The organism is Paenibacillus sp. FSL A5-0031, from assembly GCF_001956295.1.
GTDB lineage: Bacteria > Bacillota > Bacilli > Paenibacillales > Paenibacillaceae > Pristimantibacillus.
This window is the reverse complement of the sequence record NZ_MRTD01000010.1, coordinates 1-57671: the sequence shown is the minus strand read 5'-3', so window position 1 is coordinate 57671 and position 57671 is coordinate 1. Positions and strand designations below refer to the sequence as shown.

43 protein-coding genes (1 of these 43 running past the window's edge) are annotated in these 57671 nt (G+C 41.3%); 32 read left to right on the top strand and 11 right to left on the bottom strand.

The features are described 5' to 3' along the window. Together BK120_RS18250 and BK120_RS18245 are read left to right on the top strand one after the other, a co-directional pair. Positions 1–883: the 3' portion of an alpha/beta hydrolase gene (locus BK120_RS18250; RefSeq protein WP_076268941.1), read on the top strand. Its footprint begins 95 nt before the window's first position; 883 of the gene's 978 nt are visible here — the last part of the coding sequence; its start codon lies off the left edge, out of view; its stop codon occupies positions 881–883. Between the two features lie 180 nt (positions 884–1063). Then, positions 1064–2248 carry a transglutaminase domain-containing protein gene (locus BK120_RS18245; protein WP_076268940.1) on the top strand — a complete coding sequence of 395 codons (1185 nt, stop codon included), beginning with the start codon at positions 1064–1066 and terminating at the stop codon, positions 2246–2248. A 90-nt stretch (positions 2249–2338) separates the two neighbouring features. Here BK120_RS18245 and BK120_RS18240 read toward each other — a convergent pair whose 3' ends face one another. Beyond that, positions 2339–3493 carry a virulence factor gene (locus BK120_RS18240; RefSeq protein ID WP_076268939.1) on the bottom strand — a complete coding sequence of 385 codons (1155 nt, stop codon included), beginning with the start codon at positions 3491–3493 and terminating at the stop codon, positions 2339–2341. A gap of 339 nt (positions 3494–3832) precedes the next feature. On the opposite strand from BK120_RS18240, the gene BK120_RS18235 reads away from it, so the two are divergent. The 8 genes from BK120_RS18235 to BK120_RS18200 all read left to right on the top strand — a co-directional run bounded on the left by BK120_RS18235 (position 3833) and on the right by BK120_RS18200 (position 15184). Next, complete coding sequence (locus BK120_RS18235) at positions 3833–4888, top strand: MBL fold metallo-hydrolase (protein ID WP_372239006.1); 1056 nt, start codon at positions 3833–3835, stop codon at positions 4886–4888. A 169-nt stretch (positions 4889–5057) separates the two neighbouring features. Beyond that, a complete protein-coding gene (locus tag BK120_RS18230; protein WP_076268937.1) occupies positions 5058–6125 on the top strand; it encodes a Gfo/Idh/MocA family protein in 1068 nt (355 codons plus the stop codon). 248 nt (positions 6126–6373) lie between these two features. Next, complete coding sequence (locus tag BK120_RS18225) at positions 6374–7993, top strand: ABC-F family ATP-binding cassette domain-containing protein (protein WP_076268936.1); 1620 nt, start codon at positions 6374–6376, stop codon at positions 7991–7993. 370 nt (positions 7994–8363) lie between these two features. Then, a complete protein-coding gene (locus BK120_RS18220; RefSeq protein ID WP_076268935.1) occupies positions 8364–9374 on the top strand; it encodes a LacI family DNA-binding transcriptional regulator in 1011 nt (336 codons plus the stop codon). Positions 9375–9668: 294 nt separating this feature from the next. Beyond that, on the top strand, positions 9669–11060 hold the full coding sequence (locus BK120_RS18215; protein WP_076268934.1) for an ABC transporter substrate-binding protein: 1392 nt from the start codon (positions 9669–9671) through the stop codon (positions 11058–11060). A gap of 203 nt (positions 11061–11263) precedes the next feature. After that, positions 11264–12346 (top strand): carbohydrate ABC transporter permease, encoded by a 1083-nt coding sequence (locus BK120_RS18210; RefSeq protein ID WP_076268933.1) that lies wholly within the window; start codon positions 11264–11266, stop codon positions 12344–12346. Between the two features lies 1 nt (position 12347). Next, complete coding sequence (locus BK120_RS18205) at positions 12348–13439, top strand: carbohydrate ABC transporter permease (protein WP_076268932.1); 1092 nt, start codon at positions 12348–12350, stop codon at positions 13437–13439. A gap of 89 nt (positions 13440–13528) precedes the next feature. Further along, complete coding sequence (locus tag BK120_RS18200; protein ID WP_076269126.1) at positions 13529–15184, top strand: glycoside hydrolase family 13 protein; 1656 nt, start codon at positions 13529–13531, stop codon at positions 15182–15184. A gap of 76 nt (positions 15185–15260) precedes the next feature. Here BK120_RS18200 and BK120_RS18195 read toward each other — a convergent pair whose 3' ends face one another. Genes BK120_RS18195 through BK120_RS18185 form a run of 3 tightly spaced genes read right to left on the bottom strand, consistent with a single transcriptional unit; the run spans position 15261 to position 18183 of the window. Next, positions 15261–16076, bottom strand: coding sequence for an ABC transporter ATP-binding protein (locus BK120_RS18195; RefSeq protein ID WP_076268931.1), 816 nt, complete (start codon positions 16074–16076; stop codon positions 15261–15263). 51 nt (positions 16077–16127) lie between these two features. Then, positions 16128–17174 (bottom strand): FecCD family ABC transporter permease, encoded by a 1047-nt coding sequence (locus BK120_RS18190; protein WP_076268930.1) that lies wholly within the window; start codon positions 17172–17174, stop codon positions 16128–16130. Between the two features lies 1 nt (position 17175). Continuing rightward, the gene (locus BK120_RS18185) at positions 17176–18183 is read right to left on the bottom strand and encodes a FecCD family ABC transporter permease (RefSeq protein WP_076268929.1); all 1008 of its coding nucleotides are present in this window, start codon (positions 18181–18183) and stop codon (positions 17176–17178) included. Between the two features lie 197 nt (positions 18184–18380). Here BK120_RS18185 and BK120_RS18180 point away from each other — a divergent pair, with 197 nt between their 5' ends. From BK120_RS18180 to BK120_RS18170, 3 genes are all read left to right on the top strand, one after another. Continuing rightward, positions 18381–19379, top strand: a complete 999-nt coding sequence (locus BK120_RS18180; protein WP_076268928.1) for an ABC transporter substrate-binding protein — start codon at positions 18381–18383, stop codon at positions 19377–19379. Between the two features lie 155 nt (positions 19380–19534). Beyond that, positions 19535–20440 (top strand): cation diffusion facilitator family transporter, encoded by a 906-nt coding sequence (locus BK120_RS18175; RefSeq protein WP_076269125.1) that lies wholly within the window; start codon positions 19535–19537, stop codon positions 20438–20440. A gap of 337 nt (positions 20441–20777) precedes the next feature. Beyond that, complete coding sequence (locus tag BK120_RS18170; RefSeq protein ID WP_256710941.1) at positions 20778–21806, top strand: C40 family peptidase; 1029 nt, start codon at positions 20778–20780, stop codon at positions 21804–21806. 61 nt (positions 21807–21867) lie between these two features. Here BK120_RS18170 and BK120_RS18165 read toward each other — a convergent pair whose 3' ends face one another. From BK120_RS18165 to BK120_RS18155, 3 genes are all read right to left on the bottom strand, one after another. Beyond that, positions 21868–22512 carry a YqaA family protein gene (locus BK120_RS18165; protein WP_076268927.1) on the bottom strand — a complete coding sequence of 215 codons (645 nt, stop codon included), beginning with the start codon at positions 22510–22512 and terminating at the stop codon, positions 21868–21870. A 402-nt stretch (positions 22513–22914) separates the two neighbouring features. Beyond that, positions 22915–24330, bottom strand: coding sequence for an NAD-dependent malic enzyme (locus BK120_RS18160; RefSeq protein ID WP_076268926.1), 1416 nt, complete (start codon positions 24328–24330; stop codon positions 22915–22917). 83 nt (positions 24331–24413) lie between these two features. Beyond that, positions 24414–25529, bottom strand: coding sequence for an MGDG synthase family glycosyltransferase (locus tag BK120_RS18155; RefSeq protein ID WP_076268925.1), 1116 nt, complete (start codon positions 25527–25529; stop codon positions 24414–24416). A gap of 204 nt (positions 25530–25733) precedes the next feature. Here BK120_RS18155 and kapB point away from each other — a divergent pair, with 204 nt between their 5' ends. Beyond that, complete coding sequence (gene kapB, locus BK120_RS18150; protein WP_076268924.1) at positions 25734–26129, top strand: kinase-associated lipoprotein KapB; 396 nt, start codon at positions 25734–25736, stop codon at positions 26127–26129. 7 nt (positions 26130–26136) lie between these two features. Here the strand turns inward: kapB and BK120_RS18145 are convergent, their stop codons facing one another. Further along, on the bottom strand, positions 26137–27486 hold the full coding sequence (locus BK120_RS18145; RefSeq protein WP_076268923.1) for an SGNH/GDSL hydrolase family protein: 1350 nt from the start codon (positions 27484–27486) through the stop codon (positions 26137–26139). A 419-nt stretch (positions 27487–27905) separates the two neighbouring features. Here BK120_RS18145 and gltB point away from each other — a divergent pair, with 419 nt between their 5' ends. The 5 genes from gltB to BK120_RS18120 all read left to right on the top strand — a co-directional run bounded on the left by gltB (position 27906) and on the right by BK120_RS18120 (position 36995). Next, a complete protein-coding gene (gene gltB, locus BK120_RS18140) occupies positions 27906–32510 on the top strand; it encodes a glutamate synthase large subunit (protein WP_076268922.1) in 4605 nt (1534 codons plus the stop codon). Between the two features lie 385 nt (positions 32511–32895). Continuing rightward, positions 32896–33336: a PilZ domain-containing protein gene (locus BK120_RS18135; protein ID WP_076268921.1), complete on the top strand. Its 441-nt coding sequence runs from the start codon at positions 32896–32898 to the stop codon at positions 33334–33336. A 50-nt stretch (positions 33337–33386) separates the two neighbouring features. Beyond that, positions 33387–34769: a sugar phosphate nucleotidyltransferase gene (locus BK120_RS18130; RefSeq protein ID WP_076268920.1), complete on the top strand. Its 1383-nt coding sequence runs from the start codon at positions 33387–33389 to the stop codon at positions 34767–34769. 518 nt (positions 34770–35287) lie between these two features. Continuing rightward, positions 35288–36208, top strand: coding sequence for an ABC transporter ATP-binding protein (locus BK120_RS18125; RefSeq protein WP_076268919.1), 921 nt, complete (start codon positions 35288–35290; stop codon positions 36206–36208). Next, positions 36201–36995 (top strand): ABC transporter permease, encoded by a 795-nt coding sequence (locus tag BK120_RS18120; protein ID WP_076268918.1) that lies wholly within the window; start codon positions 36201–36203, stop codon positions 36993–36995. Before BK120_RS18125 ends, BK120_RS18120 begins: the two co-directional genes overlap by 8 nt. An 83-nt stretch (positions 36996–37078) precedes the next feature. On the opposite strand, the gene BK120_RS18115 is transcribed toward BK120_RS18120, so the two are convergent. The 3 genes from BK120_RS18115 to BK120_RS18105 all read right to left on the bottom strand — a co-directional run bounded on the left by BK120_RS18115 (position 37079) and on the right by BK120_RS18105 (position 41013). After that, positions 37079–37525, bottom strand: a complete 447-nt coding sequence (locus tag BK120_RS18115; RefSeq protein ID WP_076269123.1) for a bactofilin family protein — start codon at positions 37523–37525, stop codon at positions 37079–37081. 5 nt (positions 37526–37530) lie between these two features. Next, on the bottom strand, positions 37531–38544 hold the full coding sequence (locus BK120_RS18110; protein WP_076268917.1) for a peptidoglycan DD-metalloendopeptidase family protein: 1014 nt from the start codon (positions 38542–38544) through the stop codon (positions 37531–37533). Positions 38545–38751: 207 nt separating this feature from the next. Further along, the gene (locus tag BK120_RS18105; RefSeq protein WP_076268916.1) at positions 38752–41013 is read right to left on the bottom strand and encodes an O-antigen ligase family protein; all 2262 of its coding nucleotides are present in this window, start codon (positions 41011–41013) and stop codon (positions 38752–38754) included. A gap of 372 nt (positions 41014–41385) precedes the next feature. On the opposite strand from BK120_RS18105, the gene BK120_RS18100 reads away from it, so the two are divergent. From BK120_RS18100 to BK120_RS35755, 13 genes are all read left to right on the top strand, one after another. Next, complete coding sequence (locus BK120_RS18100; RefSeq protein ID WP_076268915.1) at positions 41386–42666, top strand: glycosyltransferase; 1281 nt, start codon at positions 41386–41388, stop codon at positions 42664–42666. Position 42667: 1 nt separating this feature from the next. Continuing rightward, entirely contained in the window at positions 42668–43744 is a 1077-nt protein-coding gene (locus BK120_RS18095; RefSeq protein ID WP_076268914.1) for a mannose-1-phosphate guanylyltransferase, read from the top strand. Between the two features lie 25 nt (positions 43745–43769). Further along, the gene (gmd, locus tag BK120_RS18090) at positions 43770–44741 is read left to right on the top strand and encodes a GDP-mannose 4,6-dehydratase (RefSeq protein ID WP_076268913.1); all 972 of its coding nucleotides are present in this window, start codon (positions 43770–43772) and stop codon (positions 44739–44741) included. A gap of 16 nt (positions 44742–44757) precedes the next feature. Further along, positions 44758–45693 carry a GDP-mannose 4,6-dehydratase gene (locus tag BK120_RS18085; protein WP_076268912.1) on the top strand — a complete coding sequence of 312 codons (936 nt, stop codon included), beginning with the start codon at positions 44758–44760 and terminating at the stop codon, positions 45691–45693. A 13-nt stretch (positions 45694–45706) separates the two neighbouring features. Further along, positions 45707–46483 carry an ABC transporter permease gene (locus BK120_RS18080; RefSeq protein ID WP_076268911.1) on the top strand — a complete coding sequence of 259 codons (777 nt, stop codon included), beginning with the start codon at positions 45707–45709 and terminating at the stop codon, positions 46481–46483. Positions 46484–46495: 12 nt separating this feature from the next. Continuing rightward, entirely contained in the window at positions 46496–47770 is a 1275-nt protein-coding gene (locus tag BK120_RS18075; protein WP_076268910.1) for an ABC transporter ATP-binding protein, read from the top strand. Further along, the gene (locus BK120_RS18070) at positions 47763–49202 is read left to right on the top strand and encodes a class I SAM-dependent methyltransferase (protein WP_076268909.1); all 1440 of its coding nucleotides are present in this window, start codon (positions 47763–47765) and stop codon (positions 49200–49202) included. The genes BK120_RS18075 and BK120_RS18070 overlap by 8 nt, the downstream gene beginning before the upstream one ends. Positions 49203–49215: 13 nt before the next feature. Next, positions 49216–50415, top strand: a complete 1200-nt coding sequence (locus tag BK120_RS18065; protein WP_076268908.1) for a glycosyltransferase family 4 protein — start codon at positions 49216–49218, stop codon at positions 50413–50415. 15 nt (positions 50416–50430) lie between these two features. Continuing rightward, on the top strand, positions 50431–52827 hold the full coding sequence (locus BK120_RS18060) for a glycosyltransferase family 4 protein (RefSeq protein WP_076268907.1): 2397 nt from the start codon (positions 50431–50433) through the stop codon (positions 52825–52827). A gap of 497 nt (positions 52828–53324) precedes the next feature. Further along, a complete protein-coding gene (locus BK120_RS18055) occupies positions 53325–56060 on the top strand; it encodes a YfhO family protein (protein ID WP_076268906.1) in 2736 nt (911 codons plus the stop codon). A gap of 5 nt (positions 56061–56065) precedes the next feature. Beyond that, on the top strand, positions 56066–56938 hold the full coding sequence (gene rfbA, locus BK120_RS18050; protein ID WP_076268905.1) for a glucose-1-phosphate thymidylyltransferase RfbA: 873 nt from the start codon (positions 56066–56068) through the stop codon (positions 56936–56938). A gap of 2 nt (positions 56939–56940) precedes the next feature. After that, complete coding sequence (locus BK120_RS18045) at positions 56941–57372, top strand: sugar 3,4-ketoisomerase (RefSeq protein ID WP_076268904.1); 432 nt, start codon at positions 56941–56943, stop codon at positions 57370–57372. Continuing rightward, positions 57363–57671 (top strand): hypothetical protein (locus BK120_RS35755; RefSeq protein WP_218639596.1); only part of this gene is annotated, 309 nt, incomplete at its 3' end. The genes BK120_RS18045 and BK120_RS35755, both read left to right, overlap by 10 nt.

Sequence of the window (57671 nt, the reverse complement as noted above, 5' to 3'; positions counted from 1 at the left end):
TCGAAAGATTATGAATGCGGAGACTCCTCTTGTCGACACGCAGTGGCAATCCTTAACGTTCACTAATCATGGCTCTAAGCTGGAAGGCTGGCTGCTTCAGCCTGCTTCCAACAACTTGTTAAAGGATGGACTTGCGCCTCTTATTATTATTGCGCATGGCTGGGGATCGAATCGGACGAGAGTGCTTAGGTATACGCGTCCGATTTATGAAGCAGGGTTCGCTATATTGATGTATGATGCACGCAGCCACGGCAACAGCGATTCGATTTCTGCGCCTTCCGCGCTCATGTTTCGGGATGATGTGCTCGCTGCTCTTGAAACAGCCAAAAGTTTGCCAGGTGTTGATCCAGACCGAATTGCCATACTAGGTCATTCCCTTGGCGGATTTGGAGCGCTGCTTGCCCTTGATCAAGGTATGAAGGTGAGAGCGGTCGTAACGGATTCAATGCCCGTCCATTTCGATACGATGATGAAATCGGAATTGCGACGCAAAAAACTGCCGCTTTTCCCGCTAGCCTATCTGATTCCGATGATATGGCTTATTCGTTCACGCATATCGTGGTCGCAGTTTAAAGAGGCCAGCATTCCTGCTGTAATAGCTAAACATGCCGGCAGTTCCGACATTGGCCGTACACCGATTATGATGGTTCATTCGAATGGTGATGAGTTTATTAGTGCGGAGGATCTGAAGCAGCTGAAAGAGCAATTGCCAGATCATCTGATTCAAACGCTGTTCGTATCGACCAAAGGACATAGCACTTCCGAGCAAGATTCTAGCTTTTGGGAGAAGGTTATCCCTTTTTTGCTGGAATCCATGGAGTATGCTTCTATCAAAAAGGAAGCCCGCGGCACGAGGCTGCAGGCTTCAAGAGAGAATATATAATAAAGGGGGGTCATGAATTTATTATATAAGCATAAGATGAAACCAAGATGAGAGAAATATTACAGTTTGATTACAAGGCTGCTAGCTTATAAGCGGGCATCCCTTTTAGTTGAAAATATAAATGTGAAGAAGTTTCCGATAAATGGTTGCTTTCTTTCACTTATTGTTAAGGAGGTTCGAATGCGTAGAGTAGCTTCTAAATTGTTGGTGGTTGTCGTTATCGTAGTAGCTGCATTTTGTCTTGACCTCAAGCTGGATTTATTTCCGGCGGCAGCAGAGTCGGAGGAGGTGGCCGCCTTGGATGAAACGAATAAGATGGAGCGCTTGGAGCTCGAGCTTGCTAAACATTTCAAAGCCAGGTCTGAGCGGTTTTCAGTGACATACACGGGGGACAAGCAGGAACTATCGAAGAAAATGACAGAGGTCATTCGTGCTGCTTTAAAGCATGATGATTATTCAGCCTACATTCTTGAATCCTACATCTACACCATTCGCAGCTGGGGAAATAAATCGACGATTGCTCTGGAAGCCAGATACCGCGAGACACTGGAACAAACGGCAGTTGTAGATCGCACCGTTGCAAAGGCGCTCCAATCTATAATAGAGCCGGGAATGAATGAGCATGAGAAAATAAAAGCTATTCACGACTGGGTCGTTAGCCATGTGGAGTATGATAAAACATTGAAGCATTACACTGCTTATGAAGCGGTGACACTCGGAGAAACCGTGTGTCAAGGATACTCATTGCTAGGCTATAAAATGCTGAAGCAAGCGGGACTGACGGTTTTAATCGCAGAGGGTACTGTGAATACGGGCGAGCATGCATGGAATATGGTGCAAGTAGACGGTGTTTGGTACCATTTGGATCTAACCTGGGATGATCCGGTCGCAGCAGCATCAGCAGGCAGCCAAAATACGGTACAAAAAGTTTCGCCAAGCGAGAGTACGATTCGTTATAACTATTATTTGAGAACGGATGAGGAACTGCGCGTTGATCACCAGTGGACTAGAACTTATCCTGCTGCAAACGTCTCCTATGCGGATACGATACGTGAGCTGGAGAAGCAAGGGGCGCAAACGGAGCGCAGCCGCTTCAGCAGGCTGAAGATCGCGCTTGGCTTGCACTGGCTAGAACCGGAATATACAGTATCAAGCTCAGCGCAGCTGAATCAAGTTATACAATCGGCGCTTGATTCCAAGGCAGGGAGCTTATCATTCCGATATGAGCAAGGTGATCAATTCCCAGCAGCTTTAAAGGCTGCCTTCAAACGTATAAACGTAGCAGTTGGTTATCGGGCAAGCTATGAGCCTTATGCTGGCGATCAATCACTTCTTGTTAATCTTCAGCTGGAATATGCGAAATAATAGGATGAGGTGCAGAGGGCTGCACCTTATTTTGTTCAAATAGGAAAGGGGGTGCATCTCTGCACCCCCTTTCCTATTTGAGTAAGTCAATTATTGCTCATTTTTTCTCGCCGCGGTCATTTGCTGCCATACAGAGCCGGCTGCTTCTTCACCGCGTTCAATACGTTCAAGCGCCATTTTGGCCTGAAGCTGAATTTCAAATTCATTATCGTTAGCAGCTTCGCGCAGCGCATCGATCGCAGATTCATCTCCTGCTTCATAGAGGAAGCGTGCCGCGCGCCAGCGGACAAGCTTGTTTTTGTCACGGAGCGATTCAATCATCGGTCCAACCGCAGCGGGATCACCAAGATCAGACAGCGTATCGCCAGCCGTCCTTCTAACGGAAGTTGAGGAATCACGCAGCGCCATAAACAAATACGGCAGCGCTTCAGGCGCTCGCAGATCGCCAAGATAGATAACGGCAAGACGACGAATGGATGTGTTCTCATCCTGTATCGCTTGTGCAAGCAAAGGCAAACCTTCTATAGCGGAAACATATCGCTCCAATGCTGCGTAACGAACCTGCCAATCCGATGAGGCGAACTGCTCTTGCGCTTGTTCAAAAGTTAGCGGAGCTGGCCTTACGACAGCTGGAGCTTCGCCTTCAGCACCAGCATTCCCTTGCTCAATAGCTGCTTGTACAAGAGTATCCAATCTCTCACTCGAATAGGAAGCTTCCAGCTCGCGTACAATTTCAGCTGCAATTTCCTCGGGTTCTCCGTATCGAACGCCAAACTCTTCCAGCTTGCGCTCGCGAATCATGCCTGAGCCAGCGGCAAGGTTAACCGCCTCGCCAAACTGTGGCGGAAGCGCTGAACGTGCCTCGATGTCTCCCATTCTTACGCGCACCTGCATCGGAATGCCGCGATACATTTGAACGAGCACCTGCGCTTCGCCAAAGCTAGTTGAAGGCCCGCTCCCGCTGCCCTCGCCGTTGTCGCCATCAGCAACCTTCTGCAGCAATTGTCCTGCTTCAGCGAGTATAGCAGCCCAATCTGCTCCGGGCTTGCGGTCAAGCGCAATAAAGTCAGCTGTACGGAATAAGCTTTTCACTCCGTTTATTTGCAAAAGCTGCTGAAGCAGCTCAGGAGCGTCGCTAGCTTCACTCGTTTTGTAGGTGAGTCTGCGTCCGCGAGGGAGCATCTCATCGACGTTCAGCTTCATGGAATTAGGACTCGGCGTTGGTTCTATTGAAATTAGTTTCATAAGGAAACCTCCTGGGCTAATTGATATTTAGACGCTCATCTGCTTCATTTATGTAACAAATGCTGCGTCGAAAGCGTAATCTTATGTGTAAATGCTTTATAACCAAGTGTAACTGATTTTATGTTAGGATGCGAACGATGAAACGAGAGATTGTCTCTAATTCACATTTCTGGATAGACTGTCATACGAGTGTGTGGATGCTTTCGCATAAATAACATATTTGCATTGAGTACCGCTGGCTTGGTATCTTAATAAAACAACAAATGAATGCGAAGGAGGGATGGACGGTTGAAGTTAAAACGATTTGCTAATATAGATCCTATCGAGCAGCACACTTCAATGAAGCAGTTCAAAAGATGGCGTCAGGAACGCATTCGCAAGCTGAGAATGAAAGATTATTCATTCACCGTTCCGAATGTTGAACCTGACATCGCATACTTGGAAAATAACCGAAAATGGCCTTCTATTACTTGGGTAGGGCATTCCACTTTTTTTATTCAGTTCGGCGGATTAAACATTATTACAGACCCTGTGTGGTCGACTCAAATGGCATTTCAAAAAAGACTTTCAGCGCCAGGTATCAAGGTAGAGGACGTTCCGCCTATTGATATCGTGCTAATATCGCATTCTCATTATGATCATTTAAATATAAATTCGCTGCGCAGACTGGTTGGCGCTAGACAATTGCTTGTGCCTGCAGGACTTGGTGCCAAGCTTCGCAAGAAGGGCTTTCTTAGAATTAAGGAGCTGCACTGGTGGGAATCCGTTATGTATAACGGCGTAAAATTCACATTCGTTCCTTCGCAGCATTCGACTCGCCGCAATCCATGGGATACGAATAGCTCGCATTGGGGAGGCTTTGTCATTGAGCGTCCAGCATCACGCAGCGAGAAGCTTGTAAGCCATGTTCGTGATACTTTTGAGGTTAGTGACGGAATGAAATCAGCTGCAGAGTCGCGAGCGCAAATCGCAAGCGCGTCCGAGCCGGCAGCTGCTCGGAGTTGCCCGTTTTTTAGCGGTGCAGCATCCGTCGAGCGGCCAGTCCTATCTGATTTTCCGACTATTTATTTCGCAGGGGACAGCGGTTATTTTCAAGGCTTCAAGGAGATCGGCCGCCGCTTCCCGGTTGATGTAGCGTTATTGCCGATTGGAGCTTATGAGCCGGAATGGTTCATGGCGCCGCAGCATATTACGCCGGAGCAAGCGCTCCAAGCCTTCGATGACTTGGATGCCAAGTGGTTTATTCCTATGCACTATGGTGCGTTTAAGCTTGCAGATGATACGCCTCGTGAAGCGCTCGATCGCTTGGAGGCTGAGCGCAGAAAACGATGTATTTCTGACGAGCGAATTCTAGTTCTGCCGCATGGCGAGACATGGCGTATGTCCGGGAAATAACAAACGAGGACAAAGGTTTGCCAAATTCGAGCAATGACGACGGTAAACGAAACCGTTATACTTGCTAAGTATAAGTATGCATAGTGGAATAATTTTAGGGAGCTTAGGTTTGCATGCGCAAATCTAAGCTTATCTTACGAAGCAAGGTACCTATAAGGAGGAGCAAGGAATGATTCATGCAAACATTCGTCTAGGCATTATCGGTGCAGGTGCAATCGGTAGCATACATATGCAGACATTCAATAAAGTCGAAGGTATCGATGTTGTTGCTGTAACGGACGCTTACCTTCCGCTTGCTGAGCAGCGTGCTGCTGAGTACGGTATTGAAACGGTTCATCCTAGTCCACAATCACTGCTTGAGGATTCATCGATCGATGCAGTCGTTATTGGTGTGCCTAACCAATTTCATGCCGAGCTTGCTATTGAAGCGCTGAAGCAAGGCAAGCATGTTCTGCTGGAGAAACCAATGGCCATTGATTCCGAAGCAGCGCGCTTAATCGTAGAGGAAGCTGAGAAATCAGGTAAAATACTAATGATGTCGCATCAAATGCGCTGGACTGGACTAAGCCGCGCACTTAAGCAGCGAATTGATAACGGTGATGTCGGCCATATCTATAATGCCAAAGCTGGCTGGTTCCGCAAAAAAGGCATTCCCGGCTGGGGCTCGTGGTTCACTCGCAAAGACCAAGCAGGCGGCGGCCCGCTTATTGACATCGGCGTTCATATGCTTGATCTTTCGCTTTATCTCATGGGCAATCCGAAGCCTGTTTCCGTATACGGCTCGACCTATGCTGAATTTGGACCTAACCGTCTCGGTACTGGGACATGGGGCACGCCAAATTGGGATGGGTATTATGACGTTGAGGATCTTGCCTCGGCGCTTATTAAACTTGATAATGGAGCGACCTTGTCGCTTGAGGTTAGCTGGGCTGCACATTCAGCCTTCCTGCCGGAAGATCCATTTATTCATTTGATGGGAACAGAGGGCGGCGTAGCGATCATTGGCAATAACGGCAAGTATGTTACGCATGAGAACAATGAAGTCGTTGAAAGTGACATCACTCCGCTAGAGGGCGAAGAGGATCGGATTCTAATGAGCCGCCATTTTGTCGATTGCATTCGCGAAGGCAGGCAGCCGATTACGTCTGCACTTTCAGGTTATACAAATAACCGTATTCTTGACGCAATATATGAATCATCCCGCACGGGCAATGAAGTTAAGCTGAAGTGGGATTAATCTTTTAATAAAAAGACTTCACTGCTTCATAACGTAATACTAAAAACCTTCCCTAATGCGACAACTGTATCAAAGTCGCATGGAGGAAGGTTTTTTATCGTGAGATCTATGAATTAAAAGTAATCCTCGTTGCTGGATTGTCTATCCAAATGCTAAGGCAAAGGCAAAAGAAGGTTCGGTTTCCTTGCATACTGTGGTATAATAGATCAAGATAAAGTGATTTTGTAGTGAAGGACGGGATTAAACGAATGATTAGTACAAGTGGCATAACGCTCCGTTACGGGAAGCGGGCGCTTTTTGAAGATGTTAGCATTAAGTTCACGCCAGGCAACTGTTATGGCTTGATCGGCGCTAACGGCGCGGGCAAATCGACCTTTTTGAAAATATTATCCGGTGAAGTTGAGCAATCGCACGGAGAAGTGCATATAACGCCGGGTGAACGGCTAGCCGTTCTAAAGCAGAACCATTATGAATACGATGAGTCCGTTGTACTTGAGACGGTAATGATGGGTCACAAGCGTCTTTATGAAGTAATGAAGGAGAAGGACGCTTTGTATGCAAAAGCAGACTTCACTGATGAAGACGGGATGCGAGCAGGTGAGCTTGAAGCTGACTTCGCAGACATGAACGGCTGGGAAGCTGAGTCTGAAGCAGCAGAGATGCTAAATGGACTTGGTATTACTCCTGACCTGCATGATAAGAAAATGGCTGAGCTAAGCGGCAATGAGAAAGTCCGCGTATTGCTTGCTCAAGCATTGTTTGGCACACCCAACATTCTATTGCTCGATGAGCCTACCAACCACTTGGACATTGAGTCCATTCGCTGGTTGGAAGATTTCCTTGCCGATTACCAAGGAACTGTTGTCGTAGTCAGCCATGACAGGCACTTCCTGAATACGGTATGTACACATATTGCGGATATCGACTTTGGCAAAATCCAAATGTATGTCGGCAACTATGACTTCTGGTACGAATCCAGCCAACTTGCTTTGCAGTTGATGCGCGGTGAGAACAAGAAGAAGGAAGACAAGATCAAGGAATTGCAGGCGTTTATTCAACGCTTTAGTGCGAACAAATCGAAAGCGAAACAAGCAACTTCGAGACAGAAGCTTCTTGAGAAAATTTCGCTTGACGATATTCGCCCATCTAACCGTAAATATCCGTTTATCCTCTTCAAAGGTGAGCGTGAAGCGGGCAAGCAGCTCCTGCTTGTTGATGGCTTGACCAAAACGATCGACGGCGAGAAAGTGATCGACAATCTGACGATCGCTCTTAATAAAGGCGATAAAGTTGCATTTGTTGGACCGAACAGCTTGCCTAAAACTTTGCTTTTCCAATTGCTTGTTGGTGAAGTTGAAGCGGATGCTGGCAGCTACTCATGGGGTGTAACAACATCGCAGGCTTATTTCCCGAAAGACAACTCACCATATTTTGATGGTGTTGATTTGAACCTTGTGGAATGGCTTCGTCAATATTCGAAAGATCCGGATGAAACCTTTATTCGCGGATTCCTTGGCCGTATGCTCTTCTCGGGCGATGATGCAATGAAGAAAGCAAGCGTGTTGTCTGGAGGCGAGAAAGTTCGCTGCATGCTCTCCAAGATGATGCTTGAGGGCGCGAACGTATTTATTTTGGATGAGCCAACGAATCACTTGGATCTTGAATCCATTACGGCTCTGAATAATGGTCTGACCGATACGGATTGTACGATTTTGTTCACTTCGCATGACCATCAGTTCGTACAAACGATCGCTAACCGCATCGTTGAAATTACGCCGAACGGTGTAATCGACCGGATGATGACTTATGACGAGTACCTTGAAAGTGCTGAGGTTAAAGCGCTTCGTGAACGTATGTACGCTGTTTAATTTTCTATAGAGCGCCAATCAGTGAGGATAGTCTCGCTGATTGACGCTTTTTTTTGTCTATATAAGGTTATGAAATTTAGTTTAAAATTCTAGCCACTTGCTTACGATAAACAGCATGAAGCTGCACAGTATTAAGGTCGAAAGCAGCAGTCTTATCTAAAGTTGTGCAACAATTGGCATAAATAAAGTGGACAAACATGCAAAATTTTAGGTTGATTTATGCGTAAAAGGGAGTTATACTACGTTTGAAAAGGTTTTCAGAAAAGCTTTTCAGAAAGCACTTTCATAAATGTAAAACATGACTCATTATAATAAAATTCAAACTAGCGCATGTTACATCATTCTTACTCATCAAGAAAGGCGTGCCATTATGAAATCGACTATACGCGATGTAGCAAAATACGCTAACGTGTCCATAAGCACCGTATCCCGGGTCATGAATGCGCCGGAAACCGTAGTAGAAGAGAAACGTACCAAGGTGCTGGAAGCTATTGAGGCGCTTCAATACCAGCCCAATGGATTTGCCAGAGGGTTGATTTACAAAAAATCAGACACGCTTGGCGTTATGATTCCGGATATAGAAAATCCGTATTATGCCGGCTTAATACGCGGAATGCAGGATGCGGCTGTTATGTTGAATCATAGTCTGATGATCTGTAATACAGACCGCGACAAGCAGCGGACGATCTCTTATGTGCAAAGCTTTTTTGAGAAGCAGGTAGATGGCATCATATTTACGAGTGATTCTTTGCATGAGGAATATTACGAGGAGATGCAGCGCTATCGTCTGCCATTCGTTTTGGCTTCTACCAATGCTCCGGAGTATGATATTCCGTCCGTTGATATTGATGATGAGCAGGGTGCGTATGATGCGGTCAAACATTTAATTGAAGCAGGACATCGCCGCATAGGTATGATTGGTTTTCCTTTAGGAATCACAATCTCCGGTGAGCCGCGATATACGGGCTTTAAGAAGGCGCTTCAGGAATTTAACCTCTCAGAGAACGAGAATTGCATTGAATTTGCTATACATCGATTTGAGCATGCTTATGATGCAGCTGAACGACTGTTCACTCGTTGTCCCGATTTAACGGCCGTGTTTGCAGCTTCGGATGAATTCGCGATGGGTGCGATTTCATATTTACGCGACAACGGCAAATCAGTTCCTGAGCAAATGTCCGTCGTAGGTTTTGACAATATCCGTATGGCTCAGATGTTTATACCTAAACTAACAACGATAGACCAGCCAACCTATGATATTGGGTATCGATCCGTTGAGAAGCTGCATGAGCTGATTACAACAGGGAAAGTTGAAGTACTCAGAGAGAAGCTTCCACATCATTTAATTGTACGGGAGTCAACCAAGTCCTATTTATCATAGTCGTGAAATAACAATACTTAGATTGCGAATATTAATAGCGAAACGGCTTTGCCTCTAAATTTTGGCTTTGGTCGTTCGCTTTAACTCTTCTCTGAAAAGCTTTTCAGAGTAATGGAAGCGTTATCTATTTAAAAGATTTTGTTTTCGATACCTGTTGAGCATAAAAACAACCTACATTGGCACTTTAAAGGAGGTGAGGCAACAACTTGTTATCTGACGTTAATTTAACGTTTCAAAAGGGCCGAGTAAGTGTAATTTAATTACTGATTACTTAAACATGAAAGGATGAGGTCTATGTACACGAGAAAAACAAAAAAAGCATCGACTGTCTTTATTCTAACGCTAGCGCTTGTGATGACGATTACGGCTTGCGGAGGAAAAAATAATAATACAACGAACCAACCGACAGAGAAGCCAGCAGAGGGCGGAACGAACGCAGGAGCAGGGGCGGGCGACAGTGCGCTAGCTAAAGCATTGAACGGCGATTTTAAAGGTAAAAAGGTTACGATGTTCGGTCCGTTTACGGATGCGGATGAAGTGAAATTTAACGAAAGCATTAAAGCGTTCGAAGACAAGACTGGAATTGACATCGCGTATGAAGGCTCTAAAGAGTTCGAAGCAACGATTTCGGTACGTGTAAACGGCGGAAATGCTCCTGATATTGCGGATTTCCCGCAGCCGGGTTTGCTGAAGGGCTTTGTGAACTCTGGCAAGGTAATTGATGTAAAATCATTCCTTAGCGATGAGTATTTGAAGAAACAATACAACCAAAGCTGGCTTGACATGGCTACGATGAAAGGTACTGGCGGAGACGTAATGTCTGGCATCTGGGCACGCAGCAGCGTAAAAAGCTTGGTATGGTACAACAAAAAGGCATTTGCAGAAGCAGGTTATACCGTTCCAAAAACATGGACAGAGCTTATGGCGCTGACTGATCAAATCGCAAAAGACGGCGATCCAGCTTGGAGCATCGGCATCGAGAGCGGTACAGCAACTGGCTGGCCGGCTACAGACTGGATGGAGGATATTATGCTCCGCACGACTACGCCTGAAAATTATGACAAATGGGTATCGGGTGAGCTTCCATTCACAGACCCTGTAGTCAAAAATGCAGCAGAAAAAATGGCTGAAATCTGGTTCAACGAGGACTATGTATACGGTGGAAAAAAATCAATCGCTACAACATCGTTTGGTGATGCAGTTAAGCCGCTGTTCGATAATCCGCCAAAAGCATGGCTTCACCGTCAAGCTGGCTTTATTACAAGCTTCTTCCCAGAAGGCTTGACAGCTGATGATTACGATTGGTTCCCACTTCCAGCCATTGATGAGAAATATGGTCAACCAGCTCTAATCTCAGGAGATATTTATGCTATGTTTAATGATCGTCCAGAGGTTCGCGCTGTCATGGAATTCTTCACAACGGGCGAGTCGCTTAAAGCTTGGATTCAAACAGGCGGCGTAACGGCTCCTATGAATGATGCTGATCCATCATGGTACCCGAACGATCAAGAACGCAGAATGGCAGAATTCGTGAAAACAGCAGAAACGATTCGTTTTGACGGTTCTGACCTTATGCCAGGCGCAGTTGGCGCAGGTACATTCTGGAAAGGTATGACGGACTGGGTAAGTGGAACAGTAGATTTGGATACAGCACTAAAAGAAATTCAAGCAGGCTGGAAAAAATAATTGACTGCTGCTTGAGTGATTCGGGGGCTTCTCGCCGCAAGGCGAAAGCCCCTCTATAATCAGCGCAGATAATGGTGGCTTTTACGAAGAAAGGTTTACTATGCAAACCTAAGTTTACGCTTACGAAGAAAGGTTTACTATGCAAACCTAAGTTTACGCTTACGAAGAAAGGTTTGCTACGCAAACCTTGGAGGAGGATTCATATGGAATTACAGGCTAGGAAAGGCAATGCTCTGCGGCTACTGTTGTTATCCATACTCGTGCCAGTTATCAATATTGTCATTCACGGGGGCATATTTATACTTTTTCGCGACTCCAACCTTCCGCCTATCCTCAATGCGGTGTTTGCAGTCATATGGGGAGCAGTTGGCATTTATTCGATTTACTATTCGTTTAACTGGGTAGTTGAAAAGTATCCGGATCAATGGAAGCGGAGAATATTGCCTTTTGTATTTGTTGGCCCAGCGGTGCTGCTGCTTGGTTGGCTGCTTGTCTTTCCGACATTGCGGACGCTATACTTAAGCTTTTTTGATGCCGGCTCGGTCAATTTTGTCGGTTTCGCCAACTACGTAGCTGTATTTACGGACCGCTTGCTCATCATGGCGCTGCGCAACAACTTGCTTTGGGTGTTCTTTGGCACACTGGCTTGTGTTGGCTTAGGTCTTTTAATTGCGATACTTGCCGATCGAAGCAGCTTCGAGAAGCTGGCTAAGGGTCTTATATTTATGCCGATGGCGATCTCGTTCGTAGCGGCAGGCGTTATCTGGAAATTTATTTATTACTATCAGCCAGGCCAAGAGCAAATTGGACTGCTCAATGCGATCGTAGTGAAATTTGGCGGGGAACCGCAGGCATGGCTCAGTATGATTCAGCCGTGGAATAACCTGTTCCTTATCGTTATTCTCATTTGGATGCAAACAGGTTTTGCAATGGTTATATTCTCAGCTGCAATTAAGAGCATCCCAGAGGATATGCTGGAGGCCGCTCGTATGGATGGCGCAGGCGAGGTTCGTATTTTTTTCAAAATCATGATTCCTTACATTGCGGGAACTTTGTTATCCGTTACAACAACGATTATTGTGTTTACACTCAAAATCTTCGATGTTGTTATGATCATGACAGGCGGACAATATGAGACGGACGTTGTGGCAACACAGTTCTATCGCCAGCTGTTTATGTACCAAAATGCAGGTTATGGTTCAACCTTAGCCATTGTGCTTCTCGTTGCCGTCATTCCAGTCATCATAATCAATCTGCGGCAGTTCCGTAGAGAAGGAGGGTTCTAATATGAGCAGGAATAAAAAATCCCGTAAGTCCAAGTGGCTCGTGAATACAGTGCTAGCTGTCATATGTCTCATTTGGACAATCCCGACGCTCGGTCTGCTCGTTTCCTCTTTCCGGCCTGCAGCAGATATATTATCTACTGGCTGGTGGAATATACTGCCTCATCGAGATTGGAGCACAACAGAGCAAATTCAGCTGCCCAAGGACACCGATCTTCGTGAGCCCATTAAGGTGAATGGAACAACGTTTACCGATGATCAGCTGCGTGCGGGTGTGGAGCTTAACGGTGAACGAATGATTTGGGAAAACCGGAGAGCTAGACTTCTGAATGTACAGGATAAGCAGTGGACGATCATTTCTAATTTTACAACTCAGAACTATGAGACGGTGCTGGGTGGAAAAACGTATTCCATCACGATGCCAGATGGTACGACCAAGACAGAGAAGGGCAGCGGTATGTCGCGTTCCTTCTGGAATACGATTGCGGTTACAGTACCAGCTACCGTAATTCCGATTTTCATCGCATCCTTTGCAGCTTATGCTTTTGCTTGGCTTAAGTTCCCAGGGAGAAAGACATTGTTTGTTATTGTCATCGCTTTGCTTGTCGTGCCTTTGCAGGTAGCGCTCATTCCGATTTTGCGTGATTATACGTCGCTTGGACTGAATGGCACATACTTTGGGATCTGGCTTGCGCATACGGCGTTTGGTTTGCCATTGATCACATATTTCATGTACACATCAATTAGTCAGCTGCCCAAGGATTTGTTCGAATCGGCATTTATGGACGGGGCTACGAACTTTACGATTTTCAGCAGGCTCATCCTGCCGCTATCCGTCCCTGCACTAGCATCGATCAGCATATTCCAATTTTTATGGGTATGGAATGATTATTTGATATCCCTTATATTTCTCGGAAGCCAGCCTGAAGTGCAGGTATTGTCAATGAATATTGCAAACATGGTAGGCTCCAGAGGCAATGACTGGCACTTGCTTACAGCAGCAGCATTTGTTTCGATGCTCATGCCGCTCACCGTATTTTTTGCACTTCAAAAATACTTTGTTCGCGGGATGCTTGGCGGTTCCATCAAAGGGTAACAGCAGCAAAAGAATGGCGCAGCGTCTGGACACGGTGTCCTCTCGCGCGCCATTTGTTTGTATAGAGAGAAGGAGAGATTAGAATGCAGATAAAACCAGCTTGGTGGAAGGAATCAGTTGTTTATCAGGTTTATTGGCGCAGCTTTAAAGATACAAACGGGGATGGCATTGGTGATCTTCGAGGTGTTATTGAAAAGCTGGATTATATTCAATCATTAGGTGTGACAATGGTCTGGATTAATCCATTTAATGAATCCCCAGACAAGGACAATGGTTACGATGTGTCCGACTATTATACAGTAATGAAAAAGGCAGGTACGATGGAGGACTTTGATCAGCTCGTTGTCGAGACGCATGCAAGAGGCATGAAGCTGATGATGGACGTCGTCGTTAATCATACATCGAATCATCATCCTTGGTTCATCGAATCTCGTTCCTCGATCAATAATCCGAAGCGAGATTGGTATATTTGGCAGGATGGTAGAGAGGGTGGGCCGCCTACCAACTGGCGTTCTTATTTTAATCCTTCAAGCTGGGAATTTGATGAGACGACAAAGCAATATTATATGCATTCCTTTGCGATCGAGCAGCCGGATTTAAACTGGGCAAACAAAGAAATGAGAATGGAAATCTACAGCATGCTGCGTTTCTGGCTGGATAAAGGAGTAGACGGGCTGCGGCTCGACGCTCTGGCGTTGCTGGCTAAGCCAAACAGCTTCAGCGATGTAGAAGATCCACATGACATCAGGTATTTAACACATAATCCGGGACTGCATGAATATTTGCAGGAAATGAACCGTGAGGTTTTCCGGCATTACGATATGATGACCGTTGGCGAAATCGCGTTCGCAACACCGGAGACAGGTCCTTTGTTCGTTGAAGAGGAGCGTATGGAGCTGAATACGCTGTTCCATTTTGAAGTTGCGGATGAAATGCCGGAATGGGATATGGTTCGTTACAAGCGCATCCAGAGGCAGTGGGCGGAGGCTTTGGCTGGCCGAGGCTTTGGCTCGCAGTTTTTAAATAACCATGATCATACGCGGCAAGTATCTCGTTATGGGAATGACAAGGAATTCCGCGAGGAATCAGCTAAGCTGCTTGCTACGATGGTCCATACGCTTCCAGGCATTCCATACATTTATCAAGGCGAAGAAATTGGTATGACGGGCGTAAGGTATGAAACGATCGGCGATTATAAAGATATTGCGATGATTAACAGATATGTGGAGGAAGTCGGCAAAGGCAAAGATCCTGCCGCAGTGTTTCGTTCATTGCAGGCGCTTAGCCGGGATAACTCCAGAACGCCAATGCAATGGAATATGGAGCTTAATGCAGGTTTTGGCAGCGCCGAGCCATGGATAAAGGTTAATCCAAATTATGAAGAGATTAATGTAGAGCAAGCGGAAAAAGATCCAAATTCGGTATTAGCTTTTTATCGGAAGCTCATTGCGCTTAGAAAGAGCAATCCAGTCATGGTTTATGGCGACTTTACCGATATAAGTGAAGATGATCCGAATCTATATGTTTATGTTCGAGAGCTGGAGGGAACCGAATGGGTTGTGCTTTTGAATCACGGAGAAGAAGCCCGAACCTTTACGTTTTCGGATTCGTTTTTTGGAGAGGAAGCTTTGAAGCTGAAGCTGGTGCTTGGTACGTATGAGAATACATTAAGCACTTGGGATGACGAAGGGCGAAGCATTGAGCTGAGGCCATTTGAAGCGCGAATCTATGAAGTAATCACCTAACTCAGCGTGAGCGTGCGATTATAAAGAAATGGTGGAGCAGAGAAAAAACTGCCCCACCATTTTTTTTGTTATGCGCTTAACGCATGCTTTCTTGCTTTAATGGCAGCTTGCGGCCTTTCCCGTAAGGGATGCAAAGGGGAGTGCCAAATATGGGATCTGCTGTGATTTGGCATTCCATATCAAACACGGTGCGTATAAGCTGTTCGTTCATAATGGCTTCCGGTTTGCCTTGCGCATGTATTTGGCCGTCTTTCACAGCTACAATATGGTCAGCATAACGGCAAGCTAGGTTAATGTCATGCAGCACCATCACAATCGTACGATTCTCCTGCTCGTTTAAATCAAAAAGCAAATCAAGAATTTCGATCTGATGGGCCATATCCAAATAGGTTGTTGGCTCATCAAGCAAAATAGTCGGCGTGTTCTGAGCTAGCGTCATTGCTATCCAAGCACGTTGGCGTTGACCGCCGGATAGCGAGTCCAGTGAGCGCGAGGACAGCTCGTCCATATGCGTCACTTCAAGCGCTTTTTTGACCATCTTCTCGTCTTCATGCGACCATTGCTGCAGCCAGCTTTGATAAGGATAACGGCCTTGCTTGACGAGCTGATGGACGGTTAAGCCTTCCGGCGCGATTGGACCTTGCGGCAAGATCGCTAGGCGCCTTGCGATTTCCTTGCTCGAGAGTTTGGCAATCTCATGGCCATCAATAAGAATAGAGCCTTCTTGCGGTTTTAAAAGGCGGGCAAGGGAACGGAGAAGCGTTGACTTGCCGCAGCCGTTGCTGCCAATGAATACCGTGATCTTGCCGGGAGGGATCAGCAAATCAAGATTTTTGAAAATCGCTTTTTGTCCGTAGGATAACGTAAGATTTTTCGCTTGAATGGAGGACACGATAATCTCTCCCCTTTGCTTATTATTGTTTAATTATAAACGCGCAGTGCGTTATGATCGGTTGCGATGGCGATACAATAAATAGATAAAGAACGGTGCGCCTATCGCTGCAGTGAAGACACCTGCTGGAATATCTAGCGGAAGGAATGCAGTTCTTGCGATAAGGTCAGAGAGCAGCAATACGAGCGACCCTATTAAAGCGGACACAGGTATTACGCCTCCATAAGACGGGCCTACAAGCTTCCGGGCAATATGAGGCGCCATAAGCCCGATGAAATTAATGGCACCACCTATAGCAACCGCAACACCTGCGAGCGCAACGCTGATGATGAGCAGTATCGTTCTTTTGATTTGGACGGAGCTGCCAACGCTTGTAGCAACCTCATCGCCAAGCTCCTGAACATTAAGATGCCGAGCGTAGATAAGCGCAATTGGAAACAAAACGACAAGCCAAGGAAGCAAAGTCCAAAAGTCTCTGTCCCATGATACGCCGTAGATGCTGCCAGTCATAAAAGTAAAGGCTTTGACGGCTACCGCAGTAGGCGTGAAGGATGACGTAAGGATAAGCATGTAGGTAACCGCAGTTAGTGCGGTAGCCATTCCGATACCGATTAGGACGAGCCTGAGCGGCGTGATTCCTTTTCGGTAAGCAAATAAATAAATGAGAAACGCAGCGGCAAAAGCTCCAATAACAGCACTGATCGGCATGAACCGGATGCTAATATGCGAAAAATACAAAATGAATATAACGGTGCCAAGAGAGGCTCCGCCCGTGATACCGATAATGTCGGGAGATGTTAAAGGATTGCGCACAATACCTTGCAGCAGCGCCCCTGAAACGGCGAGTGCTGAGCCTACCATTACGGCAATCAACACGCGTGGCAGACGAAGTGAAAAGATAATCATCGCATCTGACGAATCACCTTGTCCCACAAAAGTAAGTAAGACATCGATAGGATTAATGGTTTTGCTGCCAAGCCCAACACAAATGACGACTGCTGCTAAATTGGCAATTAGCAACATAACGATCACCATTAACGTTCGGCGGTCAAGTTGAAAGGAGTGTTTGCGGCCCCTGAGTGTGATCCATTTATTCATATTAGGATTGGCCTCCTCTTCTAGCGATAAACACGAAGAAAGGAACACCAATAATCGCTGTCATGATTCCCACGGGAACTTCCTTCGGAAATGAAATATATCTTGATCCGATATCAGCAGCAAGCAGCAATATACCGCCAAACACCGCGCAGTATGGAATAACCCAACGATAGTCAATGCCAACTAAATAACGCATTAGATGAGGAATAATAATGCCAACGAAAGCTATAGGACCAGCCATAGAGACCGAGCCGCCTGCTAGAAGGACAATAATGATTCCAGCTGCTAATTTGATATAGACGGTTTTTTGACCTAATCCAACAGCAACATCTTCTCCAAGCGCCAGCACGTTCATATGTCTTGCAAGCACGATGGCAGCTATCAAGGCAATACCCATATATGGAGCAGCGGCTGTAAAGATGTTCATGTCGCGTCCTGAGACGGAGCCGACAAACCAATAAAGCACCTGATCAAACGTCTGGCCGCTTGTAAGCAATACACCCAGCGTGAGTGAAGAGAAAAAAGCAGTCATAGCAGCGCCGGCAAGCGTAACCTTGAGCGGTGTCAGACCATCGTTGCCAATCGAGCCAAGCGAGTAAACGAGAGTCACTGTAAAGGCTGCTCCTACAAACGCCAGAGTTGCAAAAGTCGTCATGCCGCTAGCTCCGAAAAAGGCAGAGCCGATGACGATGAAGAAAGCGGCTCCGGAATTCACGCCGAATATGCTTGGAGAAGCAAGCTGATTGCGGGTAATTCCCTGCATGAGTGAGCCTGCTACAGCTAGACTCGCTCCGACTGCGGCTGCGATAAACGCGCGCGGTACTCTTGCCGTTTGAATGATGAGCTGCTCCTGAGAGCCATCAAATGCGGTAAATGAAGCTAAAATCGTGCGCCAGCTAATATTCGTTACTCCAAAAGCGATGCTGCAAACGATACCAGCAGCAAAGAGGAGCAAGCCGGCGATCAGCCCTATTATTTTCTGGGCTCGTGTATGTAATAATGTACTCATAATTTCCTCTTTCCTTGGTGTCAATTGTGAAGGGTATTCATGATTTAGGACTACTAAAACATTTTAGGGGATCATGTACATAGTGTCAATGAAGTTGAAAATCATTATCAACAGTTATTGACTTTGTTTTATATGGCTGGTATAGTTTCGTTTGTAATAAAACTGAGAATGATTTTCAACATGAAGGGGAGAAAAAAATGTCTTATGTATTAAAGAAGAAATTTACTTGGACAGCATCCGCCCTATTGCTTGCACTAGCCGTTATTGTTTCGGGATGCGGCCAATCCGGTTCAAAAAATAACGAAGGCAATTCATCGGCAACAGAAGGAACGAACGCGTCGAAAACAGAAGACACGAGAGTAATTACGCATGCAATGGGCGAGACAAAAATAGAAGGTAAACCAACTCGTATCGTCGTATTATCTAACGAAGGAACAGAAGCGTTGCTGGCACTTGGCATTAAACCGGTAGGCGCAGTGAAATCTTGGACAGGCGACCCATGGTATGACCACATAAAAGCGGATATGGAAGGTGTTACCGTTGTAGGTGAAGAGAGTCAGCCTAACATCGAGCTGATTGCAAGCCTAAAACCTGATCTTATTATTGGTAATAAACTGCGCCAAGAGAAAGTTTATGATCAGCTTAAGGCTATTGCACCTACTGTGTTTTCTGAAACGCTTCGTGGTGCTTGGCAGTCTAATTTCATGCTATATGCTGATGCGATCGGCAAGAAAGCTGATGGCGAAAAAATCATTGCCGACTATGACAACCGTGCAGCTGACTTTAAAAGTAAAGCTGGCGACAAGCTCAACCAGAAGGTGTCAGTCGTTCGGTTTATGGCAGGCAAAACGCGCATTTACTTAGAGGATACTTTTACAGGGATTGCATTCTCGAAGCTTGGAATTACACGTCCAGACAATCAAAAATATAAAGATACATTCGTTGAGGAAATTACGAAAGAACGTTTGCCGGAAGTAGATGCTGATATGCTGTTCTACTTCACTTATGAAACAGGTGATGGCAAAGGAACGAAGATGGAAGAAGAGATGTTGAAGGATCCATTGTGGCAAAGTCTTCAAGTTGTAAAAAATAATAAAGCGATTAGAGTGAGCGATGCTATCTGGAATACAGCCGGCGGCGTCATTGCAGCTAATCTAATGCTTGATGAACTTTATAAGATTTATGAAATTAACTAAATAGTCGCTTTTTAAAGCAGCCGGTTCTTATACCGGCTGTTTTTTTCTTATAATAACGGGTAAGTTAATTAGGATATGATCGTTCGAATATGATACCGATAGGTTATTTGGATGGTTTTAAAATACATACTTTTATTGCTTGGGGGGTATTTAAGCTGAATCAGTATGATGAGATAAAACAGGGCGAGAAGGGTGCTTGGGTCAGTATCGGCGCCTATTTGGGGTTATCCGCCATCAAACTCGGAGCAGGCTACTGGTTCGTATCGGGAGCACTCGTTGCAGACGGCTATAACAATCTTACGGATATTGTTGCATCAGTAGCTGTACTGATTGGATTGCGAATTTCACAGAAGCCGCCGGATAAGGATCATCCATACGGACATTTTCGAGCGGAGACCATTGCAGCACTTATCGCTTCGTTCATTATGGCGACGGTGGGCATCCAAGTATTGATCAGTGCAGTAAAATCCTTGTTTGCTGCTAATCATCATATACCTAATCTAATGACAGCATGGATTGCTTTGTTTGCAGCGGCATGTATGGGCGGGGTTTATATTTATAATCGAAGGCTGGCCCTCCGAATTAACAATCAAGCTTTATTAGCGGCGGCTAAGGATAACTTGTCAGATGCACTTGTGAGCATAGGGGCAGCTATCGGTATTATAGGATCACAATTTGGCTTGCCATGGCTTGATCCTGTAGCGGCAATAGCTGTAGGTATTATCATATGTAAAACGGCTTGGGAAATCTTTTATAGCTCCACGCACGCGCTTACGGACGGCTTTGATGAGAATGAGCTGTCCTCTCTACGTTCAACAATTGCCAAAACGAAAGGTGTTAAATCGATTAAGGATATTAAAGCTAGAGTACATGGCAGTCATGTACTAGTCGATGTAATCGTTCAGGTTGATCCCGAGCTTACATTGATCGAAAGCCATCAAATAAGTGACGAAATCGAGCGTCGAATGAGCAGGAAGCATAACATAATGAGCATACATGTTCACGTTGAGCCCGATGAGCTAATCGAGAATACAGGGTCAAACAAGCCGGAAAATCATTAAATCCAATCGGTAATTGTTGCCAAATGAGTTCTAAACCAAAATTTATGGTTCAAATGGCATGAAAGGCTGATTCTGCCAAAAGACCTACTCTTTACACGAAAATCATACAATTTAGTTGCAGTGATGGAGTAAATTTCAAGTCTAACTAGGTACTAAGGCATCCTATTAAATAGGATGTCTTTTTTTTGTGTACATACGACGAATTTATGGTTCTTAAAACCTATTACAAAGAGGGGTTAAATAGGCTTTTTGGTCGATACTTGTCTAATCTAATCGAATTTACAATGAAGCAGAACCGTGAAACTTAAACTGTTTACACACCAAGGAGGCGTAAGGATTGCAACACAGCATGAAAAAAAGGATGGCAACAGCAACGTTAACGGCAGCATTATTGTTTAGTTCACTTTCAGTTCCAGCAGCGCTGGCGGCTCAGACAACACAAGCAGCAGAGGTACAATCGAGCGTAAATATGCGCACATCACCTTCGACATCAGCATCCATTATTCGCAGTTTAAAGAAAGGCGAACAAATTACGGTGATGGATAAGGTTAATTCATATTGGTATAAAGTAGCAGATTCTTCAGGTAAGCAAGGTTACATATCTACCTCATCACAGTATATTGAGCTTCAAGCCTCGGTTCCTGCACAAGACGGCAATGCAGTCGCTCTATCGTCTGTTTCCTTCCGAAAGGCGGCATCGACATCGGGTGAACGCATTCGATATTTGAAGAAAGGCGAGCAGGTAACTATCGTAGCAAAGACAAACAGCTATTGGTATGAAGTGAAGGATGGCAACGGTGTTCGCGGCTATGTAAGCACAGATTCTTCCTACTTGAAAGTTACTGGTACTATTCCTGGTGGGAATACTGGTGGGAACACGGGCGGCAATGGCGGCGGAACAGTTACGAATCCTGATGTATCAAAAGATAAGCAAGTTGAGAAAATCATAGCTGCAGGGATGAAGTATTTAGGCACCCCTTATGAATACAGCTCGGATCGCAACACGACGACAACTTTTGATTGCTCTGATTTCGTGAGACAAGCCTTTCTTGATGGCGTCTCACTGAAGCTCCCGGCTGACTCTCGTCAGCAAGGTCAGTACGTAAAGGATAAAGGTTCGATTACGACCAACTGGAAGCAGTTGAAACGCGGTGATATCGTATTCTTTATGTCCTATAAAGGAACGAAGGCATCAGCCTATAATGGAATTGATAAATCTAAAGCTACGATTACTCATGACGGTATTTATTTGGGAGACGGCAAAGTATTGCATACGTATTCGAAAGAGGGGGGCGGCGTTACCGTCAGCAGTATTGAAGGTACACATTGGGAGTATCGGATTCTGTTCGGTGGAAGCGCGTTGTAACCTCAAAAAAGCCAGTTAGGATTTAATCCTAACTGGCTTTTTTACATCTGTATGAAATTGCTTATGAATCTATTTGAATTTTCGCATTATCGTTATGTTTAATTTGTTCGTTCTGGACTGCTTCAGCTTCTTTGTCTTCGAGCGCTTTCTTCTTGTTACGTCTCTTGCGAAGTAAAAGATAAACAATGAGAATAGGCACGGCTCCTAAAAAAATATACAAGGAAACATCCTTAACCATGCTTTCCGCTGCGCGTCCATAGAAATAAAATAATGATCCAACAATATAGAACTTTAAGCCCCGTCCAATTGCTGCGTAACCGATTAATCTCCAAAGAGGGAAATTTAAGCAACCAGACAATATTGTAAATACTTTGAATGGAATAGGTGTGAAAGAGCCGATAAGAATGGCTGCTTCGCCATTTTTCTGAAACTTATCCGTAGCGGCATCGATCCATTCTTTTTTTAGAAATTTATATAGAACGGATTTGCCCATAATCTTTCCCAAATAATACCCGACAGGAGTACCTAGGAGGCAGGCGATATAGCCCACAGTGGCCAGCCATAATGCTGTAGATGGATTGAGTATGCTCAATGAGACTTGAAGAAAAAAAGCAGGAATGGGAAATATAACTGCATCTAGAAACGAATGAATAAACAATCCGAGTGGACCGAAATCCTTTAAAAAATCGACTACGGCTTGAAACATTACCAGGCTCCCTTTCCATCAACTAACCTGCACATAAAGCCTGCTTTTACGAAATATACCGTGTGTAAATTCCACTTATGCTAACATATGCTGCAGCTTGTTGAAAAAGCGCTTTAGCGCTTGATATTTTAATTATAGCATAATTTTTTCGCTTAAGAAGATGATACTTGTCATGTGTTTCATTTCCGCTTCTCTAGTTCCTCTAGACCAAGTGCTTAAGAACGAATACGTGATAACCTGCTTACAGGTTTCAACGTCTTTTTCAGAATATTCCCCCCAAGTATTTTCAATTCTTATGCATATTGATTACTTAGAGAAATTTATGTTGTTAGAAATAAAAAAACGCTCGTTACGGGAGCCGTAAACGAGCGGAAATGACTACAAAAAATAGAGCGGCAGCAGCTACTCCCGAATTTGACGGCGAGAGACACCGCTTTGCTGTGCAGCCTGTATGACGCGTCGCCGTACTTCCTCAACGACTCTCGAGTTGAAGACGCTAGGAACGATATACATAGGGCTCAGCTCTTCATCACTGATAACGGAGGCAATGGCTTCTGCTGCCGCAAGCTTCATTTCTTCATTAATCGTAGCAGCGCGGCTATCGAGCGCTCCACGGAAAATTCCCGGAAAGCAGAGAACATTGTTAATCTGATTAGGATAATCCGATCTCCCCGTAGCAAAAACAGCAACGATATCCTCAGCTAGTTCAGGGCGTATTTCGGGCTCTGGATTCGCCATTGCGAAAACGATTGGACCTTTTGCCATCGTTGTAATATGCTCTCGCGTCAATATGCCGCCGGCCGAAACGCCTATAAAAACATCAGCGCCGTTTAGCGCTTCAGCTAAACCGCCTGTGATTCGCTCTTCATTCGTATGATTAGCATACCACTGCCACATCGGGTTGTCATAAACACAGTCAGCGGACAATATCCCAGCCCGGTCCACACCTATAATATGTTTTGCTCCCCCGGCGATCAGCATTTTTGTACAAGCGGTTCCTGCTGCCCCGATTCCACAAATAACGATGCGAGCCTCTTGGAGGCTGCGATTTGTCAGCTTCAGCGCATTTAGCAGCCCTGCGTATAATACGACTGCAGTACCATGCTGATCATCATGAAAGACAGGGATATCAAGCTCCTGCTTTAACCTTTGTTCGATTTCAAAGCAGCGAGGGGAGGAAATATCCTCTAAGTTAATGCCGCCAAAGGCAGGAGCAATATTTTTGATCGTAGCAATGATGGTTTCGGTATCCTGCGTGTCAAGGCAGATCGGGAACGCATCGACATCGGCAAATTGCTTGAATAGCATCGCTTTGCCTTCCATGACTGGCATAGCTGCATACGGACCGATATTGCCGAGGCCGAGTACTGCACTTCCGTCGGAAACGACGGCAACCATATTTCTTTTTATGGTAAGCGTATAAGCTTTGGATGGTTCTTCAGCGATCGCTTGGCATACTCTAGCCACATCCGGCGTATAGACACGGGACAAGTCATCGCGGTTTTGGATCGGCGTTTTCGGCTGAATTGAAATTTTTCCTCCAAGATGAAGCAGGAAGGTACGGTCGGATATATGAACGAGCCGAATGCCTTCCAATGATTTCAGCGCTGTCGTAAGCCGTTCTGCTGCGCCATGCTCCGATATTTTCACAGTTAAATCGCGCAAGCTTTTATTTTTGTCTGTATGTATGACGTCTATGGCGATAATATCGCCTTTGGCTTGTTCGATTGCTGTAGCTGCTCGGCCAAACTGCGCAAGATTCGTATCAATTTCCAACCTCAAAATAATCGTTTTTCCGTCTGTCATCTTCGAACTCATTATAAACAGCTCCCTTCATCAGTTATACTATTTGGATAAGGGCATACAATTTATGCTTCATTCTTATTTTAAAAAGAAAACCGTCACTGCATCAGTCGCAGGACGGCGTTCGGACAACTCGTGGGGTCGTATTGTTGATTGCGTTTGGTAAGCAGGCTGTCTCTAAACTGACCTGAAGCGTAGGGCTCATGGATAAGCTTGAACCACTTATCGACAGTATCGTTCGAATCGAGCATTTCACCAAATCCGTTATTGATGAAATATTCGCAGTTCTCTTCTTCTTGTCCAGGAATCGGCTCATAAAACAGCATTGGAATTCCTTTGCTCATTCCTTCTGTGCAGGTCATGCCGCCAGGCTTCGTAATTAGAAGATCGGAGACATCCATCAGCTTGTTCACCTCGCGAGTGAAGCCAAGTATACGAATGTTCGGATGCTGAAAAAGGGGATCGGCAAGCATTTTTTCCTTCATCTTCTCGTTTGAGCCAACGCAGTAAATGAGCTGTGTGCTTTCGCGCCATTTGGTCATATATTCAAGGGCATTGTCCTCGTATAAAATTCCCCATCCGCCGCCCATTATGAGTACGGTCGGCATGTTTTTTAAATCAAATTGCTCTCTAATCTCTTCTTTCTCGTATGTATGCCAGAAGTTGGGGTGAACAGGGATTCCTGTTACTTCAATTCGGTCTGTTGTAACCCCTTTTTCCATGAGCCGCTCTTTCACAAGCTCGCTTGAAACGAGGTATTTATTGACTTCTTGGTTTACCCATGACCCATGTGCATCATAGTCTGTAATAAGCGTATATAACCGTATGTCTAGTCCTAGACGTTTAAGCCGAGCAACGACAGCGTTCGGTACAGGATGGGTGCATACGATTAGTTCTGGCTTCAGCTGGGATATGACCTGTGACGTTTGGGTATAAAACACACGATGAAGCGCAAGCTGTGTAAAGCGGTTAAGCGACTTCTTATAGTTGCTGCGGTACATAAGACCGACCATCTTTGGTTGTTTGCTTACCGTTTTGCGATATGCAGATATAATCCACGGACCAAGCACCGGATTAAGGAAATTTCCTAACTCGATGACGCGGGTCTGAATCCCCGGACTTAATTGCTTGAGTCCGACAGCGAGCGCATAGGCAGCTTGGGTATGACCAGAGCCAAAGCCTTCAGAGAGCAGAAGCACTCTTTTCTTACGCATTCATTCCACCTACTTTTCTAATTCCATATTACGATGCAAGTGCGACTAACACAAGTTTTATCCGCTAGGGTTGCGAATAATGTGGTGGATAAATTATCCTAGAATGAAGATGTACACATTATTATTATATGTAACTAAGTAGTCAACTATATTTACATATATTTTACAAGCAAATATATCATAATAAAGTGAGGATGGTTCGATATGGAACGAAATAACCAGGTTGACGATAGTTTGAAAATAGGGGATAACGTTAGAGCTGAAATCCGCTCCGGTCATTATCTAGGCGAGCTTGTTGAAATTAACGGGCCTCGTGCTCTCGTAAAGGTATTAGCTGTATTAAAGCATCCCGAGCAAGGAGACCTGCATAATCCTTATAATCCAGACGTGCCGATGTTTCATGAGCGTCGTGCACTAAGCTTTACAGAAAAAACAAATGTTTTGCTGCGTGACGTAAAGCGGCATACAGGCATTATTCCAGAGTATAACGATTCTTTAAGAGCTGCTGCAGAAGCCGAAATTGCTTCACTGGATCGACTGCAGCGCTGGGCGGCTAAAGGCTTGGAGCAAATGCAGCAGCTCTTAAAGGAATATAAATAGCTATAAATTATTTATTAATGAAGACGGTTTTTAGAGTATCGCGATAAATCACTTGGAATTGCAATCCTTCTGATAAAGCGGCAAGCGGAACATATAACGTGCTTGCTTTGCCAACGGTATGGATAAAAGCAGGCGGTGCATTTAGTGTTTTAACTGTACCGTTTTCACGGAAAGAGGATTGTCCTACCGTTAAATCCACCGCTCGATCGGCAACTTTTATAGTTGCCGTCTGAGCAGCGGCGTTCCAATTGATGGTAGCGCCTAATGCGTCTACAATGCTCCGAAGCGGTACGAAGGTGCGATTTTGAACAACCATTGGTTTATTTGCGCTAATCATTTCTTTTCCATTAATGACAATAGCAAGAGCAGACTCACTATCCTTTGCTCTTGGCTTAACGACACGATAATCTCCCCAAATGGCCTTCGAAAAGGATTTCCCCATTGCAGCATAACCCGCCCTGCTAGGATGTATGTCCCCTTTTGCAATTGAAGTATAGCTTAGCTCATTATCTATGAAGGAAGATGAGACATTTGCGATTTTAACATTAAATCCTTCTTTCACAAGCCGATCGATTATCTGATTTAAGCGTTCCCGCAGCTGCTTGATGCTATCCTTCAGAAACAACCGGTCAGCCTCAGGGTATAGAGGAAAGATGAGCGACCCTACCTTTAATGGAGGAGGTATTGGCAGATATTGATCTGCGATAATGATTTGGGCATTTGGCTGCTGAGAAAGCAGCAATCTTAGAGCAGGCTCAAGCTCCGTCTCGTAAGTGTCCAAAGCCTTGTCCAGCACAGCTATCGTCTCGGCATGATCGGCACCCTTATTTAGCTTGTCGAGAACAGCATACAAGTCGTTTCCGCCTATTGTCATTACGATTAGATCAGCTTCACTTAAGGCAGAGCGGAGCAGCGATGTTTCAGCAAAAATTCGCTCTGCGCGTGGATCTGGCAGTCCGCTCTGAATATCAGAGCTTTTTACGCTGACACCGCTCACAACGGCATCAATCCATCGATTTAATCCTGATGTTCGGAGCCCTAGAACCCCATAATTGATGTACTCTGCACGAAGTCCATGGAATAGAGCTTGTTCGTATACATGCTCTACGAAGCCATATGGAATGGATTGTTCGGTAAAGCCATATTCGTAGCCGGCAGTTAATGAATCACCAACCGCGACGATGCGGTAAGTGTGATCATCTTTCTTTTTGTCAACTACAGAGGCAGCATGAGCAGTAGGAGCGTTATTCCCGGCAGTGCTTATACTTAGTGGAGAGAAAATACGGGTTGTAAGCACGATAGCGATCAATACTGACGATGCAGCGCGAAACGCCGCTTTCCTAAACTTGCTATACAATAAGTACACACTCCTCTGTTAAAATAAAAGGAAATAAAAACTGCAGGGTATGCTATGATGATACTCCGCAGAGAATCGAAGCTAACGCCTTCCAAAACCATCTTCGATAATTGAATTTGTAGTAAAATAGTGCAAACTATTATGAAAATATTAAATTGATTCCGCTTTGGCCTAATGATAAAATAACAGGATAATCGCTATGACGCGGTAAAGGCCGGGTGTGGTCAATTAAACGTTAACGCTCTATAAGAGACGTTTCCGTTTAGCTTAGGAATGTCAAGGAGCAGGCCGGTGTGCCTCGCTGACTACCATTCTATGATAAAACAAGCCAAAAATGAAGCGTAATGCGTATTCATCGGTGCTTAATTTCAACACGTTCACGCTTACCCAAAAATCTTCTCATAGAAAGGTTGCTCACAATGAAAGAACATATTTTGGGATTGCCGCCGAAGCAGGGGCTCTATGATCCGCAGTTTGAGAAAGACGCATGCGGCATGGGCTTTGTGGCCAACATCAAGGGAATCAAGTCACACAAGGTCATTCGCCAAGCGCTGATGCTGCTCGAGAATATGGAGCATCGCGGCGGTCAAGGCAGCGAACCGAATACGGGAGATGGAGCAGGTATTTTACTTCAAATTCCTCATACATTTTTTGCGGCTGAATTAAAGAAGCAAGAAATTGTACTTCCCGCCGAAGGACACTATGCCGTAGGTATGATTTTTATGCCGCAGGATGAAGAAGCTCGCCGTGCAATTGAGCGTGAAGTGGAAACGATCGTTCAAGAGGAGAACCAATCGGTTATCGGTTGGCGTACGGTTCCAACGGATGATAAGAAACTGGGTGAATCCGCATTAGCTGTTAAGCCTTATGTTCGTCAATTGTTTATCGGCATGAACGACAGCCTGAAGGACAATATGGCATTTGAACGCAAATTATATGTTATTCGTAAGCGCGCTGAGCTTGCGATTCGTTATGCCGGCAAAGAAGGCGGCAATATGTTTTACTTCTCTAGCCTATCCTCCAGAAAAATCGTATATAAAGGAATGCTTACGACAGAGCAGGTGCGTTCGTTCTATACCGAGCTGAACGATGAATCCGTTGTTTCGGCAATGGCGCTTGTACATTCCCGTTTTAGTACGAATACATTCCCAAGCTGGGAACGCGCTCATCCTTTCCATTATATGATTCATAACGGAGAAATTAATACCCTTCGCGGCAATGTGAACTGGATGCATGCCCGTCAAACCTTGTTTGCCTCTGAATTGTTCGGTGATGATATCGAGAAAATCAAACCTGTTATTAACCCAGATGGATCGGATACAGCAATGTTCGACAACACGCTGGAGTTCCTATTCTTGTCCGGCCGTTCGATGGCACATGCCGCGATGATGATGGTGCCAGAGCCTTGGTCCAATCATGAGAGCATGAGCGACGAGCGCAAAGCATTTTATGAATACCACAGCACATTGATGGAGCCATGGGATGGTCCAGCTGCGCTTGGTTTTACTGACGGCGTAAAAATCGGTGCGGTGCTTGACCGTAATGGTCTTCGTCCAGCTCGTTATTACGTAACGAAGGACGATCATATTATTCTCGGCTCCGAGGCTGGAACTGTTGAGATTCCGCCAGAGGATATTTTGTACAAAGACCGCTTGCGTCCAGGACGCATGCTGCTTGTAGATACAGAGCAAGGCCGCATCATTTCTGATGAAGAAGTGAAAGCAGAAATCGAGACCGAGCATCCATATCGCGAATGGCTGAATGAGCATCTTGTTGATTTGGAAGATTTGCCGGAAGCTCCTGAGCTGCCAGAACCAAACCATGCTACTGTTCAAATGAGACAGCAAGCGTTCGGATATACTTTTGAGGACATTCGCAAAGTGCTTGAGCCGATGGCTGGCAGCGGCATGGAGCCTATCGCTTCGATGGGTTATGATGCACCGCTGGCGGTGTTGTCAGAGCGTCCGCAGCGTCTGTACAATTACTTCAAGCAGTTGTTTGCACAAGTTACGAATCCGCCTATTGATGCGATTCGTGAGGAGATTATTACTGCGACAGGTACAACGATTGGTCCAGAACGCAATCTGCTTAATCCAGAGCCAGAGAGCTGCCGACACATCAAATTGGATACGCCTATTTTGTCTAATGAGCAATTCGCCAAGCTGCGCCATGTGCGCCGTCCTGGCTTCCGTTCCATTACACTCCCGATCTTCTTCCCTGCAAATGAAGGTGAGACGGGCTTGCGCGCTGCGCTTACACAAATGTGTGAAGCGGCTGATCGTGTTATTGCGAAGGGACATAATCTGCTTATTCTTTCCGATCGCGGCGTCGACAAGGAAAATGCAGCAATTCCAGCTTTGCTGGCAGTAGCGGCACTGCATCATCATCTTATTCGCCAAGGTACACGGACGAAGGTTGCTATTTTGCTGGAATCCGGCGAACCTCGTGAAGTGCATCACTATGCATTGCTGCTTGGTTACGGCGTAAGCGCAGTTAACCCTTATCTTGCATTTGAATCGCTTGACGACATGATTAAGCAAGGTTTGCTTCGCGGCGTATCGCATGATAAAGCAGTGAAAAACTATATTAAAGCAGCCACTAAAGGCGTTATTAAAATATTGTCCAAAATGGGTATCTCGACCATTCAATCCTACCGTGGTGCTCAAATTTTTGAAGCGCTCGGCTTGAAAGAAGATGTGATTAACGAGTACTTCACATGGACACCGTCCCGCATCGGCGGCATCGGTCTAGATGTTATTGCCGAAGAGACGTTGAAGCACCATAACCGCGCATTCGCTGAGCAAGAAGGCGGAGAGAAAGAGCTTGACTCTGGCGGTGATTACCAGTGGCGTAAAGATGGCGAAGACCATTTGTTCACGCCGCAAACGATTCATACGCTGCAAATGGCTTCTCGTGCAAATGACTACAAGCTATACAAAAAGTTCTCTGCGCTTGTACAGGGCGAGGACAAAAAACATCTTACGCTTCGTTCTTTGCTCAAGTTTAAGGAAGGCCGTCAAGCCGTTCCGCTTGAGGAAGTTGAATCACTTGAATCCATCGTAAAACGCTTCAAAACAGGTGCGATGTCATTTGGTTCAATCAGTAAAGAAGCTCATGAGAGTCTGGCTATTGCGATGAACCGCCTAGGCGGCAAATCGAATACGGGCGAAGGCGGAGAAGATCCAGCACGCTTTATACCAGATGCGAATGGCGACTCCAGACGCAGCGCGATTAAACAAGTAGCATCGGGACGTTTTGGCGTAACGAGCAACTACTTGGTTAATGCAGATGAGATTCAAATTAAAATGGCTCAAGGCGCTAAGCCTGGTGAAGGCGGTCAATTGCCTGGCCTTAAAGTATATCCTTGGGTAGCTGAGGTTCGTGGTTCCACGCCTGGCGTAGGACTGATCTCGCCGCCGCCGCATCACGATATTTATTCTATTGAGGATTTGGCAGAGCTTGTTCATGATTTGAAAAATGCTAATCCACGCGCAAGAATCAATGTAAAGCTGGTATCTGGTGTCGGCGTTGGTACGATTGCGACTGGCGTTGCGAAAGGCCGCGCAGATGTTATTATGGTCAGCGGTTATGATGGCGGAACTGGAGCTTCTCCAATGGGCTCGATTCGTCACGCAGGTTTGCCGTGGGAGCTTGGTCTTGCAGAAACACATCAAACGCTAATGCTAAATAAATTGCGTGACCGTGTCGTTCTTGAAACAGATGGCAAAATGATGAATGGCCGTGACGTTGCGATTGCTGTACTGCTTGGAGCAGAAGAATATGGCTTCTCGACGGCTCCGCTTATCGTGCTAGGCTGCATCATGATGCGCGTATGCCAATTGGATACTTGTCCAGTAGGCGTTGCAACACAAAATCCTGAGCTTCGCAAAAAATTTATGGGCGATCCTAGCCATGTTGTTAACTACCTGCGCTTCATTGCTGAAGAGCTGCGTGAGATTATGGCAGAGCTCGGTTTCCGTACCATTCAAGAAATGGTTGGACGCGTCGATATTTTGGAAACGAAGCAGCTGCTTGAGCATTACAAAGCAAAAGGTATTGATCTCTCTGGCTTGCTGTACGAAGCTGATCTACCACAGGATGCAGTTCGCTACAATGTTCAAGAGCAAAACCATGGTCTTGAATTGTCGCTTGATATGCAGCAACTCGTTCCACTTGCAAAGGCTGCGATAGAGAATGGCGAGCGCGTGCGCGGAACATTCCCAATTTTGAACACGAACCGTGTTGTTGGTACGATTCTTGGCAGCGAAGTTACGCGTAAATACGGTGCAGCAGGTTTGCCGGAAGATACGATTTCGTACCATTTTGTCGGAACGGCTGGCCAAAGTTTTGGTGCATTCGTGCCAAAAGGAATCACGTTGTCAATCGAAGGCGATTCGAATGACTATGTAGGAAAAGGGCTATCCGGCGGTAAAATCATTGTAGCACCGTCACCAAAGGCAACTTTTGTGGCTGAGGACAATGTTATTATCGGTAACACAGCGCTGTATGGTGCTACTAGCGGTCAAGCCTATATCCGCGGAGCAGCTGGCGAACGCTTCGCTGTTCGGAACAGTGGCGCAAATGTAGTTGTAGAAGGTGTCGGCGATCATGGCTGTGAGTATATGACAGGCGGGCGCGTCGTTATTCTTGGTCTCACAGGTCGTAACTTTGCGGCAGGCATGTCTGGCGGAGTCGCTTATATCTACGATGAGAAAGGCGATTTCTACAATCATTGCAATCTGGAGATGGTATTGCTGGAGCGCCTAGAGGACTCTGTAGATGTTGCTGAACTTCGTGGTTTGATTGAATCACATGTTAAGTATACAGAGAGTGCGATTGGTACCCGTCTATTGAATGATTGGGAAGCATCGCTTTCGAAATTCGTTAAAGTTATTCCTAAGGACTACAAGCGTATGCTTGAACAGATCCGCAAGGTTGAAGATACAGGCTTAGTGGGCGAAGCGGCACTTCTTGCAGCGTTCGAAGCGAACAAGAAAGAGCTTGCACGCGCAGGCGGCAAGTAATTCAGACTTATTTTATAAATCGTATATACGAGTCAAGGGACTGTCCCTGAAGTAGCTTCATTACTTCAGACGACAGTCCCTTTTGTTTTTCGACAAAATGCCACCAAATTAGAAGAAAGCCGCGCCCATTAACCGACATATTCCATCCGCGGACTCGGGTATAATGATGTTAATATATCTATCATTATTAGTAATTTATATGTAGTTGGTCAGAGGTTAAGAGATAAAGTAGAGATGGATAGCGGAGAGGGAGCTTGGGACGCAGCCGTCACTGTACTTGAAATAGATTTCTTGCTAGAGGAATAGGCATTAATAGAAATGGAGTCCAGTATTTGAGCTGTAACAAGGATTGTTATTGCTATTAGGTATGATGGAGGTATTAAGCATGGCGATGAATTCAAATGATGCCTCGCGCAACCACATTAGGCTACGCTTCACAGAGGGCGTTAAGGCAGAGCTGCGGCTAATTAGTAAAGATGGACAATTGTTGACGCCATCTACGACTACAGTACTTCTACTTAATTTAAGCCAAAATGGTTTATGCTTCTTATCCGGCTTGCAATTACCGATTCAATCCAATTATCTTGTTGAATTTCGAATGACGATTTCGAATGTACAGATTATGATTCGCGGTCGGATCGTTTGGAATTTGAAACAAGATAATCAATTCGCTCATGGCGTGTTATTTGAATGCTCGAATACACTTCGCTCTCTTATTATTGGTGTCATGAATCAAGAAATATTAGAAAGTCAGCCACAGCAGAAAAAAATTCATTATTTATACAGCAGATTATTGAATACAAAACGGCTGTATTACAGTAGTTAACGATCTGATAGGAAGTAGAATTCAATAACAACTTAGAAGGGGGACATGCTTTGAAAATTATTTTGTTATCAGGCGGATCTGGAAAGAGATTATGGCCTTTGTCGAATAGTAGTCGAGCAAAACAATATTTAACTGTACTGGAGAGTCCAAACGGCGGCATGGAATCAATGCTGCAGCGTATATGGCGCCAGTTGGAAGAGTCGGATTTGCAGGAGCATACTCGCATTTCGACTTGCCGTGAGCAGGTGGAGATTTTACAAAGACAGGTTGGTGTAAAAGCACCGCTTATCATTGAGCCTGAGCAGCGTGACACGTTTCCAGCGATAGCGTTATCCGCTGCTTATTTGTATTCAATCGCGGGCGTATCTTTAAATGAAACGGTCATTGTCATACCAGTTGATGCTTATGTAAGCTGTGATTTTTTCTCATGTATAAGAGGACTTCCAAAGTTGATCAGAGAAAGCAAATCTGAGCTGCTTATGGTTGGGACTAAGCCAAGTTATCCGTCAGAGCAATATGGATATATCGTTCCAGAATCCAATCGGCACAGCAATGATGATGATAGCTATGAACGTAGAGTACATTCATTCAAAGAGAAACCGTATGAGGCTGAAGCTAATCAATTAATAAAAGGCGGAGCGTTATGGAATAGCGGTATTTACGCTTTCAAGCTTGATTATATGATTACTTTGCTCATGAATCGCAGGCTGCCTATCCATTATGACGAATTATATAAACAATATACGAAAATTCCTAAATCAAGTTTCGAAATTGAAGTATCACAAAAAGAAACCTCTCGTTCAGTTATCTGTTACGACGGTGAGTGGAAAGATCTTGGCACATGGAAAACGTTATCCGAGGAGCTGGCCTTTGAACGACTAGGCATGGGCGAAATATCGGATGACAGCGAGCAATCCCAGCTCATTAATGAGCTGGACATTCCTATCTCCATTATTGGGCTTACGAATGTGATTGTTGCGGCAAGTCCCGACGGCATTTTGGTTACTAGCAAAAATGCGAGTAATGAGCTCGATGCGAAGCTTAAGCTCATGAATGAGCGTCCAAAGTATGAGGAGCGCAGGTGGGGGCATTCCAAGATTGTTGATTCCGTTGTCTTGTCATCAGGAACTCATTGTGTTACTAAGCGGGTTTTTGTTGCAGCTGGCCAAAATATAAGCTATCAAATGCATTTTAAGCGAAGAGAAGCGTGGACCATTATCTCCGGAGAGGGAGTGCTAATTCTGGATGATCTGTACCGTCATGTTGAACCAGGCGATACCGTATCGATTCCGGAGAGAACGAGGCACAGCCTGCGGGCAATTACGGACGTTGAGCTAATTGAGGTTCAAACAGGCAAACAGATTAATGAGGATGACATTATAAGGCTTGGAACGACATGGGATGAAATCACTAGTCAATTAAATAGTGTATAATATGCTGTTAAAGCATGTTTGGGATGGATTGCAATCGACGTTATGATAGAACTTCTGCCATTTAACGCTTAATGCCGTTTTTAATGTTGAGGTTGATACAATCATTACGAAAGAGAGAGGGAGCGATCTATCGAATGATATGTTCAAAGGACCGTTTTTATTGTGTTAGTTGCGGGGAGATGCTTTTAAGTCCTGAAGCAGATATTTTGTTTCGAACAGGATTTTTCCGAGTGGTACATCCAATGGGTTATTGCTTAACATGCAGCGTGGAGCAGGATAGGCTGGATGCTATAGTAGGATCGCCGGGTAAGACCAGTAACTATGACTATAAAATGTTCCTTCGTGCAGATGCGAAAGTTGCCGAACATGTTATACAGCCCTATCGCACAAATGATAATGAGAGCCTCTGCCCTACAGTTTAACTGTAGAGTGGAGGTGTATTTTTTTGTAAACTACCAATTGTTTCCTTAATCGTTTATAATGAATAGGATTTGGATTTTTGAAGGAGGAGCACAAATATGGATCAGCCTATTGTTAAATTAAAAAATGTAACCAAAAAAATCGGCGGCAGAACGATTATTGATCGCTTAACGCTTGATATCCCGCTTGGGGAAGTATTTGGTTTCCTTGGTCCCAACGGCTCGGGTAAAACCACTACAATTCGAATGATGGTTGGCTTAATGTCGCTCACAGATGGTGAAATCACTATTGGAGGACATAGCATTACGAAGGAATACGAAAAAGCAATTCGCCATGTTGGAGCGATTGTTGAGAATCCTGAAATGTACAAATACTTGAGCGGCTATGATAATTTAATTCATTATGCACGAATGATTCCAGGCATCACAGAGCATCGTGTTCATGAGGTTGTTAAGCTTGTTGGTCTTGAAGGACGAATTCGGGATAAGGTGAAAACCTATTCGCTCGGCATGCGGCAGCGGCTTGGCGTAGCACAGGCTATTTTGCATAAGCCTCAGCTGCTTATTTTGGATGAACCTACGAATGGCTTGGATCCGGCAGGGATAAGAGAGCTTCGTGATTATTTGCGCATGCTTTCCAAAGAAGAAGGTATTGCTGTATTTGTTTCGAGCCACTTATTATCTGAAATGGAGCTTATGTGTGATCGTGTTGCGATCATTCAAAATGGCAAGCTCATAGACGTGCGAACCATTAAGGGTGAGCATGCAGCTAAAGTACATAACCGTGTTGTTATTGAAGTGGACAGTCAGCAGGCAGCGATGGATGTGCTGTTCACATCTGGCTTTACTGCTGTGCTTGAAGGCAAAGATGCCATAGCGGTTGAAACAGATAAGGAAAACACAGCTGCCATTAATGCATCTCTCGTTCATGCTGGAATCAAGGTTTATGGCATTCGCGTACAGGTTAAGACACTTGAAGACCAATTTTTAGAAGTGACAGGAGGGGAACGAATTGGGTAATTTTTTGCCGCTTATTCAAAATGAGAATATGAAAATTTACCGTCGTCCTCGCACATGGGTGATGACCGGTATATTGGTTTTGTTAGTTCTGGCTATTTCTATTTTATGGGTAATATTCGGCGGAAGAGATGCTTCGATGTGGGATGTTGCTTTTATGGAATCCTCCATTTTGTTTCTGCTCGTTACGATCTTTACCGTAGTAATCGCTGCTGGCGGCGTTGCTGAGGAGTTTACGAGTGGCACCATCAAGCTTCTGCTTATCAGACCATGGTCACGCTCGAAAATATTGTTGTCTAAATATATTTCGATCATGATATTCGCTCTTTTGCTTGCTATTGTACTGTTTGCTACGACGATTTTCGTGAACTGGATTTGCTTCGGCATTAATGCGTCGCCGGATATAAAGCCAACCTTCGTTGGAGATGAAGGAACGAATCCATTTTCGTATATGCTTAAGTATTATGGCTTAACGTTAATTTCGCTTGTTGTTACCGTAACGCTTGCGTTCATGCTCTCTACTGTATTCCGCAGCAGCGGTTTAGCAATTGGTATGGCATTGTTTCTTCTTCTAGGCGTGAACAGCTTTATTGGTTTAATTGCGATGCTCGATTACAATTGGATCGATTATCTATTGTTTATTCATTTGAATCTAACGCAATACTTGGATGGAAATCCGATGAGAGAGGGCATGACCTTAGGCTTTTCGCTTGTGGTGCTCGGTGTTTATTATGCACTTTTCATCGCTATTACATGGTATACCTTTAAGAAACGCGATGTTGCAGCTTAGACTTTAGATGAATGAAAAAAGCCGTTTCTATACATGCTGCTTCTTCGGAAGACATGCACGTGTAGAACGGCTTTTTTGCTGTATTATCCTGCTTGGCGAGATTTCTCTTTGGATTCTTTAATTACTGCTTCTTTACCGATGATGTGTGGTGGATCGGATTCTGCTGGCACACGATTTTTGCTGTCAGCTGCTTGCTCCATGTAGCAGTTGCCATTCAACTTGCCGCCATCTTGAATGATCAGTGTTTGGGTTGTAATTGCCCCCGTTAACGTGCCGGAGGAAGTAATGATCAGCCTCCCCTTGGTGACAATATCTCCGAAAACCTTTCCTGCAATGGTAATATCACGCGCCGTAATATTCGAGCGAGCAAGACCACATTCTCCAATGATGACGTCAGCTTTGCATTCGATATCGCCTCGGTGCTCCCCTTCAATGCGAAGACTTGCTTCACAAATTAGCCGGCCCTCGCTTATCGTGCCTTGGCCAATTAATGTATCAGTGGCTGCCAGCCGCTTATGGTCCTTGAACATAAACATTAATCCTCCTTTATTAATGATAAAAATGGTAAAGGGTTAACAGGCTCGTTTTTCTGCATAATTTGAAAATGCAAATGCGGGCCAGTGCTTCTGCCGCTCGATCCGAGCAAACCAATCTTTTCGCCTCGGACGACGATGTCGCCTTCTTTCGCTTCGATTTCCTTTAAGTGCATATAGGCGCTTTGCAGGCCTCCGAGATGATCAATGATAATATACTTGCCCAGTGAGTTATTGAAGCCAGTGTCCGATACAGTGCCGTCTGCTGCGCTAAATATGGGATCTCCTAGCTTGCCAGTGATGTCTAGTCCAGCGTGGAAAGCCGTTCGTCCAGTAAAAGGATCTCTTCGATAACCAAATCCAGAGGTCAGCATTTTGGAGCGTGTCGGCCATCCGGAAGGATAAGCATCGACGGAGACTCGCGTCGCTTGAGCGAGCTGCAGCGTCAACGTTAATGAATCCTCCATCGTCTCGACCATCCGCTGCAAATCGGCGAGATGAAGTCCTGTTTCTTGTGCGAGCAAAACAAACTGTTTGCTTTGCTTCGAATCGTTAAAGCTCCGATTTCCTGATGAGGGAGTATCGGATAGAATTTTTACAGTTGTCTCACTTTTGTCTATCGGCGTCAGATAGGTAGAGGTTTCAAGTTTACTGCCATAGTTTGCGATAAATTGCTTCAGCTTTAATTCGAGCTCCTGCAGATCATCGATTTTCTCTTTCATTTCATTTGCTTGCTCTGACAATACGATTATCTCTTGCTGCAGCGAGACAATAGCTTCGTTTTTATCGGAAACGGTTTGGGCAAATAGTTCGTCTTGTTGTGACATCTGTTCTTCCAGTTGGTTCATTTCATAGGCCGACTTTATTTGAAGCCCAGCAATACAGCCCGTAACCGCTATTACTACCGCCGTTGGAGCGGCAAAGACCGATCGCTTTGAAACGTGAAACTGTTTAACGGTTTTGTCAGCGCCGCGCAGCACGACAAAAGACCATTTTGGCTTCTGGACTCGTTTCAATAGACTTCTCCTTCCTACTTAAGTTTGGCTATAAACGATCAGAACGTTCTATTGCTATTTATTCTTAAACGCAGTAAAACATGCCATAAAACTTGCGTGAAACATACAAGAAACTTGTGTGAAACTTGTATGAAACGAGAAAGACTGCCCGTCGCACATGAATTGTGCAAGCGGGCAGTCTTTGTAATACGAGATCATCACAACACTTTATTGTGCCGAAGCAAGCTCGATTTGGGCTACTGCTTCCTCTATACCTGGTGTCATTGCAAATGTACGTCCTTGCTGCTGCTCGGCTGGAAGTGAAGCTAGCTGACCGATTCTTCTTTTAACTTCGTTAGAGAGATCGACAACTTGCTGAGCATATTCTTTTGCTTTAGCTTCATCCTTGCCCGTCAGTGCAGTTTGATTTGCTTTGGCGTATGAGGTTATCGCAGCTTCATATAGATTGATGTCCCAAGGGAATTTTTTGACACCTTCATTAATTGTTGCGAGCGATTCTTCAAAAAGTCCCTTTTCTTGCAGAAAACGATATTCCGACATTAGAAGGCTTCGATTATAAGGATCATATTTTCTGCCTTCTTTTACAGTACTAAGAGCTTGGTCAAGGAATGTAGCGGTGTTCGTTTGCTTATAAGCCTGCTCCAGCCAGTCAGCTTTCGTTAGCTTATAATAAGGCTGTGTTGGTGAAGACTTAATGGCACGATCAAGAATAGGCAGAAGTTGTTCTAAAGAAGTTTGCTGCCCAACTGCCAAATCGATAGCTTTATTATAGTTACTAGTTGCGTTAGTTTCTCGAATGGCAATGACGAGAAGGAATATAGACAATAACGCCATAACCGCTGGATATGCGATTTTTGGCCAAGATTTATTAAGCTTGCCATTCATACGTTCAATTATTAGCTTGTGGCTATATGGAGCTAGCATACAACCGAGAGAAATAAAGACGAGAGAGATAATATAAATATAGCTCATATCAAAATCGATCACACTGTGGACTAGCAGCGCCAAAGAAAAAATGAAAAAGACAAAATGGCTGCCTCTAAGCTCGGGATAACGAATAAAGGATCGGATGTATAAAAAATATACAAACACGAGCAGTCCGACGATTGCTAGTAGACCAAGCCAACCGCTCTCAACAAGAACTTGTACAAAGAAGCTATGTGCTTGTCTGCTCCAATAAGGGTTATTCTGATATTGCTCAAACATGGCTTGCCAAGCGCCGCCGCCGCCTCCAAGCAGCGGGTAATCCTCAGCTACACGAAGACCGTCTTTGTAAAAGGTTAAACGTTCCAAAACGCTGTGCTGTTGGAGGTTAATATTTTCAAAGCGTGCAGCAATTTTGTCAGGAAGCAAGCCGCGAATAGCGCTGCTGCCAAGAAGGCTGACCGCTGCTACAGCAGTAAGCACGATTGTAATGACAGGCACAGCCGCAAAAGACCACTTGTACGAAGAAAGCTTGGTAAGCTTCGTTTCTAGGAAATTAGCAGCTTTGGCATGATAAAGCATAATAAGGCCAGTAACAATGAGCAGGCCGAGCACAAGTAATCCCCAGCCCTGCATAGGCAGCGAGCTGAACAAGGATATTGTACTTGGCGCTTTCGTTTCAGTAGGTTGAACTAGTGTAGCTATTTTATCAGCAATCGTTGTTAGTTTTCCAAGGACAGCCATGGAAACCACTACAGATACGCCCATAAACACGATGTATGTAATTTGCTTCGTTAAGCGTAAGAAAGGCAGCACAATAAGCAGCATAACCGGAATAATAACAATTGCACCGCGTGAATAAGTGAGCATGAATGAAATCCAAATCGGTACAAGCATGGCAGCATGAATGATTCTTGCAGATGGACGCACGCAGTGAACTGCATAATACAAACTAACTAGAAATAAAGCGACTAGGAAGCCGGCGTATGAGTTTGAGTATTGGAATACCGACGAAAGGCGGTAGCCGTCATGTGCAAGCCATAGCGCATCCTTATAATAGATTTGACCAAAAAGGTTGAGTAAACCAAATAGTACAATTAAATAGGAGGAGAGCATAACCGCATATTCGATCGTTTTGCGCGTAAGCTTATTTTCTGCAAAATACAGAGCGCCTATGAATAAAGCAGCAAGTAAGAAAAATACGAGAGTCATAAACTTCGCGTAATAGGTTGAAACCGCCTGTAATGATGACAACCAATAAATGAATGGAAGCAGCATGACGGCAATCGACAAAATTCCACGATAACTGTTCATCTGTGAGTTGCGATACACATAAAATGCAGTAAAGGCAAGCATCACATATCCGAAGATGATTGCTCCATAAATTGGGCCTTCAAAGCTTAATTCGTAACCGTTAAACAATGCTCTCTCATAGGGGAAGATGACTAGAAATAGAGCGATCCCAATAGCCCCAATCCACCTCAAAAGCGCAAAATCAGCATTTAAAGTGTTCGTATTCCTTTTTGATTTGTTCCGTGCACTCATTCGTATGTACTCCTCATCCATCGTTATGTAGATATGAAACATTTAGCTTTATTTGTATTTTAACAAATGGGGGAGTAGATTACTATATTAGGAGATGCGATTTGTATGTAGTTTACAAATTTGTAGAATATGAGGTTTTGTCGAAATAGAGAGGAAATCGGAAAAATTCTACAATTTATTCGGTGTAAAGGTAGAATAAGGTGTTAATGTGGGAGGAATTTTGGTAAGATAGCAGGGGTGTGTAGACATTTTCTTTATGCAATCTTGCATATCAAGCAACATTTTTGAATGAACGACTGTTCTATATGATGGGAATACAAATATGCATTATGAGATTACAAAGATGTTAATGAAATTTGCGGTGGTGTCTTTATGAAAAGATTAATTTCAAAAATATTATATAAAATGGCAGTGCCAACTAAAAAAGCTGCTGGGATAATTGTACCTGCCCATATTATGAGGCAAGTAAAGAAAGCATTGTTAAAATCAGCTTTTCCCATTGAGCAGAAGAATAAATCTATCAAAATTCATATTGGAAAAAATGGAATTAATTTAATTGGCTATGCTAGGGCAGAAATGGGAATTGGAGAATCATGTAGAATCGCGGCTAAATCACTGACAGCAGGCGATTTGGAGTTTGGAATTATAAATTTCAAAGGAACTAATAGCGCCAGGATGTCAGATACATCTTGGGTACATAAGGAAATTGAAGATCCAAAATACGATATAAACGTATTTCATATTAACGCTGAGCAAATGATGGAAATTTATGCTCACTATGGGAATCGAATATTCAATAATAAATACAATATTGGTTATTGGCACTGGGAATTACCTGATTTCCCTGATCAATGGACAGAAAGTTTTAGCCTAGTAGATGAAGTTTGGGCACCTTCTACATTTGTTGCAGAAGCGATTTCACTTAAAAGTCCAGTTCCCGTTATTCGTATTCCGCACAGTATTGAAGTGAAAATAGAACAATACAGAAACAGAAGTTATTACAACCTTCCTGAGAATACATTTTTATTTTTAACCATGTATGACGTAAAAAGCTATCAGGAACGTAAAAACCCACAAGCGTCAATCGAAGCTTTTAAAAGAGCTTTTGGTAAGGATGACATTAATGTGGGGTTAATTGTTAAAGTGAACATCAGTAATGGTGAGTCTAATGAGATGAAGTTATTAGAAAAATTAATCGATGACTATACAAATATTTACTTAATAAAAGAGGTACTATCAAGAAACGATATAAATGCATTAATCAATGTATCAGATAGTTTCATATCCCTTCATAGAAGTGAAGGTTTTGGTCTTGGTTTAGCAGAAGCTATGTTTCTGAGAAAACCAGTCATTGGAACGAATTGGTCATCTAATACAGATTTTATGAATGATAGCAACTCATGTCCAGTGAAATATGAACTAGTAAAGCTTGGCAGCACTTTTGGACCATATGAAGCGTATCAGTACTGGGCAGAGCCAGACGTTGATCATGCGAGTTATTATATGAAGAAACTAGTTAATGAACCAGATTATCGTGATGAGATTGCTAAACAAGGCGAGCATACGATAAAAACAGATTTTTCGCCAGAGCAAGTAGGACAACTCATAACGAAACGCTTGGAATACATAATGAAATGGAATAATGGAGGTTAACATGACAATTACTTGTGTAATTATGGCAGGGGGCAAAGGCGAGCGTTTTTGGCCAAAGAGTCGAACTAACCTGCCGAAGCAATTTTTAAACATATCAGGCAATAAATCTATGATTCAACAATCAATAGAGAGGTTGGAATTACTAATTTCTATAGACAAGATTTTTATTGTTACCAATGAGCTTTATGCAGAGCTATTAAAGGCACAAATACCTCATTTACCCCACGAAAATATCATTATTGAACCAGTAGGCAGAAATACAGCTCCTTGTATTGGTCTTGCTTCTTTGATTATTGAAGATCGTTATCCAGATAGTACTATGATTGTTATGCCTTCTGATCATATCATTCAGAATGATAAGGGGTTTATCGATATTCTCAAGACAGCGGTAGAAGTTGCAAATGATAATGGAAATCTAGTAACTTTGGGTATCGAACCAACCTATCCAGAAACGGGTTATGGTTACATAGAAAGCACGGGTATGGATAATCCATTAAACGGAGTTAGCGTATTTAAAGTTAATAAATTTGTGGAAAAACCTAACTTAGAAACAGCCCAAGTGTACTTAGAGGCTGGGAACTTCTATTGGAATAGCGGTATTTTTGTATGGAAAACAACCGTGATCAGAAAATACATAAAAGAGCTTATGCCTGAAATGCACGATATTTTAGAAACGATGAAGTATGCTTTTGGAAAAACAAATCAAAATGATATAATTGCAATGGAATTCGTCAAAATGCCTGATCAATCGATAGATTACGGCATTATGGAAAAGGCGGATGACATATTTGTTATTCCATGCTTATTTGGTTGGGATGATGTTGGCAGTTGGACAGCATTAGAAAGAATTGATGATTTGGATGAAGATGGAAATGTGATTAAAGGAAATATATTAAATATAGATACTAAACGTTGCATTATAGAAAGCAATGGTAAGTTAATAGCAACCTTAGGAATCGAGGATTTAATTATTGTTGATACAGAAGATGTAACCTTAATTTGTACAAAAGATAAAGCGCAAGAAGTAAAGCTGCTGCTTAAGGAATTAAGGATGCAAAAGCTGGAACAATATCTATAAACAAATATAAGGAGAATGAATCACAATGACTAAAAATGCACTAATTACAGGTATTACTGGACAAGATGGATCTTATTTGGCAGAGCTATTACTAGAAAAGGGATACAAAGTATATGGATTACGTAGAAGAACGAGTGTTCCAATTCTAGAGAATATTGAACATATAAAAAATGAAATTGAGTTTATAGATGGGGATTTGCTTGATCAAGGTTCACTTATAAATGCAGTTCGAATTTCTAATCCAGATGAGGTATATAACCTAGCAGCACAATCGTTTGTTGGCACGTCTTGGGATCAACCTGTTCTAACAGGACAAGTTACAGGAATTGGAGTAACAAATATGCTTGAAGCAGTACGCCTGACTAAGCCTGAAGCTAGATTTTATCAAGCATCCAGCAGTGAGATGTTTGGTAAAGTTGTAGAAACACCTCAAGTTGAAACGACACCTTTTTACCCGCGCAGTCCTTATGGGGTTGCTAAAGTCTATGGGCACTGGATAACTGTAAATTATAGAGAAAGTTTTGATATGTTTGCTTGTTCAGGGATTTTGTTTAATCATGAATCTCCTCGTCGCGGCGTTGAGTTTGTAACTAGAAAAGTAACAGATGCCGTAGCGCGAATTAAACTGGGCTTACAAACAGAACTTCGGATGGGAAATCTCGATTCGAAACGGGATTGGGGCTTCGCTGGTGATTATGTTAAGGCTATGTGGCTGATGCTGCAACAAGATAAACCGGATGATTTCGTAATCTCTACTGGTGAAACTCATACGGTAGAAGAACTTGTAGAAATCGCTTTTAGTCATGCTGATCTTAATTGGAGAGACTATGTTGTTATTGATCCTAGGTTCGTACGTCCAGCAGAGGTTGATTTATTACTAGGGGATTGCACAAAAGCAAAACAACAGCTGGGCTGGAAATTGGAAGTTTCATTTGATCAATTAGTGAAGATGATGGTTGATAGTGACCTTGCCAAATTACAACAAAGTATACGGTAGAGGGCGGTATTAGACAATGAGAGCTTTGATTACTGGTATTACTGGATTTGTGGGTAGCTACTTAGCGGAATATCTTCATTTACAAGGCGTTGAGGTTTTTGGTACGACAAGCCAGAAAGTAAAAGAAAAAAGTAATATTAGTGAACTAAGTTTGCATACAAGTGAAGAGGAAATTATTCGTTTACTAGAAAAAATTAAACCTGACCATATCTACCATCTTGCTGGTTTCAGTAATGTCAAAGATTCATGGAATGAAAAAAACAATGCATTTTCAGTAAATGTAAGCTTAACTATCAATTTACTTGAAGCTGCGAGGAAAAGTGCGATTTCCGATACTTTAAGAATATTAACAGTTGGTTCTTCTGAAGAGTATGGGAGAGTCGCAAATGCAACTCAGCCAATTTCAGAAATAGAAACCTTGCAGCCAATGAATCCCTATGGCATTTCAAAAGCAGCAGTATCACATTTAGCCCGACAATATTATTATGCTTACGGTCTAAAGGTTGTTCATGCGAGACCTTTTAATCATATAGGTCCTGGTCAGAGATTAGGCTTCGTAGTACCGGATTTTTCCTCGCAAATCATCAACATGGAGAAAAATCAAAACGAAAAAGTAATAAAAGTAGGAAATTTAGATGCACAACGAGACTTCACAGATGTTCGTGATATTGTAAGAGCATATTATTATTTATTGATGGAACCTAGTACCTCTGGAGAAGTGTTTAATGTATGTTCGGGTGTGCCTGTTCCTATAAGTTTTCTTTTACAACAACTAATTCGAATGTCTAATCAAGACATCAAATTGCAGGTAGATGAATCTAAATTAAGGCCTAGTGATATACCCGTATACATAGGGGATAATAAGAAAATTATAAAATTAACAGGTTGGAAGCCTCAAATCCCTCTTGAAACTACTTTAATAGAATCATTAGAATATCTCCGACAATTATAAGGTGGCTATAAAAATGCTTGAAGAATGGAAAGAGATATACCGTTATAGAGAATTTTTGAAAAACAATGTATCAAAGGATTTACGTACTAGGTATAAAGGATCCTTTTTTGGATTCCTATGGACTTTTTTTAATCCATTATTAATGCTTTTAGTATATTCAACTTTATTTTCTCTAATAATAAAAATGCCTGTTGATAACTATCCGATATTTCTATTTTGCACCTTATTATCATGGAATTTTTTCTCATCGGCTGTTCAAAGTAGTTCATCAATAATTGTATCGTCTGGGAATTTAATAAAAAAAGTATACTTTCCTCATGAGATCCTACCAATTTCAGTAGTTTCAGGGGGATTGATTAATTATTTATATGGTCTGATTATATTAATTCCTGCATTATCTGTATTTGGTTACTATCCTAATTTAAATTACTTATGGCTTCCAATTATAATAGTCATTCAGTTTATTTTGACATTAGCTTTGTCTTTTTTTGTTTCTGCGGTGACAGTCTATTTCAGAGATTTGGAACATATGCTTAATATTTTTCTAATGGCATTATTATACCTGACACCAGTGTTATATCCGCAATCTATGATACCAGATAAATACCAGTGGCTGTTTAATTGGAATCCGATGGCAATACTTGTAACTTCGTATAGACAAGTGTTTTATTACAATGAAAGCCCTAATTTGTTTCAATTAATGATTTTAGGAGGCTTAGCAATTATATTGTTATTGATTTCCCATTTGTATTTCATGAAAGTTAAAGGTAAATTTAATGAGGAAATTTAAGGGTGAATATAAATGAATAATGATCACACTATAGAAGTGAAAAATGTATGGAAAAAATTTAAAATTTATCAAGATAAGCCAGTATCTTTGAAAGAAAGATTTTTGTATAGAAGTAAAGGAGTTTTTCAAGAAAAATGGGTTTTACAAGATGTGTCTTTCTCGATTCCAAAAGGACGAATGGTGGGCCTTATTGGAAGAAATGGATCGGGGAAGAGCACTTTGTTAAAAGTGTTAACTCGGATACTAATCCCAGATAAAGGCGAGGTAAAGATAAACGGTAGAATTTCGAGCTTGCTTGAGTTAGGTGCAGGATTTCATATGGACTTTACAGGTAGAGAAAATATATATATGAATGCTTCTATCTTTGGATTAACTCGTAAGGAAATAAATGCTCGTCTTGAAGAGATTATTACATTTTCAGAGCTTTCATCATTTATTGATAATCCAGTCAGAACATATTCTTCTGGAATGTTCATGCGACTTGCCTTTTCCATAGCAATTCATGTGGAACCTGATATATTACTTATCGATGAGATTTTAGCAGTAGGAGATAATGCATTTCAAAAGAAGTGTATTAGAAAAATAGAAGAATTCAAGGAACAAGGTAAAACAATTGTATTTGTATCACATGATAACGGGATAATGGAAAAGTTATGTGATGAACTTTATTGGATTCATGAATCCAAAATAGTGAAACATGGGAAGCCGGATGAGGTTATTCGTGATTACTTAGATTTTTTATCTGGAAGCGAAGAAAAACGCATGAAATTAGAGGCTGACAAACAGGAAATTGAAGCAATGAATAAAAATGAAAGCACTGAGGTTATAAATACTAAGCAAGAAAATAAACGTTGGGGTAATGGCAGCGTTGAGATAACAAATGTAGATGTTATAAACCCAATTGGGAACAATAAGTTTATATTCAAAAAAGGACAACAAATTAACATTTGTATCACCTATAAAACTAAAACAGATAAGATCGAAAAGCCAGTATTTGGGGTAGGAATCTTCAAGATGGATGGTACTCAATGTTATGGAACGAATACACATATTGATAAGTTTTTAATAGAGATAAGTGAAAGTGGATCAATATCTTATAATATTGATTCTCTGAATTTAGTACAAGGTGATTACTATGTTGATGTTGCATGCCATCATGAAGACGGAACTCCTTATGATTATATCACTAAAGTATTGAATTTTAGTGTGCATTCAATAGAATCTGATCAGGGAATTGCCTATATGCCACATAACTGGACGATAGCAAAGGAGAGTTCTGATGAGTAGAACATTTGATTCAGCAGAGGATTTAATGGAGCATTTAAAAAAACAGATATTAGAATATCCAGATGTAGATACATCTTATAAGTCGATTTCTAATAAAAGTTATGCATCTGGTGAGTTAGACTTTTCCAGATTTATTGCTGAAAATGAAGTTAATAATAAGACTTGGAATGTAAGTGCAGATCGACCAATAACTTCACATAGAAAGTTTTCTGGTAAATTCATAGTATTTGGAAAGAAAATAGTGAAAAAAATATTGAGATGGTATGTAAGCAATACATTTGAGATACAGGCTTCATTTAATGGGTCAGTTACAAGATCCTTTAATGAAATGTACAATATTATAATTCAACTTAAAGCGAAGCAAGATGAAAACGAACTATTGATAAAAGAAAAAGGACAATACATTCAACAACTAGAGACAAAGATAAACTTGCTAAACGAGAATATGAAATCGAAATTGGAACTTGGGTTGAAAGAGAAGAATTATGTTGAAAATGAAGTCCTTGATGATTTATTAAACAGTCTTCGTTTAGAAGATGATCGTTTAAAAGATAAATTTGAAATGAGATTAAATAATATTGAAAATCAAATTAATAATAAAGTTCATAATATATCCGAAAACTATAGATCAGAAATTAATTTTATGCAATACAGGATTAGACAAATAAATAAGAAATTTAACAATAATAATCATGATTTTGCTGTAAATGTAGATTCTCACACAAATACTTTAAACACAAATGAAACAGATTCAAATAGTTTTGATTATCTTCATTTTGAAAATAAATTTCGAGGTAGTATAGAAGAAATCAAAAACCGCCAGAGAGTTTACCTTCCTTATTTTGAAAATAAAGAAAATGTTCTTGATATCGGTTGTGGTCGCGGTGAATTTGTAGAACTACTTATTGAAAATAATGTATCAGTAAAAGGGATTGACTTGAATCGCGAGATGGTGGAATACTGCCAAGATCGAGGATTGCCGGTAGAATATGATGATGCAATTAATTACCTAATTTCACTAGGAGACAATGAGTTAGGCGGCGTGTTCTTAGGCCAAGTCATTGAGCATTTAACGTTCAATCAAATTATCGAACTTGTTGAACTAGCATACTCTAAGTTGAAGGCTGGTTCCTATTTAATTATGGAAACACCAAACCCTTTATCATTAGCTATATTTTATCGGACGTTTTATGTAGATCCTACTCATGTGAAACCGGTACATCCACTTACTATTCAATATCTTGTTGAATCTGTAGGCTTCAAGAAAGCGGAATTAATCTACTCTAGTAGAGTTGAACCAAATTGGTGGTTGCCAAAACTTGACGTAATAGATAATTCAATAAAAAATGTTAACGAGTTTAACGAAGGTGTAAATCGAGTTAATGATTTGTTATATGGTAATCTTGATTATGCAATTCTAGCAAAAAAGTAAGGTTGTGGAACTTATGAAGATTGGAATCATTAAACCTGACTACAAAATCACTGGAGGGTTCGAGGTAGTCGTTAATAGACTAAAACTTGAATTGGAAATTTGTGGTCATGAGGTTACGATAGTATACATAGATGCAACGGACGTATCTCTTAAGGACATTCCTTATCCCATTACCGATGATATGTATTATAAAAACCCAGAGTTTTTTAAATATATCAATAATTTTTGGAAATACAAAAAGATGGACGTAAGTCGTTTTGATTGTGTAATAAGTACACAACCACCATCCTTTGCTGTCGAGCATCCTAGACATATATCTTTATTTTATCATCATATGAAGATGTATTACGATATGTCAGACTTGATACAAGAAGTAGGCTTGCAACAACCGTTTCATAGAAAATCAGTCGAAGTTATCAGAGAGATTGACACGAGCAGCTTAAACAAAGTTACCTCTATTCTTGCTGGAAGCAAAACGATAAAAGATCGAATAGCGCGGTTTAATGGAATAACAGATCAAGTGGATGTCATTTATGCAGGTATAAATCCACATCTTTATAACTTTAATGGTACTGTTAGTTATGAATATCCTATTGTTGTTGGAAGACATGAATTTCCTAAGAGGCCAGAACTTTTTGTAGCAGCAATGAAGAAAATTCCTAATCAGATAGGGAAAATCGTAGGTTCAGGTGGAAGAACTGAAGATTTAAAGAAAATAGATCAAATATTAACTTATTCGACTAATGAAGGAATAACAATTTCAGATAATGAAACATGGAAACAAATGTCGAATGGTAGTTTTTCAGAAAATCATGAAAACATTTTTCGAATGGCAAAGAAAAAGAAGTATGTATCCAATGTACATTTTACAGGAAGAGTTTCAGATGATGAGCTGATTGAGGAGTACACTAGAGCTTCTTGCGTTGTCTGTCCAGCTTTTCAAGAGGATTACGGTTTAACTGCTATTGAAGCGATGGCATTTAAGAAGCCAATTATTGCTTGCATAGATGGTGGAGGCTATGCGGAGTTAATTGAAGATGGTGTGAATGGTTTTTTAGTAGAACCTACTTCATCTTCAATAGCAGAAGCGATTGAAAAATTAACAACGGATAAGGCTCTTGCTACAAGAATGGGTAATGCAGCATACGAGACGAGTAGAAGATACACTTGGGTAAATACGATAAAAAAATTGAATGAGCATTTGATTTTTTAAGGAAAGAGGGTTCTCATGGACATAGCAATTGTTTCACCTAGTCCAAAGCCTTTTGCTATGGGTGGTATAGAAAAGCTGATGTTAGGTTTGTATCAGCAAATAGATGAATTAACAGATAATAGAGTAGAGTTATTTAAGATTCCAACAGAAGAAAATGGATTCTGGGAATTGATTTGGAGTTACAAAACGTTTTACGAACTCGATCTAAACCATTTTGATAAGATTATTACTTGTAAATATCCTGCATGGATGGTTCAACATAAAAATCACACTGTTTATATGGCACATCATTTAAGAGGATTATTTGATACATATCATATGTTGAATTTACCTTCTACCTTAACAAAGACATCATTTCCAATTGTAGATGAACTAATAGCATATACAGAAGACTTTAGGAACATTAATAAAGATCTAGCCCCTTTTTTTGAAAAATTACTGATTCTTTATTCAAATAAAGAAAGTTATCCTGAACATTTATTTGCTTTTCCAGGTCCATTTATTAGAATGCTAGTTCATTTCATGGATAAATGGGCGCTCCACCCATCCAGAATTAAAAAGTATACTGCAATTTCGAATACGGTTAAGAATAGAACTGATTATTTTCCGGATAATGTGAACGTAGAAGTGATCTATCCTCCAACAACTTTAAGCGAATTAAAAGGAGGAAATTATGATTATTTTCTCGTTGTTGGCAGAGTGGATAGCGCTAAACGGGTAGAGTTAATTATTCAAGCTATGATGAAGGTGAAAAATTCAAATGTTAGGTTATTAGTTGCAGGATCTGGTCCAGATGAGTCAAGATTAAAAATGCTAGCTTCACAAGATAAACGAATAGAGTTTATCGGATATATTAATAATGAAAAACTTAAAACACTTTATTCAGACGCACTAGCGGTAGTCTATGTTCCATATGATGAGGATTATGGGTTAGTAACTATAGAGGCAATGCACTGTGGAAAACCAGTCATTACGTGCATCGATTCTGGCGGGACTACAGAATTTGTCATAAATAATCAAACTGGGTTAATTGCAAAAGTTGATGTTTATAGCCTATCTGAACAGATGAGCAAGCTTGCTAATAATGTGCCATTAGCTATTGAATTAGGTGCTAATGCAAGAGAAAACGTTAAGAATATTAGTTGGAACAATTGTGTGAACTCATTATTACATAACGGTAATGCTAATCTCAAAAAAACAAACTTGGAATCCATCAGTAAAAGAAAAAAAGAGAAAATAACAGTGCTTTCTACATACCCTGTATGGCCGAGGAAGCATGGTGGACAAATTAGAATTTTTAATATTTATAAAAATCTTTCTACAGATTTTGAAGTCACAATTTTAAGTTTAAATAATGAAGCTAAATACTCCGAGCATACGATGGGTAACATGAAAGAAATATCAATACCAGTAAGTAATAAGCATTTGGAAAAAGAATGGGAAATTGAAAGGAAAGTCGGGATTCCTATTACTGATATTGTAATGGAAAGTCTACTTCAGTATTCTCCAGACTTTAATCAAATTTCTGAGAAGTATATGAATGAGTCTGATATTCTTGTTTCAGAACATCCATATCTTTACGGATTATTTAACAAATATTTAGGTAAAAAATTCGTTGTTTATGACTCACATAATATAGAGTATGAATTGAAAAAATCTATGTTACCAGAGAATAAAACTTCTAAACAATTATTGAAAGACTTATACGAAATGGAAAAGAATGCTTGTTTAACAAGTAACCTTATACTATCTTGCTCAGAAGAAGATAGTATGAAAATGGTGGATCTATTCGAAATAAGTTTAGAGAAAGTGCTTCTAGCACCAAATGGTGTAGATGTAGAACTGAACCCATTTGTTAATAGTCAGGTAAGAAAAAAAAATAAAAAAGATCTAGGACTTGAAAATGAAAAAATAATAGTATTTATAGGCAGTTGGCATAAACCGAATTTAGAGGCTGTTAAAGAGATTATGAAACTGGCAATCGAGTTACCGGAGTACAAGTTTATTATAATGGGTGGTCAATGTTTAGCGTTTAAGGATACAATTCCCTCGAAAAATGTAGTATTTGCCGGAATTGTAAGTGAAGAATTGAAAACGTTAGTTTATTCAATTGCTGATATTGCAATAAATCCTATGATTACTGGTTCTGGTACTAATTTAAAAGTTGCTGAGTATATGTCATGTGGTTTACCTGTTATTTCAACAGAGGTAGGTGCGAGAGGGTACAAACTAGAAAATCAAAATAATATTATCACATGTGTGCTAGATGATTTCATACTTAATATTAAGAGTCTGGTAAACGATGAAATATTAGTTGGAAAATTAACTAATAATGCACGAAAGTATATCCAATCTAATTATGAATGGCGTGCAATAAGTGATAAAATTAAAAAATTTTTTCAAAATAAGTGAAATTAAATAAGAGACAGATTTGAATGCTACCCAAAGATGATCAATGGTTTGTCAAATGGTTTCTTAAAGTGGTTTGGTATGATGCTAGGAGTATTATCTAACACAAGAACCATTTGGCTGAGTACTATTGTTGAGAAACAATCAAAAAAGATCTATGTTCTATTCGATCCTTTAACTTGGTCGTTGGAGTAGCTTGATTATGTTGAGCGCTAACCATATTCGTTGAATTGCTTAGAGTCAGGCACTATCACTCTACTTCAAGAAAACCTTTGAAGAAACATCATTAAGAGAAATACACCAAGCGAAAAGACATGACCAAACTCACACAAAATAAAGTCCGAGGAATTTCCAATGTTCAGTTATGGAGAGTAGTCTGGCCCACATAATGTGGGCTTGACTGCACAATATACTGCTTCAGCTTTCCTTTTTCTCAAAGAGAATTGGCGCATTAATCGAAACTTAATGTTTTTATATGAATTATTGGGGGATTAGCTTTAATGCTTATGAAAAAAATTGGAATAAAGAAAGATATAATTATTAGTCTATTTTTTTTAGTTGTACCATTTATTTTTTATTTCAATTTCTTTTTTCTTAATGGATTTTGGGCGCCTGGAGATGGAATCTCCACATATGCGCCAATGAGACTGTTACTAAAAGAGTCTTTATCGCATTTTTCTCTTCCACTATGGAATGGCTATGTTAATTTAGGTGTCCCTTTTCATGCGGATATACAAAATTCAATATTTTATCTTCCAAACTTAATACTTTACACGTTGTTCCCATTAAAATTTGCTTACAATTACATGTTTTTATTACATTTAAGTTTAGCTGGTATATTTGTTTATTTTTATTTGAAGCAAATAAATATTAGTTGGCGCGCAGCTCTTCTTGGTGGAATTGTTTTTATGTTTTGTGGATCACTTAATGTAAGATTGGGGCATGTTACAATATTAAATGCGATAATATGGCTACCTTTGATATTGTATTATTATGAAAAACTTATAGCTACTCGAAAAAAAAGATATTTATTTTTAATGAGTATCGCTTTTTCAACCCAAATATTTGCTGGATTTATCCAAATAGCTGTTTATAGTGCTATTATTTTGTTTATCTATTTTATATTTTCTCTTAAAAGATATGATTCAATTAAACAATGGTTTTTTGATAAGATTAACTTTTCAATTATTACAATAGGGTTTTCTTTTATTCAGTTGGGTCCTTTGTTAATATTATCTAATTTTACTGGAAGAACAAAAATTACATACGAATATTTCTCAAGTTATTCACTTACTTTTAAATCGCTATTAACTCTTCTATTTCCCAATATCTATGGAGTACATATACCTAATACTCCTTATCCATTATATAAATACCCTTATTTTGGAGATGGAAACCTTACTGAATTTGGTTTCTATCTAGGCATTCTTCCATTGGTAATGGCATTATTTGTTGGAGTGAAATTTTTCAAAAATGATAGATATATTCGAATATGGATGGTAATTGGGTTAACATGCCTGTTACTTGCCTTGGGCTCATCAATTCCAATTATCAACAAAATAATGTTTGAGGTACCTCTGTATAATAGTTTTCGGGTATCAGCAAGGATTTTATTTGGTTTTAGTCTAGCGATATCTATATTGTTTGCTAAGCAAGTTGATTTCATAATAAAAGAAGAAAACAAAGAGATTTTCAAGAAAAAAATGTTGGGTTTGTCGAAATTGTTAGGTTTCATACTGCTTGGAAGTATAGCATTTATTGTTTTAGCTAATAAGTTACTTTCTTCTTTAGTAATTAAAGCTCCTGATTTTTCAAAACAACCATTAGTGAATTGGGCAAGTATTAATGACCTGTTAATTAGTTTTTCCTTTAAAAATCCTGCAGTTTATATTCCACTTCTACTTATGTGTATAGGGGTTATCTTTTTAATACTACTTAGACTAAAACAATATAATAGTAACATTATTTTTTGTGCTTTTATTTTATTTATTTTAATAGATGCACACACATTTAGTTTTTACCATGAAAAAGTTCCTAATAATTATTCAAATGATGATGAAATAATTGATTATTTACAAGGGATTAATAACACTGAACGCATTTGGCCAATGATTGGAATTAATTCTGGATTCGATATGGATTTATCACCTAATAAAAACATGATTCATCACCAAAGCATTATAAACGGATACGTAACTTTTTTACCCGAGCAATATAAGAACTTAACAGGTATAGTGGAGACTGGAGTTAGTTTAGACTATTTTCAGTTATTATTAAATAATGAACTACTATCTAGTCTAAATACAAAGTATATAATTACGTCTAACATTTACTCTGAAGCAATTCAAGCTGCAAATAGAGTGAATAACAAGGTAGAAACAGTTCATGATTTTGGGCAATTTAGCTTACCTGCATCAGATGGAGTTAATGCTTCAATTCATCAGTCATTGGTTAAAGTTGAACCGAATACTCTTTATAAATTCAATGTAAAATTCAATACTAATACTAGTAGTGAAGTGTATTTTGATCTATATGGAGAAGGATATGATAATAATGAGCAGCAAAGTACTATTAAATCTATGAGTTCTAAGGATGAATCAATTAAATATTTCTTCTCAGGATCCGATATCCCTAATGAAGTGTATTTAAGACTATTTTCATTTTCATCCGAAGTTGTTGGTTTTGAGTATGCTAAACTTGAAAAAGTTATGGATGCAGATCAATCTCAAAGAAACGACAAGTATTCAATTGTATTAAAAACCGATCAGTACACATTATTTGAGAATATGAATGTGTTACCAAAAATATATTCAGTTTCTCAAGTGCAAGAAAATTCGAGTGAGAGTGAATTAACAAAAAATTTAAACCTACATGAAATTGCTCTAGTGGATAGCTATGAGAATGACAACTTATCGCTTGCAAGTATTGATATACTGGAGAAAAAAAATGGTTATTCAAAAGCAATGGTCAGTTCAACTATGCAAAGTTTTATAGTTCACTCTGAAAGTTTTTATCCTGGGTGGAAGGCGTATGTAGATGGTAAAGAGGTACAGATTTATCGTGTGAATGGTCTTATACAAGGAATTGAGTCTCCAAAAGGGAAGCATATAATCGAATTTAAGTATCAGCCGTCAAGTGTGAAATTTGGTTTTGTGATTCATCTCTTAACATTTGTTTATATTTTATTTCTTTCAAGAAGAAGTATACAAATTAAATATAGTAGAAACAGAGGCTGATTGTAATGAAGGGAATTATTCTAGCAGGTGGAAGTGGTACGCGATTGTATCCTCTAACTAAATCGATATCTAAACAACTTCTTCCGGTATATGATAAGCCAATGATATATTACCCCTTATCAGTATTAATGTTAGCAGGAATTAAAGATATCTTAATTATATCTACACCTGAAGACATAAATCGTTTTGAACAATTACTAGGTAATGGTGAAGATATCGGCATATCAATAAGCTATGCTGTTCAACCTTTTCCAGCTGGTCTAGCTCAGGCATTTATAATTGGTGAAGATTTTATTGGGGAAGATAATGTTGCATTAATATTAGGAGATAACATTTTTTATGGTCAAGGTTTTTCGGAGATGTTGTCAAAAGCTGTAGAACGAAAGAATGGTGCTACTGTATTCGGTTATAAAGTTAAGGATCCACAACGATATGGAGTTGTTGAATTTGATGAACATTCAAGAGCGATTTCTATTGAAGAAAAACCATTGAAGCCAAAATCAAATTATGCGGTAACAGGTTTGTATTTTTATGATAATAATGTTGTTAGTATTGCCAAAGAAATCAAACCTTCGCTTAGAGGAGAATTAGAAATAACAGATATTAATTCAGTGTATCTTGAACAAGGGAATCTGAATGTTGAATTATTAGGCAGAGGTTTTGCATGGTTAGACACTGGCACACATGAATCATTAATGCAAGCTTCACACTTTATTGAAACGATAGAAAAGCGTCAAGGATTTAAAGTAGCTTGTATTGAAGAAATAGCTTATGTAAAACAATATATTAGTAGGGAACAATTGCTTAGGCTGGGACAAGTCTTATCAAAGAATGAATATGGAAAGTATTTAATAGATTTAGCTGAGATAGGGGAGTAGTCATGAACAATAAAAATACAAAAGAATATTTTGAAAGTAGAGTAATTGAACTTAATGTTTTGGGTGATGAAAGAGGTTCACTTACTGTGATAGAAGAAAACCATACTATACCTTTTGAGATTAAAAGAGTATTTTATATTTATGGAACTCAGAATGAAGTTAGACGAGGGTTTCATGGCCACTACAAAACGAGGCAAGCATTAATTTCTGTATCGGGTTCTTGTAAAGTTCATTTGGATAACTTAAAAAGAAAAAAAGAAGTTGTATTAGATTCACCAGAAAGAATTCTTCTGCTGGAACCAAACGACTGGCACGAAATGTATGATTTTTCAAAGGATTGTGTATTGCTAGTGTTGGCATCACATTACTATGACCCTAAAGATTATATTCGAGATTATGAGTTATTTTCGGAGGTTTACTCTTCATGGTGTTGAACATTAAAAACAATTTAAAATTAACTAAGTCAGAAATGTTTATTACATCAATAGTATTTTTAATTTCATTAGTGCAATTTGTTTATTTTGTTACTCAGAATAGTGGAACTAGCTTTTATGATGAAACAAGATATTACGATATTAGTAAAAATATTTTAACAAATGGATTGTTTAATATTACAGATGATTTAAGAACTTTTTTGTATCCGTTACTTATTTCTATGTTTTATATTTTTACGGATGGAAATCATGAAAATGTTAAAATATTATTTAGTATATTTCAATACATAGTATATATA

Bases quoted from the DNA above. Each gene is read 5' to 3' on its own strand.
- BK120_RS18245 (WP_076268940.1), top strand. From the start codon at position 1,064: ATGCGTAGAGTAGCTTCTAAATTGTTGGTGGTTGTCGTTATCGTAGTA.
- BK120_RS18240 (WP_076268939.1), bottom strand. From the start codon at position 3,493: ATGAAACTAATTTCAATAGAACCAACGCCGAGTCCTAATTCCATGAAG.
- BK120_RS18235 (WP_372239006.1), top strand. From the start codon at position 3,833: ATGAAGCAGTTCAAAAGATGGCGTCAGGAACGCATTCGCAAGCTGAGA.
- BK120_RS18230 (WP_076268937.1), top strand. From the start codon at position 5,058: ATGATTCATGCAAACATTCGTCTAGGCATTATCGGTGCAGGTGCAATC.
- BK120_RS18225 (WP_076268936.1), top strand. From the start codon at position 6,374: ATGATTAGTACAAGTGGCATAACGCTCCGTTACGGGAAGCGGGCGCTT.
- BK120_RS18220 (WP_076268935.1), top strand. From the start codon at position 8,364: ATGAAATCGACTATACGCGATGTAGCAAAATACGCTAACGTGTCCATA.
- BK120_RS18215 (WP_076268934.1), top strand. From the start codon at position 9,669: ATGTACACGAGAAAAACAAAAAAAGCATCGACTGTCTTTATTCTAACG.
- BK120_RS18210 (WP_076268933.1), top strand. From the start codon at position 11,264: ATGGAATTACAGGCTAGGAAAGGCAATGCTCTGCGGCTACTGTTGTTA.
- BK120_RS18205 (WP_076268932.1), top strand. From the start codon at position 12,348: ATGAGCAGGAATAAAAAATCCCGTAAGTCCAAGTGGCTCGTGAATACA.
- BK120_RS18190 (WP_076268930.1), bottom strand. From the start codon at position 17,174: ATGAATAAATGGATCACACTCAGGGGCCGCAAACACTCCTTTCAACTT.
- BK120_RS18185 (WP_076268929.1), bottom strand. From the start codon at position 18,183: ATGAGTACATTATTACATACACGAGCCCAGAAAATAATAGGGCTGATC.
- BK120_RS18180 (WP_076268928.1), top strand. From the start codon at position 18,381: ATGTCTTATGTATTAAAGAAGAAATTTACTTGGACAGCATCCGCCCTA.
- BK120_RS18165 (WP_076268927.1), bottom strand. From the start codon at position 22,512: ATGTTTCAAGCCGTAGTCGATTTTTTAAAGGATTTCGGTCCACTCGGA.
- BK120_RS18160 (WP_076268926.1), bottom strand. From the start codon at position 24,330: ATGAGTTCGAAGATGACAGACGGAAAAACGATTATTTTGAGGTTGGAA.
- BK120_RS18155 (WP_076268925.1), bottom strand. From the start codon at position 25,529: ATGCGTAAGAAAAGAGTGCTTCTGCTCTCTGAAGGCTTTGGCTCTGGT.
- kapB (WP_076268924.1), top strand. From the start codon at position 25,734: ATGGAACGAAATAACCAGGTTGACGATAGTTTGAAAATAGGGGATAAC.
- gltB (WP_076268922.1), top strand. From the start codon at position 27,906: ATGAAAGAACATATTTTGGGATTGCCGCCGAAGCAGGGGCTCTATGAT.
- BK120_RS18135 (WP_076268921.1), top strand. From the start codon at position 32,896: ATGGCGATGAATTCAAATGATGCCTCGCGCAACCACATTAGGCTACGC.
- BK120_RS18125 (WP_076268919.1), top strand. From the start codon at position 35,288: ATGGATCAGCCTATTGTTAAATTAAAAAATGTAACCAAAAAAATCGGC.
- BK120_RS18115 (WP_076269123.1), bottom strand. From the start codon at position 37,525: ATGTTCAAGGACCATAAGCGGCTGGCAGCCACTGATACATTAATTGGC.
- BK120_RS18105 (WP_076268916.1), bottom strand. From the start codon at position 41,013: ATGAGTGCACGGAACAAATCAAAAAGGAATACGAACACTTTAAATGCT.
- BK120_RS18100 (WP_076268915.1), top strand. From the start codon at position 41,386: ATGAAAAGATTAATTTCAAAAATATTATATAAAATGGCAGTGCCAACT.
- BK120_RS18095 (WP_076268914.1), top strand. From the start codon at position 42,668: ATGACAATTACTTGTGTAATTATGGCAGGGGGCAAAGGCGAGCGTTTT.
- gmd (WP_076268913.1), top strand. From the start codon at position 43,770: ATGACTAAAAATGCACTAATTACAGGTATTACTGGACAAGATGGATCT.
- BK120_RS18085 (WP_076268912.1), top strand. From the start codon at position 44,758: ATGAGAGCTTTGATTACTGGTATTACTGGATTTGTGGGTAGCTACTTA.
- BK120_RS18080 (WP_076268911.1), top strand. From the start codon at position 45,707: ATGCTTGAAGAATGGAAAGAGATATACCGTTATAGAGAATTTTTGAAA.
- BK120_RS18075 (WP_076268910.1), top strand. From the start codon at position 46,496: ATGAATAATGATCACACTATAGAAGTGAAAAATGTATGGAAAAAATTT.
- BK120_RS18070 (WP_076268909.1), top strand. From the start codon at position 47,763: ATGAGTAGAACATTTGATTCAGCAGAGGATTTAATGGAGCATTTAAAA.
- BK120_RS18065 (WP_076268908.1), top strand. From the start codon at position 49,216: ATGAAGATTGGAATCATTAAACCTGACTACAAAATCACTGGAGGGTTC.
- BK120_RS18060 (WP_076268907.1), top strand. From the start codon at position 50,431: ATGGACATAGCAATTGTTTCACCTAGTCCAAAGCCTTTTGCTATGGGT.
- BK120_RS18055 (WP_076268906.1), top strand. From the start codon at position 53,325: ATGCTTATGAAAAAAATTGGAATAAAGAAAGATATAATTATTAGTCTA.
- rfbA (WP_076268905.1), top strand. From the start codon at position 56,066: ATGAAGGGAATTATTCTAGCAGGTGGAAGTGGTACGCGATTGTATCCT.
- BK120_RS18045 (WP_076268904.1), top strand. From the start codon at position 56,941: ATGAACAATAAAAATACAAAAGAATATTTTGAAAGTAGAGTAATTGAA.